44 protein-coding genes and 1 pseudogene (2 of these 45 running past the window's edge) are annotated in these 57671 nt (G+C 63.8%); 22 read left to right on the top strand and 23 right to left on the bottom strand.

The window, feature by feature from the left end:
- Both GIB19_RS14590 and GIB19_RS14585 read left to right on the top strand, forming a co-directional pair.
- Positions 1-715, top strand: partial view of a hybrid sensor histidine kinase/response regulator gene (locus tag GIB19_RS14590; RefSeq protein ID WP_274886970.1) — the 3' end only. The gene continues 1355 nt to the left of window position 1, outside the view; the window shows 715 of its 2070 coding nt (coding positions 1356-2070); the start codon falls outside the window, past its left edge; its stop codon occupies positions 713-715.
- A 31-nt stretch (positions 716-746) separates the two neighbouring features.
- Positions 747-2468, top strand: a complete 1722-nt coding sequence (locus GIB19_RS14585) for an ATP-binding protein (protein ID WP_446731384.1) — start codon at positions 747-749, stop codon at positions 2466-2468.
- Between the two features lie 6 nt (positions 2469-2474).
- Here GIB19_RS14585 and GIB19_RS14580 read toward each other — a convergent pair whose 3' ends face one another.
- The 6 genes from GIB19_RS14580 to GIB19_RS14555 form a co-directional block, all read right to left on the bottom strand.
- Positions 2475-3221, bottom strand: coding sequence for an SDR family oxidoreductase (locus GIB19_RS14580; protein ID WP_027593552.1), 747 nt, complete (start codon positions 3219-3221; stop codon positions 2475-2477).
- 480 nt (positions 3222-3701) lie between these two features.
- Positions 3702-5234: a DHA2 family efflux MFS transporter permease subunit gene (locus tag GIB19_RS14575; RefSeq protein ID WP_186680211.1), complete on the bottom strand. Its 1533-nt coding sequence runs from the start codon at positions 5232-5234 to the stop codon at positions 3702-3704.
- Positions 5231-6424 carry an HlyD family secretion protein gene (locus GIB19_RS14570; RefSeq protein ID WP_099429126.1) on the bottom strand — a complete coding sequence of 398 codons (1194 nt, stop codon included), beginning with the start codon at positions 6422-6424 and terminating at the stop codon, positions 5231-5233. The genes GIB19_RS14575 and GIB19_RS14570 overlap by 4 nt, the downstream gene beginning before the upstream one ends.
- Positions 6425-6454: 30 nt before the next feature.
- Positions 6455-6928 (bottom strand): MarR family winged helix-turn-helix transcriptional regulator, encoded by a 474-nt coding sequence (locus tag GIB19_RS14565; RefSeq protein WP_099429125.1) that lies wholly within the window; start codon positions 6926-6928, stop codon positions 6455-6457.
- 121 nt (positions 6929-7049) lie between these two features.
- The gene (locus GIB19_RS14560) at positions 7050-7667 is read right to left on the bottom strand and encodes a response regulator transcription factor (protein ID WP_274886967.1); all 618 of its coding nucleotides are present in this window, start codon (positions 7665-7667) and stop codon (positions 7050-7052) included.
- A 12-nt stretch (positions 7668-7679) separates the two neighbouring features.
- A complete protein-coding gene (locus GIB19_RS14555) occupies positions 7680-9086 on the bottom strand; it encodes a sensor histidine kinase (protein ID WP_274886966.1) in 1407 nt (468 codons plus the stop codon).
- 195 nt (positions 9087-9281) lie between these two features.
- On the opposite strand from GIB19_RS14555, the gene GIB19_RS14550 reads away from it, so the two are divergent.
- The 3 genes from GIB19_RS14550 to GIB19_RS14540 all read left to right on the top strand — a co-directional run bounded on the left by GIB19_RS14550 (position 9282) and on the right by GIB19_RS14540 (position 13993).
- A complete protein-coding gene (locus GIB19_RS14550; RefSeq protein WP_274886965.1) occupies positions 9282-10904 on the top strand; it encodes an acyl-CoA synthetase in 1623 nt (540 codons plus the stop codon).
- Between the two features lie 141 nt (positions 10905-11045).
- On the top strand, positions 11046-12815 hold the full coding sequence (locus GIB19_RS14545) for an acyl-CoA dehydrogenase C-terminal domain-containing protein (RefSeq protein ID WP_265968881.1): 1770 nt from the start codon (positions 11046-11048) through the stop codon (positions 12813-12815).
- 170 nt (positions 12816-12985) lie between these two features.
- Entirely contained in the window at positions 12986-13993 is a 1008-nt protein-coding gene (locus GIB19_RS14540; RefSeq protein WP_274886961.1) for a FecR family protein, read from the top strand.
- Between the two features lie 12 nt (positions 13994-14005).
- On the opposite strand, the gene GIB19_RS14535 is transcribed toward GIB19_RS14540, so the two are convergent.
- The gene (locus GIB19_RS14535; protein ID WP_027593561.1) at positions 14006-15325 is read right to left on the bottom strand and encodes a Na+/H+ antiporter family protein; all 1320 of its coding nucleotides are present in this window, start codon (positions 15323-15325) and stop codon (positions 14006-14008) included.
- A gap of 187 nt (positions 15326-15512) precedes the next feature.
- Here GIB19_RS14535 and GIB19_RS28450 point away from each other — a divergent pair.
- Positions 15513-16799, top strand: a pseudogene (locus GIB19_RS28450) (HAMP domain-containing protein); the annotation flags it as partial.
- Between the two features lie 102 nt (positions 16800-16901).
- Positions 16902-17657 carry a methyl-accepting chemotaxis protein gene (locus GIB19_RS28445; RefSeq protein WP_371097434.1) on the top strand — a complete coding sequence of 252 codons (756 nt, stop codon included), beginning with the start codon at positions 16902-16904 and terminating at the stop codon, positions 17655-17657.
- A 32-nt stretch (positions 17658-17689) separates the two neighbouring features.
- Here GIB19_RS28445 and GIB19_RS14525 read toward each other — a convergent pair whose 3' ends face one another.
- The gene (locus tag GIB19_RS14525; RefSeq protein ID WP_274886958.1) at positions 17690-19606 is read right to left on the bottom strand and encodes a S8 family serine peptidase; all 1917 of its coding nucleotides are present in this window, start codon (positions 19604-19606) and stop codon (positions 17690-17692) included.
- Positions 19607-19781: 175 nt separating this feature from the next.
- Here GIB19_RS14525 and GIB19_RS14520 point away from each other — a divergent pair, with 175 nt between their 5' ends.
- From GIB19_RS14520 to GIB19_RS14500, 5 genes are all read left to right on the top strand, one after another.
- Positions 19782-20798, top strand: coding sequence for an ABC transporter substrate-binding protein (locus tag GIB19_RS14520; RefSeq protein WP_099429117.1), 1017 nt, complete (start codon positions 19782-19784; stop codon positions 20796-20798).
- On the top strand, positions 20795-21643 hold the full coding sequence (locus tag GIB19_RS14515; protein WP_274886955.1) for an ABC transporter permease: 849 nt from the start codon (positions 20795-20797) through the stop codon (positions 21641-21643). Before GIB19_RS14520 ends, GIB19_RS14515 begins: the two co-directional genes overlap by 4 nt.
- Before the next feature lie 81 nt (positions 21644-21724).
- Positions 21725-22588, top strand: a complete 864-nt coding sequence (locus tag GIB19_RS14510; protein WP_085274271.1) for a LysR family transcriptional regulator — start codon at positions 21725-21727, stop codon at positions 22586-22588.
- A 109-nt stretch (positions 22589-22697) separates the two neighbouring features.
- Positions 22698-23615 (top strand): AEC family transporter, encoded by a 918-nt coding sequence (locus GIB19_RS14505; RefSeq protein WP_274886954.1) that lies wholly within the window; start codon positions 22698-22700, stop codon positions 23613-23615.
- Between the two features lie 34 nt (positions 23616-23649).
- Positions 23650-24261 carry a cell wall hydrolase gene (locus tag GIB19_RS14500; protein WP_099429114.1) on the top strand — a complete coding sequence of 204 codons (612 nt, stop codon included), beginning with the start codon at positions 23650-23652 and terminating at the stop codon, positions 24259-24261.
- Positions 24262-24382: 121 nt separating this feature from the next.
- Here the strand turns inward: GIB19_RS14500 and GIB19_RS14495 are convergent, their stop codons facing one another.
- A complete protein-coding gene (locus tag GIB19_RS14495; protein WP_274886953.1) occupies positions 24383-26548 on the bottom strand; it encodes a TonB-dependent receptor in 2166 nt (721 codons plus the stop codon).
- Between the two features lie 270 nt (positions 26549-26818).
- On the opposite strand from GIB19_RS14495, the gene GIB19_RS14490 reads away from it, so the two are divergent.
- On the top strand, positions 26819-27670 hold the full coding sequence (locus GIB19_RS14490) for a CAP domain-containing protein (RefSeq protein ID WP_099429112.1): 852 nt from the start codon (positions 26819-26821) through the stop codon (positions 27668-27670).
- Between the two features lie 33 nt (positions 27671-27703).
- Here GIB19_RS14490 and GIB19_RS14485 read toward each other — a convergent pair whose 3' ends face one another.
- A complete protein-coding gene (locus GIB19_RS14485; protein WP_274886952.1) occupies positions 27704-28678 on the bottom strand; it encodes a GlxA family transcriptional regulator in 975 nt (324 codons plus the stop codon).
- Between the two features lie 102 nt (positions 28679-28780).
- On the opposite strand from GIB19_RS14485, the gene GIB19_RS14480 reads away from it, so the two are divergent.
- Entirely contained in the window at positions 28781-29392 is a 612-nt protein-coding gene (locus GIB19_RS14480) for a LysE family translocator (protein ID WP_274886951.1), read from the top strand.
- Between the two features lie 6 nt (positions 29393-29398).
- On the opposite strand, the gene GIB19_RS14475 is transcribed toward GIB19_RS14480, so the two are convergent.
- Positions 29399-30598 carry an MFS transporter gene (locus GIB19_RS14475; RefSeq protein WP_274886950.1) on the bottom strand — a complete coding sequence of 400 codons (1200 nt, stop codon included), beginning with the start codon at positions 30596-30598 and terminating at the stop codon, positions 29399-29401.
- Between the two features lie 113 nt (positions 30599-30711).
- Entirely contained in the window at positions 30712-31611 is a 900-nt protein-coding gene (locus GIB19_RS14470; protein WP_099429108.1) for a LysR family transcriptional regulator, read from the bottom strand.
- Between the two features lie 116 nt (positions 31612-31727).
- Here GIB19_RS14470 and GIB19_RS14465 point away from each other — a divergent pair, with 116 nt between their 5' ends.
- The 3 genes from GIB19_RS14465 to GIB19_RS14455 all read left to right on the top strand — a co-directional run bounded on the left by GIB19_RS14465 (position 31728) and on the right by GIB19_RS14455 (position 36161).
- The gene (locus GIB19_RS14465; protein WP_099429107.1) at positions 31728-32078 is read left to right on the top strand and encodes a cupin domain-containing protein; all 351 of its coding nucleotides are present in this window, start codon (positions 31728-31730) and stop codon (positions 32076-32078) included.
- A gap of 268 nt (positions 32079-32346) precedes the next feature.
- On the top strand, positions 32347-34764 hold the full coding sequence (locus GIB19_RS14460) for a glucose/quinate/shikimate family membrane-bound PQQ-dependent dehydrogenase (RefSeq protein WP_274886949.1): 2418 nt from the start codon (positions 32347-32349) through the stop codon (positions 34762-34764).
- Positions 34765-34892: 128 nt separating this feature from the next.
- Entirely contained in the window at positions 34893-36161 is a 1269-nt protein-coding gene (locus tag GIB19_RS14455; protein WP_274886948.1) for a carbohydrate porin, read from the top strand.
- 146 nt (positions 36162-36307) lie between these two features.
- On the opposite strand, the gene argE is transcribed toward GIB19_RS14455, so the two are convergent.
- Together argE and GIB19_RS14445 are read right to left on the bottom strand one after the other, a co-directional pair.
- Positions 36308-37468, bottom strand: a complete 1161-nt coding sequence (gene argE / locus GIB19_RS14450; protein ID WP_027593578.1) for an acetylornithine deacetylase — start codon at positions 37466-37468, stop codon at positions 36308-36310.
- Positions 37461-38138, bottom strand: coding sequence for a DUF1028 domain-containing protein (locus GIB19_RS14445; RefSeq protein WP_099429103.1), 678 nt, complete (start codon positions 38136-38138; stop codon positions 37461-37463). Before GIB19_RS14445 ends, argE begins: the two co-directional genes overlap by 8 nt.
- A 304-nt stretch (positions 38139-38442) precedes the next feature.
- On the opposite strand from GIB19_RS14445, the gene GIB19_RS14440 reads away from it, so the two are divergent.
- Together GIB19_RS14440 and GIB19_RS14435 are read left to right on the top strand one after the other, a co-directional pair.
- Positions 38443-39762 carry a flavin-containing monooxygenase gene (locus tag GIB19_RS14440; RefSeq protein ID WP_099454405.1) on the top strand — a complete coding sequence of 440 codons (1320 nt, stop codon included), beginning with the start codon at positions 38443-38445 and terminating at the stop codon, positions 39760-39762.
- The gene (locus GIB19_RS14435; protein ID WP_027593581.1) at positions 39762-40178 is read left to right on the top strand and encodes a RidA family protein; all 417 of its coding nucleotides are present in this window, start codon (positions 39762-39764) and stop codon (positions 40176-40178) included. The genes GIB19_RS14440 and GIB19_RS14435 overlap by 1 nt, the downstream gene beginning before the upstream one ends.
- Here GIB19_RS14435 and GIB19_RS14430 read toward each other — a convergent pair.
- Genes GIB19_RS14430 through GIB19_RS14415 form a run of 4 tightly spaced genes read right to left on the bottom strand, consistent with a single transcriptional unit; the run spans position 40169 to position 43928 of the window.
- Positions 40169-40975, bottom strand: coding sequence for a sugar phosphate isomerase/epimerase family protein (locus GIB19_RS14430; protein WP_274886942.1), 807 nt, complete (start codon positions 40973-40975; stop codon positions 40169-40171). The genes GIB19_RS14435 and GIB19_RS14430 overlap by 10 nt on opposite strands.
- Positions 40972-41712 (bottom strand): SDR family NAD(P)-dependent oxidoreductase, encoded by a 741-nt coding sequence (locus tag GIB19_RS14425; RefSeq protein ID WP_027593583.1) that lies wholly within the window; start codon positions 41710-41712, stop codon positions 40972-40974. The genes GIB19_RS14430 and GIB19_RS14425 overlap by 4 nt, the downstream gene beginning before the upstream one ends.
- Positions 41709-43058 (bottom strand): MFS transporter, encoded by a 1350-nt coding sequence (locus tag GIB19_RS14420; RefSeq protein ID WP_085274278.1) that lies wholly within the window; start codon positions 43056-43058, stop codon positions 41709-41711. Before GIB19_RS14420 ends, GIB19_RS14425 begins: the two co-directional genes overlap by 4 nt.
- A gap of 42 nt (positions 43059-43100) precedes the next feature.
- On the bottom strand, positions 43101-43928 hold the full coding sequence (locus tag GIB19_RS14415; protein WP_027593585.1) for an amidohydrolase family protein: 828 nt from the start codon (positions 43926-43928) through the stop codon (positions 43101-43103).
- 147 nt (positions 43929-44075) lie between these two features.
- On the opposite strand from GIB19_RS14415, the gene GIB19_RS14410 reads away from it, so the two are divergent.
- A complete protein-coding gene (locus tag GIB19_RS14410; RefSeq protein WP_274886938.1) occupies positions 44076-45029 on the top strand; it encodes a LysR family transcriptional regulator in 954 nt (317 codons plus the stop codon).
- Positions 45030-45079: 50 nt separating this feature from the next.
- On the opposite strand, the gene pgm is transcribed toward GIB19_RS14410, so the two are convergent.
- Positions 45080-46717, bottom strand: a complete 1638-nt coding sequence (gene pgm, locus GIB19_RS14405) for a phosphoglucomutase (alpha-D-glucose-1,6-bisphosphate-dependent) (protein WP_265970284.1) — start codon at positions 46715-46717, stop codon at positions 45080-45082.
- A gap of 148 nt (positions 46718-46865) precedes the next feature.
- Here pgm and GIB19_RS14400 point away from each other — a divergent pair, with 148 nt between their 5' ends.
- Both GIB19_RS14400 and GIB19_RS14395 read left to right on the top strand, forming a co-directional pair.
- Entirely contained in the window at positions 46866-47513 is a 648-nt protein-coding gene (locus GIB19_RS14400; protein ID WP_252823774.1) for a DUF1345 domain-containing protein, read from the top strand.
- A gap of 252 nt (positions 47514-47765) precedes the next feature.
- On the top strand, positions 47766-48026 hold the full coding sequence (locus GIB19_RS14395; RefSeq protein ID WP_027593589.1) for a DUF1652 domain-containing protein: 261 nt from the start codon (positions 47766-47768) through the stop codon (positions 48024-48026).
- Here GIB19_RS14395 and GIB19_RS14390 read toward each other — a convergent pair.
- From GIB19_RS14390 to GIB19_RS14375, 4 genes are all read right to left on the bottom strand, one after another.
- On the bottom strand, positions 48023-50110 hold the full coding sequence (locus tag GIB19_RS14390) for a putative bifunctional diguanylate cyclase/phosphodiesterase (protein ID WP_274886929.1): 2088 nt from the start codon (positions 50108-50110) through the stop codon (positions 48023-48025). The genes GIB19_RS14395 and GIB19_RS14390 overlap by 4 nt on opposite strands.
- Positions 50111-50767: 657 nt before the next feature.
- Positions 50768-52255 (bottom strand): efflux transporter outer membrane subunit, encoded by a 1488-nt coding sequence (locus GIB19_RS14385; RefSeq protein WP_027593591.1) that lies wholly within the window; start codon positions 52253-52255, stop codon positions 50768-50770.
- The gene (locus tag GIB19_RS14380) at positions 52252-55359 is read right to left on the bottom strand and encodes an efflux RND transporter permease subunit (protein ID WP_027593592.1); all 3108 of its coding nucleotides are present in this window, start codon (positions 55357-55359) and stop codon (positions 52252-52254) included. Before GIB19_RS14380 ends, GIB19_RS14385 begins: the two co-directional genes overlap by 4 nt.
- Positions 55356-57671, bottom strand: partial view of an MdtB/MuxB family multidrug efflux RND transporter permease subunit gene (locus GIB19_RS14375; RefSeq protein WP_274886925.1) — the 3' portion only. 783 nt of this gene lie beyond the right edge of the window; the window shows 2316 of its 3099 coding nt (coding positions 784-3099); its start codon lies off the right edge, out of view — the gene reads right to left on this strand; its stop codon occupies positions 55356-55358. The genes GIB19_RS14380 and GIB19_RS14375 overlap by 4 nt, the downstream gene beginning before the upstream one ends.

Here is a 57671-nt window from a genome sequence, read left to right as displayed (position 1 = left end):
CAGCGGCGACAACCTGACCCTTGACTTGCAGCGTGCCCAAGGGCTCGACCTGGCTGCAGGCGATTATCTGCGCCTTGGGGTCAAGGACAACGGGCGAGGCATGTCGGCAGAGGTCGCGGCGCGCGCCGTGGATCCGTTCTTCACCACCAAGCCAATGGGCCAGGGCACTGGCCTTGGGCTTTCCATGGTCTACGGCTTCGTGCGCCAGTCTGGGGGGCAGATGCGCATCCTGTCCAAACCCGATGAAGGCACGCTGGTCGAACTGTATCTGCCCCGCCACCTTGCTTGGCAAGCGATGAACAGCTTCGAAACCCCGGCTCAACTCCCGGCAAGTTGCAACACCGTGCAGGCTGGGCAAATCGTGCTGGTAGAAGACCAGGAGCCCCTGCGCCTGGTCATCCGCGAAGTATTCGAAGAGCTCGGCCATGACGTCCAGGCATTCGCCGACGGCCCAAGCGCGCTGGCGTACCTCGAGCGCTGCCCGCCGCCGCACCTGCTGATCAGCGATATCGGCCTGCCCGGGGGCCTGAACGGTCGTCAGGTCGCCGACCGATGCCGCGTACGGCATCCGCATATAAAAGTGCTGTTCATCACCGGTTACGATGAAAGCGCTGTACTCAGCCACGGCCAACCCCTGGAAGCATCCAGTGTATTGACCAAACCCTTTGACCTGGCGGCACTCGTGGAAAGGGTCGCACAGCTGCTGATGCATTAGCGGCCCGTGGTTTATCGATGGAGCGAAATGAATGCCCGGTGTTTGCTTGATTACAACCGATGAGCTGGAGGTTTTACGCCAGCAGATCGATCTGCTCGAACAGCAAAACAGCCAGTTGAACAGCGAACTGTTGCGCTTGAACGCACGCGCGCAGGCGTCGGAAGGCTACCGCTTTCTGTTCGAGAACATGGAAGAAGGCTTCTGCATCATCCAGTTCATCGATGGACCGCTTGGGCCGTTGAGCGATTATGTACACCTGATGGCCAACCCGGCTTACTGCAGGCATGCCGGGCTGCCCAATGTCGTGGGCCGGACCCTGCGGGAAGTGATACCCGACGAGGCCCATGTCTGGCTGGACTACTTCGGCACCGTGGAGCGGACTGGCAATCCGCTGTACTTCGAGCATGAGTTGCTTGCCACCGGCCGCTGCCTTGGCCTAGCGGCAATCCGTATCGAACCGGCCCACAACCATCAGGTGGCGGTGATCTTTCGTGATGTGACAGCGCGCAAGCGCGCTGAGAGTGCCCTTCAAGACCTCAACGCAGAGCTTGAGCAGCGTGTCGAACAAGCCGTGGCGCAGAGCCAGAAGGCCGAAGAGGCTTTGCGCCAAGCGCAGAAAGTCGAGGCTGTAGGTCAGCTGACAGGGGGCGTTGCGCACGACTTCAACAACCTGCTCGGCGGTATACTCGGTGCATTGGAGCTGGCCAGGGACAGGGTGGCCATCGACCAGCCCAAGGCAACCATCACCCCTTTGCTGGAAAGTGCCCATAGTGCGGCACAGCGGGCTGCGGCGCTTGTTCATCGATTACTCGCGTTCTCCCGTCAACAGACCTTGCAGCCACGCGCCACCGACGTCGCAGTGCTGGTCACCGGCATGCTGGACCTGATCAGCCGCAGCACCGGCCCCCACATCGAACTCGACTACCAATGCAGCGACGCTTGCTGGACGGTGCATATCGACCCTCCTCAACTTGAGAGCAGCCTGCTCAATTTATGCATCAATGCACGCGATGCTCTGCCCGACGGGGGTAGGGTCCGTATCGCCCTGTGCAATGTCTCGTTGACCAGCGAGCAGGCTGCGGAGCTTGAGCTGACGCCTGGCGACTACCTCTGCCTCAGCGTTGAAGACAACGGCAGCGGCATGACGGATGACACCCTGACCCGCGCCGTGGACCCGTTCTTCACCACCAAACCGCTCGGCCGCGGCACGGGCCTGGGGTTGTCGATGGTCTTCGGTTTTGTGCGCCAGTCCGGTGGGCAACTGCATATTGCATCGTCCCAGGGCCAGGGCACCACGGTGCGCTTGCTGCTGCCGCGACACCACGCGCAGCCTGCCCCTGCCGTACTCAAACCCGCTGTACCGGCACCGCGCTCCAATACAGGCGCGACAAAGCGAATCGCCGTGGTCGAGGATGTCAGCGCCATGCGCCTGGTGATTGCTGAAGTGCTGCATGACCTGGGCCACGACGTGATGATGTTCGAAGATGGCCCCCAAGCGCTTGCAGGCTTGGCAGAGCAACCCGCGCCCGACCTGCTGATCAGCGACGTGGGCTTGCCGGGCGGGATCAACGGGCGCCAGTTGGCCGACACGTTGCGCGGGCGTTACACCGGGCTCAAGGTGCTTTTCGTCACGGGCTACGACGAGAGTGCAGCGCTGGCTAACGGCAACCTGGAAACCGATATGCGCGTGCTGACCAAGCCCTTCAGCCTCGAGGCGCTGGCCGAGCAGGTCGGCCAGTTACTGGAAGGATAAGGCGCCTCAGCGCCCGCCGCCCAAATCGACGAAGCTGCCGGTGGAATACGAGGCCTTGTCCGAGAGCAACCAGACAATGGCCTCGGCAACTTCTTCCGGCCGGCCGCCGCGGCCCATGGGCAAACCGGGTTCGAGCTTGGCGACCCGGTCCGGGTCACCGGAAAGCGCATGGAAGCCGGTGTGTATATAGCCTGGGCGCACGCCATTGACCCGCACGCCCTCGCCTGCCACTTCCTTGGCCAAGCCAAGGGTAAAGGTATCCAACGCGCCCTTGGAAGCGGCGTAGTCGACGTATTCGTTGGGCGACCCCAGGCGCGCAGCCACTGAAGAAACGTTGACGATCGCCCCACCCTGCCCGCCATGCCGACGCGCCATGCGCAACAGCGCATGTTTGGCGCAAAGCATGGGCCCAACGACATTGGTCTTCATCATCTTGAGCAAGCGAAACTCGGACATCTCCTCGACACGGCTCTGCTGGCCGATGGTGCCCGCGTTGTTGACCAGCGCAGTCACCGGGCCAAGCGCCTCATCGACACGCTGGAACAGCTGAATGATTTCATCCTCGACACTGACATCGGCCCGCACCGCAATCGCTTCGGCGCCAAGCGCGCGAACCTGCCCAAGGACGCGCTCGGCAGCCTGGTCATCCGCGTGGTAATTGATGCAGATACGATACCCCTGCCGAGCGGCCAGCAGGGCTGTCGCCGCGCCGATACCTCGGCTGGCGCCAGTAATGACGATGACGTTCTCCATGGGCCTGCCAATGCTGTTGAAAGTAGGCTTTCGACAATAGGACAAATGCCAACGCATGGGAATGCCACCCCTTCTCAAAGCGCACAATCGCACACGATGTTGCCCCAGCTCTTGATCCGGCCCTTGATCCAGCTCTTGATCCAGCTCTTGATCTTGATCTTGATCTGGCTTTTGACCTTCAGCGACTCAGGAGGCCGAGCGCAGGCCTTGCGGAGGGAGGTGACGGGCAAGGATGCCCGTCAAGCGCTGGGGCCCAGGATGGGCCCTGCAGCGCGGTCCTCCCGGGAGCAAGGCCGTAGCGAGGGGACCCCGAAGCGCAGCGTAGGGGCCGGATGATGGAGCGCAGCCCTTTTTGGTTACTTTTTGGGGCGTTTGCCAAAAAGTGACCCGCCGTAAGGGCGGAAAGGTGACTAAGCGTCGCCTTGGCAACTGGCCCCTGCCACACCTTCAACACCAACAACACCAACAACTACTATCCCATCAATGCCCCGCAGAAGGCCCAGCCTTAGCCGTAAACGGCGGCCGCGCAAACCAAACCAACAAAATCAACCCCGCAAACACCCAAGTCATCATCATGAAATAGTCCACCGTAGACATCATGTAAGCCTGCGCATTCACGATCTGCTCCAACCGCGCATAGTTCTGCACGCTGGCCCCCCCAAGCTGCTCCAGCGTATGCCGCGTCGCCGGATCAAACTGGCTGATATTCTCACTCAGATACGCATGATGCTGATCCGCCCGCCGTATCCAGATCCACGTCGTCAGCGACGCCGCAAAACTCCCCCCCAGCGTACGCAGAAAGGTCGCCAGCCCCGAGCCATCGGCAATCTGATGCGGTGGCAAGTCCGACAGCAAAATGCTCAACGTCGGCATGAAGAACAGCGCCACGCCAATCCCCATGAACAACTGCACCAACGCCACATGCTGGAAGTCCACCTCACTGGTAAACCCAGCCCGCATGAAGCAGCTCGTGCCAATTGCCAGAAACGCCAACCCCGCCAGCAGCCGCAAGTCGAATCGGTGCGCGTACTTGCCGACAAAGGGCGACATGATCACCGGCAACAGCCCGATGGGCGCCACCGCCAGCCCCGCCCATGTCGCCGTATAACCCATCTGCGTCTGCAACCACTGCGGCAAGATCAGGTTGATACCGAAGAACCCCGCATAGCCCCCGACCAACACGATGGTGCCGACCCGGAAGTTGCGGTGCACGAACAGCCGCAGGTTGACCACCGGATGCCGATCGGTCAGCTCCCAGATCACGAACACCGCCAGGAACACCACCGAGATCAAGCTGCCCATGATGATGAACGACGACTCGAACCAGTCCAGGTCATTGCCCTTGTCGAGCACCACCTGCAACGCCCCCACCCCCACGATCAGCGTCAAAAGCCCGATGTAGTCCATCGGCTGGCGGCTGGTCACCACCGGCCGCGAGCGCATCTGTTGGCGTACAACAGCGGCGGCAAACAGGCCGATCGGCACGTTGATGAAGAAGATCCACGGCCAGCTGTAACTGTCGGTGATCCAGCCCCCCAGTATCGGCCCGGCAATCGGCGCTACCACCGTGACCATCGCCAACAGCGCCAGGGCCATCCCCCGTTTCGCTGGCGGATACACCGCAATCAGCAAGGTCTGGGTCATCGGGTACAACGGCCCCGCCACCACGCCCTGCAACACACGAAAGCCCACCAGCTCCGGCATCGACTGGGCGATGCCGCACAAGAACGATGCCAGTACGAACAACAACGTGGCCCAGATGAACAGCTTCACCTCGCCAAAGCGCCGGCTCAGCCAGCCTGTCAGCGGCAAGGCGATGGCGTTGCTCACGGCGAACGAGGTGATCACCCAGGTGCCCTGCTCATAGCTCACCCCCAGGTTGCCGGAAATGGTCGGCAAGGCCACGTTGGCGATGGTGGTGTCGAGCACTTGCATGAACGTTGCCAGCGACAGGCCGATGGTGGTCAGCAACAGGCTCGGCGGCGTGAACTGGGCGGCAGCCTGGTTGCTCATCGCTGCGCCGTCTTGCCGGATGCGCTGTTCTCGTGAATCAGCCGGGCGATCAGGTTATCGGCATCGACCAGTTGGCGGTCGTACACCTGGGTGGTGTAGCTGGCCTGCTGCGGCGGTTGCTGGGCCAGGGTCGGGCCACTCTGGTCGTGCAAGTCGACCTCCACCAGCGTCGACAGGCCGATACGCAGCGGATGGTCCTTGAGCTGGTCCGGGCTTAGGTGAATACGCACCGGCACCCGCTGCACGATCTTGATCCAGTTGCCGGTGGCATTTTGCGCCGGCAGCAGAGCGAACGCGCTGCCAGTGCCGGCACCGAGGCTGTCGACCGTGCCGCTGTACTTGACCGCGCTGCCGTACAGGTCGGCGCTGATTTCCACCGGCTGGCCGATACGCATGTCGCGCAGCTGGGTTTCTTTGAAGTTGGCATCGATCCACACCTGGTCCAGGGGGATCACCGCCATCGTCGCGGTGCCCGGCTGCAGGCGCTGGCCCAGTTGCACGGTGCGCTTGGCGACATACCCGGTCACCGGCGCCACCAGGGTGGTGCGGGCGTTGTCGAGGTAAGCCTGGCGCAGGTCGGCAGCGGCTGCCATGACTTCGGGGTGCGAGGAAACCACGGTGTCGTCGACCAGCGCGGTGCTGGTGTTGAGCTGCTGACGGGCACTGGCCAGGGCGCTCTGGGCCACACTCAGGTCGTCACGGGCGTGGGAGATTTCTTCTGCCGCAATCGCACCGCTGTCGGCCAGCACCTTGCGCCGGTTGTAGTTGTCCTGGGCCTTTTGCAATTCGGCCTGGCGCGTCTGCAACTGGGCCTTGAGCCCATCGACATTACTGTACAAGCCGCGCACCTGGCGCACCGTGCGCGCCAGCTTGGCTTCGGCGGACTGCAGCGCCACCTCGCTGTCGGACGGGTCGAACTGCAGCAGCACTTGGCCGGCGTGAACCAGGTCGCCGTCATCGGCACCAATGCTGGTGACGGTGCCGGTCACCAGCGGGGTGATCTCCACCACGTTGCCATTGACGTAGGCGTCATCGGTGCTTTCGTGCCAGCGCCCGACCAGGGAATACCAGGCCCAGGCGCCGACACCGCCGAGGATCAGCAGCAGAAGCAGGCCAAGCAGCCAGGCCTTGCGTTTGCGCGACGGCGCGGGCGCGTCGGCAGGGGTTGGGGTGTCTGTGGAAGTGGCCATGACAATACCTTGGATAATGCGTAACAGGGGTCAACGATCGCCAAAGCGGCGGATCGTCAAAGGGTCGCCAGCGCTGAGCAGCACCTTGGCCAACAAGCGCTCGAGCGTCTTGAGCTCTTCGGGTTGCAGTGCGCCGCACAATTCGTTCATCGCTGCCGCACCGATTTCTGGCAGCCGGTCCGCCAGGCGCTGGCCATCGGCGGTCAAGGCCAGGCGAACCTGGCGTCGGTCGTCGGCGCAGCGGTTGCGCAGGATCAGGCCCTTCTGCTCGAGGCGGTCGAGCATGCGGGTCATCGAACCGCTGTCCAGGCCCAGGTAGCGGCACAGCTCGGCCGGGGTGTCCACCTGGTACTGGGTGACGATGATCAACACCTTGAACTGCGCGGCGGTGACGCCCTCTGATTCGAGGTGCCAGTCGAGAATGCGGTCCTTGAGGATCGCCGCGCGGCCCAGCAGCATGCCGATGGCACAGGTCTGGAAGTTTTCTGGAGAGAAATGCGCCATGGAGTCTGCCCGGGTAATTGTTTAAAAATATTACTGCCTAGGCAGTGAATGTCAAAGCCTTGATTAGGGTGCTATGCAAAATTTCATGAATTTGCATAGCCCGGACCTTTGTGGGCCGCCCCTACCTCAACGCTGGCACAGCGCCGCAAGCGATCGCCATGCCTACCAGTTCCGCCAGGCTTCCTGCTTGCAGCCGTTTCATCACCCGCCCCCGGTACAGGTCAACGGTCTTCACGCTAACCCCGAGGCGCTCGGCGATCTCGCGGTTGTTCAAGCCCTGAGCCAACGGCACGAACACATCGCGCTCCCGTGGCGTCAGGCCATCGACCCGCGCCTGAACCTGGGCCAACGCCTGGTCGCCCTGACGCGCGCGCCCTGCCCGCTCCAATGCCGCCTGCACACTGTCGAGCAGCAACTGGTCGCTGTAGGGTTTCTCGATGAAATCGCAGGCACCCGCCTTGAACGCCCTAACCACGATCGGCACGTCGGCATGGCCACTGACAAAGATCACCGGCAGGTCCAGGCCCCGGTCCTTCATCAACTGCTGCACCGCCAGCCCGCCCAGCCCAGGCATGCGCACATCCAACAGCACACAGGCCGGCCCGTCATCGATGCACGCGTCCAGAAACGCCTGCCCACCGGCAAACGACAGGGCCTCGAGCCCCACCGACTGCAGCAGCCAGACTGTGGAATCACGCATGCCCTGGTCGTCGTCGACCACATACACCTTCGCTTGCACCCTGACCTCCCGTTATTCCCTGCTCACTGCCAAGCGGCAGCACAACACCAACCCACCGTTCGCGCCCGCACGTGCCCATAAGCTGCCACCAAAGCCTTCGATGAGGCTGCGGCTCATGCTCAGGCCCAGCCCTAGGCCATCAGCCTTGCTGGTGGTGAACGGGGTAAAGATTTCATCCAGGCGCTCGGCCGCCACGCCCGGCCCTTGGTCCGTCACCTCGACCAACACGCCGTCGCCTTCGCGCACGGCGCCCAGCAGGATACGTGAGGGCCGTTCGCCCTGCTGTTCGCGATTGGCATCGATGGCATTGCGCAGCAGGTTCAGCAGCACCTGCTCCAGCAACACCCGGTCGGCATACACCGCCGGCAATTGCGCGCTCATGCGCAGTTCGATGCTGACCTGGTCACGCGCCGCCTCCCAGGCACACAGGCGCATGGCTTCATTGGCCACATCGAGCATGTCGAGCGCTTGCAGCCGGCGGGGCCCTTTACGCAGGAACACACGTAGCCGGCGGATCACCTGCGCGGCGTGGGTAGCCTGCTCGGTGATGCGCTGCAGCCCCTGGCCGACCCGCTCACGCGCCTGCGGGTCGCGCTCCACGCCTTGCAGGTAACGCTGGCTGGCGTTGGCATAGTTGACCACCGCCGCCAACGGCTGATTGATCTCGTGGGCGATGCCCGAGGCCAGCTCGCCCAAAGTGGCCAGCCGCGCGCTGTGGGCCAGGCTCTCCTGGGCCTCGATGCGCAGGGTGATATCCCGGGAGACACTGACGATTTCCACCACTGCCCCGGTGTAGGTCTCGCGGATAGCGCGGCTGGCGATCTCGAACCAGCGGTAGCCGCCCGCCGCCTGGCGCACCCGGCAGGTCATGGTGTGGTAGCCGTCCTGGTCCAGGGCAGCAGCAGCCTGGGCCAGCACCTGGCGGCGTTCACGCGGGTGCAGCAAGGTCCGCACGGCCATGCCCCGCAGTTGCTCGGGCCATCGGCCCAACAGGCGGAAAGCCGCCGGCGAGGCGTCGAGGAAGCGCCCGTCAGGGCTGTGCCGGGAGATCAGGTCCGTGGTGTTCTCGATGATCAAGCGGTACAGGCGCCGGGCGCGGCTGGCTTCGCGTGCACCCTGGCGTTCGGTGCTGGCGTCACGGCAGCGGCCAAGTACCTGCTGGCCCTGGTCGTCAGGGATAAAGGTCCACAGCACGATGCGCTCGCCAACCTGTACTTCCACGTCGGCAATTGCCCGGTGCTGCCGCAGGCAGGCCCGCACCAGCGCGGCGCAGTTGGCCGGTAGCCAGGCCGCCAGCGGCGGGCCTTCCTGCAGCAAGGCCTGCAAGGCCGGGTTGGTGGCCAGCGGCCTGGCATCGGCGGCCAGCAACAGGCTGGGCTGTGGGTCTTTGGCGAGCAAGGGAGACAGGGTCTTGTCCACGGCGTGCAACTCGTTGTTATAGTAGTTTTACTATATTGCTATAGTCGATATTCCATCTACCATAGCGACTCGCGTAAAACTGCGACAGGGGAAAGCGGCCAACCGTACGCTTTTCCACACCCTGAACAGAGCTAACAATCAGCCACCGGGGGTCACGCGCACAGGCTGCGCTTGCCTCCCCTACAGGATTACCGCATGTCGATCTATGCCCAGGGCCTGATGCCCGCTGCCGTCAACCATGTCGCCCTCACCCCATTGAGCTTCATCGAACGCACCGCTGCGGTGTACGGTAACTACCCGGCTGTCATCCATGGCGCCATCCGCCGCAACTGGCAGGAAACCTACCAACGCTGCCGGCGCCTGGCCAGTGCCCTGGTGGGGCGCGGCATCGGCCGTGGCGACACGGTCGCGGTGATGCTGCCAAACACCCCGGCCATGCTCGAAGCGCACTTCGGCGTGCCCATGACCGGTGCGGTGCTCAACACCCTCAACGTTCGCCTGGACGCCGAAGCCATCGCCTTCATGCTGCAACACGGCGAGGCCAAGGTGCTGATCACCGATCGCGAGTTCCACACGGTCATCGAAGCCGCCCTGGCCTTGCTCGAACACCCGCCCCTGGTGGTCGACGTCGATGACCCGGAGTACGGCGAAGGCCGCGCGGTCAGCGCGCTTGACTACGAAGCCCTGCTGGCCGAGGGCGACCCGGAATTTGCCTGGGAATGGCCCGATGACGAATGGCAGGCCATTTCGCTCAACTACACCTCCGGCACCACCGGCAACCCCAAGGGCGTGGTCTACCACCATCGCGGTGCCTACCTCAACGCGCTGGGCAACCAGATGACTTGGGCCATGGGCCACCGCCCGGTGTACCTGTGGACCCTGCCCATGTTCCACTGCAACGGCTGGTGCTACCCCTGGACCATCACCGCCTTGGCCGGGACCCACGTGTTCCTGCGCCGGGTCGACCCGCAAAAGATCCTAACCCTGATCCGCGAACACCGGGTCACCCACCTGTGCGGCGCGCCCATCGTGCTCAACGCCCTGGTCAACATGCCTGAGGCCGCCAAAGCTGCCATTGAGCACCCGGTGCAGGCCATGGTCGCAGGCGCCGCGCCACCCGCCAAGGTGATTGGCGCGGTGGAAGAAATGGGCATCCAGGTGACCCACACCTACGGCCTGACCGAGGTGTACGGCCCGGTAACGGTCTGCGCCTGGCATGAGGAATGGGACGCGCTGCCGCTGGAAGCGCGCGCGCGCATCAAGTCCCGCCAGGGCGTGCGCTACCCGACGCTCGACGGCCTCATGGTCGCCGACCCGCAAACCCTCGCCCCGGTGCCGCGCGACGGCAACACCCTGGGCGAGATCTTCATGCGCGGCAACACGGTGATGAAGGGTTACCTGAAAAACCCTGAGGCCACGGCCGAGGCCTTCCGCGGCGGCTGGTTCCACACTGGCGACCTGGCAGTCTGGCATGCCGATGGCTATGTCGAGATCAAGGACCGGCTCAAGGACATCATCATTTCCGGTGGCGAAAACATCTCCACCATCGAAGTCGAAGACGCCCTCTACAAACACCCAGCGGTGCTGGAAGCCGCCGTGGTGGCGCGCCCCGACGACAAATGGGGCGAAACGCCCTGCGCCTTCGTGGCACTCAAGCCTGGCCGGGAAGACACCCGCGAAGCCGACATCACCCACTGGTGCCGTGAGCACCTGGCAGGGTTCAAAGTGCCGAAGACCGTGATTTTTGGCGAGCTGCCCAAGACCTCCACCGGCAAGGTCCAGAAGTACGTCCTGCGCGACCGCGCCAAAGCCCTTTAAGGCTGTAACTGCCTCTTCGCGGGTAAACCCGCTCCCACAAGAACAGCGCCGTTCTTGGGAACTGCATTAAACCGGTGGGAGCGGGTTTACCCGCGAAGAGGCCCGGCCAGACAACCTATAACTCACTTCTTCGAGCCGACGATGCCCCACTACACCGCCCCACTGCGCGACATGCGCTTCATCCTCCACGATGTGTTGCAGGGCCCTGCCCTGTGGGCACGCCTGCCCGCCCTGGCCGAGCGCATCGACGCCGACACAGCCGATGCCATCCTCGAAGAAGCGGCCAAGGTCACCAGCCAGCTGATCGCCCCGCTCAGCCGCAACGGTGACGAGCAGGGTGTGCATTTCGAAGCCGGCCAGGTCACCACCCCGGATGGCTTCCGCGACGCCTGGCACACCTACCGGGAGGGTGGCTGGGTTGGCCTGGGCGGCAACCCCGAGCATGGCGGCATGGGCATGCCGAAGATGCTGGGCGTGCTGTTCGAAGAAATGCTCTACGCCGCCGACTGCAGTTTCAGCCTGTATTCGGCCTTGAGTGCCGGCAGTTGCCTGGCAATCGATGCCCACGCGAGCGAAACACTCAAGGCCAGCTACCTGCCGCCGCTCTATGAAGGCCGTTGGGCCGGCACCATGTGCCTGACCGAACCCCACGCCGGCACTGACCTAGGGTTGATCCGCACCCGCGCAGAACCCCAGGCCGATGGCAGCTACCGCATCAGTGGCAGCAAGATTTTCATCACCGGCGGCGAGCAGGACCTGACCGAAAACATCGTCCACCTGGTGTTGGCCAAGTTGCCGGATGCACCGGCGGGGGCTAAAGGCATCTCGCTATTCCTGGTGCCCAAGTACCACGTCAATGCCGATGGCAGCCTGGGCGAACGCAACGCCGTGCAGTGCGGGTCGATCGAGCACAAGATGGGCATCAAGGCCTCGGCCACCTGCGTGATGAACTTCGATGGCGCCATCGGCCACCTGGTCGGCGATGCGAACAAGGGTCTGGCGGCCATGTTCACCATGATGAACTACGAGCGGCTGTCCATTGGCATCCAAGGTATCGGCTGCGCCGAAGCGTCGTACCAGAGCGCCGCACGCTACGCCAACGAACGCCTGCAAAGCCGTGCCGCCACGGGCCCGCAGGCGAAGGACAAGGTGGCCGACCCGATCATCCAGCATGGCGATGTGCGGCGCATGCTGCTGACCATGCGCACGCTTACCGAGGGTGGCCGGGCCTTTGCGGCGTACGTGGGGCAACAGCTGGACCTGGCCCGCTACGCCGAAGACGCCGGAGAACGCGAACATGCCCAGCGTCTGGTGGCACTGCTGACGCCCGTGGCCAAGGCGTTTTTCACCGACAATGGCCTGGAAAGCTGCGTGCTCGGCCAGCAGGTGTATGGCGGCCATGGCTACATCCGCGAATGGGGCCAGGAACAACGCGTGCGCGACGTGCGTATCGCACAGATTTATGAGGGCACCAACGGCATCCAGGCCCTCGACCTGCTCGGGCGCAAGGTGCTGGCAGACGGTGGCCAGGCGCTGGCCAGTTTCACCGCCGAAGTGCGCGCCTTTAGCGTTGCCGCGCCACTGTACCGCGAAGCCCTGCAAGCCAGTGTTGCGCGTCTGGAAGCCACCAGCGCCTGGCTGCGGGCACGCGCAAGCCAGGACGCCAACCTGGTCAGCAGCGTGGCCGTGGAGTATTTGCACCTGTTCGGCCTGACCGCCTACGCCTACATGTGGGCGCGCATGGCCGCCGTGGCGCAGGCCAAGCGCGAACAAGACCCGGCCTTCCATGAGGCGAAACTGGCGTGTGCAGCGTTCTTCTTCCAGCGCGTGTTGCCACGCAGCCTGGGGCTGGAAGCCAGTATCCAGGCCGGCAGCGCGAGCCTGTACGGGTTGACTGCGGAACAGTTCTGATAAGCGTGGGGGCGTAAAGCGCCCCCAGGCACTGCCCGCGAAGGGTTCTCAAACGCTGAAATTCCATTGCAAATCCGACGAAAAACCGGCACAACTGATAGTCATTCGCCATTACCTCGGTTCTCGGGAACCCTCTAGCAAGGGTAGAATGCGCAAAACCCGGAGCCGCAATGAATCACGACCGCCTCAATCCCAGCCCAGACGATGCCATTACCGACGCCGCCGCGCATTGGTGCATGCGCCTGCACGCCGATGATTGCACGGCGGCAGAGCGCGAGGCGTTCGCCCGCTGGCTGGCGGCTGACCCACGGCACGCCGAGGAATACCAAGCGATGCTGGAAATCTGGCAGACCGCCGACCTGCTGCCACGCAACGCGACCGTGGTCGATTTCAACCCGCCGTCACGCCAGGCCGCACGCGTTCGCAACTGGCGCCCGCTGGCCTCGGCTGCTGCCATCGCCCTGGCGGTACTGCCGTTGGCAGGCTGGATGGGCTGGGAACAAGGTTGGCTGCCCAACCATTACCAGCACTTCGAAGCCAGCGACCGGATGCAGACAGTAGAGCTGAGCGACGGCAGCACGGTGCAGCTCAACCTCAATACCGAGTTGACATACCTCAACTTCAAGGACCAGCGCCAGGTTACCCTCAAGCGCGGCGAGGCGTTCTTCAAGGTCCAGCACGACAGTGCGCACCCCTTCATCGTCCACGCTGGCCGCGGCCAGACCCGGGTAACCGGCACCCAGTTCAACGTCTGGAAGTACCAGGACCAGGTCAAGGTCACCTTGGTGGAGGGTTCGGTGCTGGTGTCCAGCGACGGCAGTGCCGGCGGCTACCGCCTGGGCCCTGGGATGCAGGCCAGCTATCACAAGGGCGATTTCGAGCCGCAATTGGCGCAAAGCGACGATTACGGCAATGCCCTGGCTTGGCGCAATGGCAAGCTGGTGCTCGATAACCTGAGCCTGGAACAGGCGTTGCCAGTGATCAACCGCTACCTCGACGCCCCGCTGCTGCTGGCCGATGCCAGCACCGGGCGGATCCGCATCAGCGGCATCTATAACACCCGCGAAGTCGGGCGCCTGGTCAACAACCTGCCCAAGGTGCTGCCGGTCTACCTGACCCGCAGCAAGGACGGCAGCACAGTCCTCAACAGGATCTCGCCGCCGCCCGACAAGGGCTGACGCCCTCCCGCCTTACAGCGTCATCGCCGCCAACCAGCCAAACGCCAGCAGCGGCAGGTTGTAGTGGATGAAGGTCGGCACCACCGTGTCCCAGATGTGGTGGTGCTGGCCGTCCACGTTCAGGCCCGAGGTCGGGCCCAAGGTCGAGTCCGACGCGGGCGAACCTGCATCCCCCAATGCCCCGGCGGTACCCACGATGCACACCGTGGCCACGGGGTCGAAGCCCAGTTGCACGCACAGCGGCACGAAGATCGCCGCCAGAATCGGCACGGTGGAGAACGACGAGCCGATGCCCATGGTCACCAGCAAACCCACCAGCAGCATGAGCAAGGCGCCGACGCCCTTGCTGTGGTCGATCCACTGCGCCGATGTCTCGACCAGGCTCTTGACCTCGCCGGTGGCCTTCATCACGTCGGCAAAACCCGACGCAGCAATCATGATGAAGCCGATCATGGCCATCATCTTCATGCCTTCGGTGAACAGGTCGTCAGTGTCTTTCCAGCGCACGATGCCCGACAGCGAGAAGATCAGGAACCCGACCATGGCGCCAATGATCATCGAGTCCAGCAACAGCTGCACGATAAACGCCGCCGCGATCGCCAGGCCAGCGACCATCAGGGTCAATGGGTTGTATTGCACGCTGACCTGCTCGACCTGCTCGATACGCGCCAGGTCGTAGTCGCGCTTCTTGCGGTAGCTGAAGAACACCGCCAGCAACAGGCCGGCGAGCATGCCCGCCGCCGGAATGGCCATGGCATGGGTGACATTGACGCCGCTCACATCGACCCCGGCGCGGGCGACGTTGGCCAGCAGGATCTCGTTGAGGAAGATGTTGCCAAAGCCCACCGGCAGAAACATGTACGGGGTGATCAGGCCAAAGGTGATCACGCAGGCGATCAGCCGACGGTCGATGCGCAGACGCGTCAACACATACAGCAGCGGCGGCACCAGCAGCGGGATGAAGGCGATGTGAATGGGCAGGATATTCTGCGACGACACCGCCACCACCAGCATCAGGCCGATCATCATCCACTTCACCTTGCCGCCATTGGCATGGCCCTGGCGGTCGATCATGGCCAAGGCCCGATCGGCCAGGGCGTGCGCCAGCCCTGACTTGGCGATGGCCACGGCAAAGGCGCCCAGCAGCGCATACGACAATGCCACGGTGGCGCCGCCACCCAGCCCGCCATTGAAGGCCTTCAGCGTGCCCTCGATGCCCAAGCCGCCGACCAGGCCGCCGACCAAGGCACCAATGATCAGGGCGATGACCACGTGTACCCGCGACAGGCTGAGTATCAGCATGATGCCGACCGCGGCGATCACTGCATTCATGGTTGGCTTACCTCATAAGGACAGAAAAAAAGCGCGCACTCTGAAGCAGCGGGCGGCAGATGTCAAAAGTGCCATGTTGCGGCGCATTACTCAGCCCCGCCTTAATTTAAATTGAACGTTTGAATAAAGAAAAAAGCGCGATGGCCGACACAGTCGACAGCCAGAACTATTACAAGGGATTCGCCCCATGCCTTTGCGACAACTTTCCATCCAGTGGAAGATCACCCTGCTCGCCGGTCTGTGCCTGGCCGGCATCGTCACCCTGCTCGTCGGCCTTTCGCTGTACCGCATGGACCACAGCTCGGACCTGGTCAAGGCGAGCAGCATGCAGATGCTCACCGATGCGGCCCAAGGGCGCATCGAGTCGCAAGGTGAAGTGCAAGCCTTGAACATTCGCCGTCAATTCATGGACGCCTATCAGTACGGCGCCGGCTTCGCCCGCCAGGTGCTGTTCCTGCGCGAGCAGGCCGAAAAGCGCTTCCTCGACGCCTACGACCTGCGCGAGGACATGACCCGCCAAGTGCGCGCCGCGTTGCAGGCCAACCCTGACCTGCTCGGCATGTCGCTGGTGTTCGAGCCCAACGCCCTGGGCCACAAGGACAACCTGTTCACTGCCAAGCCAGAGCTGGGCAGCAACGAAACCGGGCGTTTCGCGCTGTACTGGTCGCAACCACGTGCCGGCCAGCTGACCGCCATGGCCCTGCCTGAACATGACATGGCCAACACCGAGGTCGGCCCCAGCGGCCAGCCCGCCAACACGTGGTGGGTGTGCCCGCGCAGCAGCGGCAAGGTCTGCGTGGTGGAGCCCTACTTCTATGACATCGATGGCCAGCGGGTGCTGATGACCAGCATCGTCTTCCCCCTGGCCGTCAACGGCAAGGTGATCGCCACCCTGTCGATCGACATCAACCTCAACAGCCTGCAGGCCTTGACCCAGAATGCCAGCCGCAGCCTGTACGAAGGCCGCACCACCGTGGGCATTCTCAGCCCGGTGGGCCTGTTGGCCGGTTACAGCGCCGATGCCGGCAAGCTGGCCCAGCGCTTCGACCAGGTCGACACGACCAAGGGCGCCGAACTGGTGCGCAAGCTGGCCGAGGGCAAGCTGAGCATCCTGCACGACCAGCAACGCCTCAAGGTGTTGGCGGCTTTCGAGCCGATCCCCGGCGCCCAGCCCTGGGGCGTGCTTCTGGACGTGCCGGAAAACGCCCTGACCGGGCCCGCCGAAACGTTGAAACAGGAACTCGATGCACTGAACACCAGTGGCACCTTGCTGGAGCTGGGCCTGGGCCTGGCCGCTGCAATCGCAGGCCTGCTGCTGGTGTGGCTGATGGCGCGTGGTGTGACCCGGCCGATTCTGGGCGTGGCAGCGATGCTCAAGGACATCGCCAGTGGCGAAGGTGACCTGACCCGCCGCCTGACCTACCAGAAGCAGGACGAACTGGGCGAGTTGGCCGGTTGGTTCAACCGCTTCCTCGACAAGCTGCAGCCCACCATTGCCGAGGTCAAACGTTCGGTGCAGGCCGCCCGTGGCACGGCTGACCAGTCCTCGGCGATCGCCAGCGAGACCAGCGCTGGCATGGAGCAGCAGTACCGCCAGGTTGACCAGGTGGCGACCGCCTCGCACGAAATGAGCGCCACCGCGCAGGACGTTGCCCGCAGCGCTGCCCAGGCTGCGCAGGCAGCGCGCGAGGCCGACCAGGCCACCCGCGAGGGCCTGGCCGTGATCGACCGCACCACCCACAGCATCGATGCCTTGGCCGCCGACATGAACAACGCCATGGCCGAAGTCGAGGGCCTGGCGCAGAACAGCGAAAAAATCGGCTCGGTGCTGGAAGTGATCCGCTCGATTGCAGAGCAGACCAACCTGTTGGCACTCAACGCTGCAATCGAAGCCGCCCGCGCCGGTGAGGCCGGCCGTGGCTTTGCCGTGGTCGCCGATGAAGTGCGCAACCTCGCCCGGCGCACCCAGGAGTCGGTGGAAGAAACCCGTCAGGTGATCGAGGCCTTGCAGGCCGGTACCCGCGAAGTGGTCGGTGCCATGGACAACAGCCACCGCCAGGCCCAGGGTGGCGTGGAGCAGGTCGGCCAGGCCGTCACAGCACTGCAGCGCATCGGCCAGGCAGTGACGGTGATCACCGACATGAACCTGCAGATCGCTTCGGCCGCCGAAGAACAAAGCGCGGTGGCCGAAGAGATCAACAGCAATGTCGCAACCATTCGCGATGTCACTGAATCGCTGTCAGGGCAAGCCAACGAGTCGGCTCGGGTCAGCCAGTCGCTCAACAGCCTGGCCAATCAACAACAGGCGCTGATGGATCAATTCCGCGTCTGATGCGTTAGAGGCCGGTGCTTGCCGGCCTCACCTCAAGGTTCGAAGCGGCCGTTGCCAAGTATGCGATCGAGCATGACCAGCGCACCGTGCACGTTGGGCCTGGCCCCCATTGGCAGTACATCGGTACCCGGCTCGGTGGCGTCTTCATACCCGGACGCCATGACCAGCAGGTGCATCTGGTCGGCATTCAGGTAGACGTGATGGTGCTCCATGGCATAGGACTGGATCAGACTCAGTGCGCCCGTCACCATGGGAGTTGCACTGGAGGTGCCGGCGTAGTTCTCGGAGTAGTCCCTGTTTTCACCCGGTAAGTCCTGCAAGTCACCTCTGGACAGGGTCACTACGCTGTCGCCCCAGCCATTGAGCATGCGATGGCGGTAGCGGTAGTTGGAGTACGTGTGGGGCTTGCCGCTGTACGATTGGCACGCGCCAATCAAGATGACTCCGGCGTCGCCGTAGTCGTCGAAGTAGGGCCAATTGGCAAGGTCGACGCCCTGGTTGGCTTGAGTCCCTTGTTGCGCCAGGGTCTTGCTGCTGCCATTGGCCGCCGCGTTGACCACCACAGCGCCGCGCTGGGTCAGTTGCTGCATCACTGTCCACCAGGCCTTGTCGTGCACGGACGGCAGCAGGGTGCTCAATACTGCGGGGTTGGCGGATTGACGATTGATGGCGACAATATCCCCGGGTTCCACGTTGCGCAGCAGGTCTTTGAGCACCTGATTGTTGCCGTGAATATCCTTGGAGCGGTTGTGGTACAGGTACAATTCGCTGTCGTGACTGACCCCCGTTGCCCCAAACCCATTGCGCGTTGCCAGGATGATCCCCACAGAGGCAGTCCCATGCTTGGGATCGTCGTTGGGCGCTAGCGACACGATCTTCAGGTCAGGGTTGCCCCGCAGGTCCTCGTGTTCCGCAAACAACCCGCCGTCACTGAAATGGATCCGCGAGCCTCGCCCAGTTACCCCCCCGGCCCAGGCCTTGCGCACGTTCAGCCCTTTCCATCTTGGGCCTGGTGCATCGAGGTAATGCTGGCGAGGCTCGAAGTCGGGCGTGGGCTGGGCATTTTCGTGGGCTCGATTGCCCGCCACCACGGCGGCGCCGGTCAACAGCGTGGCTACCACCGCCGCCGCGCCAAGCAAGATCAGGTTTGGCTCGGCGCTGGCTTGCAGAAAGAGCATGGACTGCACGTACTCCAGCGCGGCCAGGGTCTTGAGCAGTGCGAGGTAAGTGTCGTTGAGCATGCTCGGCGGCTGCTCCAGATAGCAGAACGTGCGTAATGCCTGAAGCCGATCGTCATGCTGCTCCTGCTCATCCAGAACAGGCCGGGGGGTAAGCACGGTATTCAGATTCGGCCAATAACGAACCAGTACCGAGCCTGACTCGGGCTGCAGATCATCAAGCAGCCGTTGGTAGCCACCCGCTTCGAACGCGATAACCAGCGTGGGGTACGCGGCACCTGGCGCCACTGCCGCAAGGCCTTGCGCGAGCTGCTCACGAGGTTCGTATTCGCGGCTGCTCTGGCCCACCTCACGCTTGCCTCGCCCGCCCGCAGATGGCAGCGGTATTTTTTCGAGCACGCGTCGGTTCAACTCCTCGGCCTTGATCTCGAGCACCAAGGGCGGCAAGTCAATGATCCCGGCAGCGCCGGTAGGCCGGTTCATGGCCCGGGCATGTTCATCCAACAGGACGACTCTTGGCCGGATGCTATAGACACCTGACGCTTCTTCGGCGATCAACGTGGCCGGGCATCCATGGTCCCCCAAGCGGCCAGTGTGTACCTCGGACTGTACCGAAACCCCTCTGAACGACACCGCACCCTCAGGCCCGGCCCGCTCCAGCTCGTAGCGAATACGGCTGACCTTGTGCAGGTCTGCACCCATGCACCGAACGTGAAATTTTCCATCGAAACAGAAGTTGCGGTAATAGACGAAACTCAAATCAAGGGTCATCAGGAATGCCTCGCGCCGTGGGCCAAGTGTGCTGCCGAAATGGCAACGCACACTCTTGCAACCGCGCGCCACGGGGCACAGAGAGAGCGCCTTCCCTGCCTCCCGCCAGGCAAAGCAAGCAAAGGGGTCGTCTACACTTGCCGGCACTGACTCAGCGGCTACCGAGGAGGCCCCGATGAAAAGAATTCCAACGCTGCTGGCCGGCCTGCTGCTGGCTTTTGGCTTGGCCAGCACCGACAGCGCCGCCTCAGCGGAACGCAACGCGCCGATTCACTTTGGCGCAATTGGTTGGGAAAGCGGTGCACTGACCACCGAGATCCTGCGCCTGATCGTCGAGCGTGGTTACGGCTACCCCACCGACACACTGCCCGGCAGCACCGTGAGCATGGAAGTGGCCTTGGCCCGAAACGACCTGCAGGTGATCGCCGAGGAATGGGCCGGGCGCAGCCCCGCGTGGATCAAGGCCGAGCAGGCTGGGCAGGTGTTTGCCCTTGGCGACACGGTCAAGCACGCTGAAGAAGGCTGGTGGGTGCCAGCCTACGTGATCCAGGGCGACCCGTCGCGCAACCTCAAGCCCTTGGCACCGGACCTGCACAGTGTCGACGACCTCAAGCGTTACCCCAAGGTGTTCAGCGACCCTGAAATGCCGGACAAAGGGCGCTTCCTCAACAGCCCCAGTGGCTGGACGTCCGAGACGGTCAACAGCCAGAAACTCAAGGCCTATGGGCTGGATGCGCTGTACAACAACTTCCGCAGTGGCTCTGGCGCAGCGCTGGATGCCGAAATCAGCTCGTCCATCCGCCGCGGCCAGCCAGTGCTGTTCTATTACTGGAACCCGACCCCGCTCATGGGGCGCTACAAGCTGATCCGCTTGCAAGAGCCGCCCTTCAATGAAAAGGCCTGGGCCACCCTGACAGATGCCAGCAACCCCAACCCGCAAGGTAGCCAGTCACTGCCAGCCAAATTGTCGATTGGCGTTTCCAAGGCGTTCAAAGAAGGCTACCCGGACCTGGTGGCGGTGTTCGAAAAAGTCGACCTGCCGATCGATCGGCTCAACAGCGCCCTGGCCGAGATGAGCGAAAAGCGCATCCCGCCCAACCAGGCTGCCCTCGCCTTTTTGCGCGATAACCGCGACGTGTGGAAAGCCTGGTTGCCTGCGCAGGTCGCAGCCAAGGTCGAGGGCAGCCTATGAGCGGCGGCTTTCCCGAAGCCCTGCAATTTTCCTTCGCGGGCCGCGTCAACCAACTGGTCGACTGGCTGGTGTTGAACTACGGCGACCACTTGCGCAGCCTCTCGGATCAACTGCTGCAACTGCTGGTGGGGCTGGAAAACCTGCTGCGCCTGTTGCCTTGGTGGGCGCTGTTGCTGGTGGTCGGGCTGCTCGCCTGGCATGCCAGCCGCAGCCTGTTGCGCAGCCTGATGATGGTGGCCCTGCTGGCCTTGATCGGCGTGCTCGGGCTGTGGGACAAGCTGTTGCAAACCTTGGCCTTGGTCCTGATCAGCACGGGCTTGTGCGTGATGGTTGGCGTGCCGCTGGGCATTCTGCTGGCGTCCCGCCCGCTGGCTCGACGGCTACTGCTGCCGGTGCTGGATGTGATGCAGACACTCCCGGCCTTCGTCTACCTGATCCCGGTGCTGATGCTGTTTGGCCTGGGCAAGGTGCCGGCGGTGTTCGCCACCCTGATCTACGCCTTGCCGCCACTGGTGCGGCTGACCGAACTGGGCTTGCGGCAGATCGACCCGTCCTTGTTGCAGGCTGCGCACGGCCTGGGTGCCAGCCGCTGGCAGCGGCTACGTCGCATCGCCCTGCCACTGGCCCTGCCCAGTATCATGGCCGGGCTCAACCAGTCGGTGATGATGGCGTTGTCGATGGTGGTGGTGGCTTCGATGATTGGCGCCCGCGGGCTGGGTGAGGATGTGCTGGCGGGGATCCAGACCCTTAACGTCGGCCAGGGCGTCGAGGCGGGGTTGGCGATCGTGGCGCTGGCCATGGTGATTGACCGCATCAGCCAGGCGTATGGGCGCACGGGGCGTTGAAGTACGCAGATGCCGGCTTGCCGGCGACCGGCCCCGCACTGACAATGTACGCCTGCCCGCTCAGCCCTGGAGCCCCTTCGCGTGTCCCTCAAAGCCCTGCGCACCCTGGTGACCATCGCCCGCCACGGCACCTTCGCCCGTGCCGCCGACCTGCTCAGCCTCACCCCTTCGGCCGTGAGCCTGCACATCAAGACCCTCGAAGACGAACTGCAGGTCACCCTGTTCGATCGCAGCCGACGGCAAGTCGTGCTGACCGAAGCCGGGCAGTTGGCGGTCGCGCGCGCCGAGAGCATCCTCGGCGCCTATGACGAGCTGGCCGATGCCTTGGCCAGTGGCCCGAGCCTACGTGGCCGCTTGCGCCTGGGGGCGATCCACACGGTGCTGGCCCGGCGCTTGCCCAAAGCCCTGCTGTGGATCAAGACCCACCACCCGCAGTTGCACATCAGTGTCGCGTCGGGCATGTCGGCGGAATTGGCCCGGCGCGTCGAAGACGGCGAACTCGATGCAGCGATCACCACCGAGCCGGTCAGCCCTTACCCGCAGAGCCTGGTCTTCACGCCCCTGTTCGCTGACCGCTTCTGGGCCATCGCCAGCCCCGACCTGGCTGGCCAGAGCGTGCCCGAGCTGCTGGCCAGCCAACCGTTCCTGCGCTTCGACAAACGCGCCTGGGCCGGACGGCAGATCGAACAGGAGCTGCGCCGCCAGCACCTGCAAGTCAGCGAACAAATGGAGCTGGACAGCCAGGAAGCCCTGGCCAGCATGGCGGTGATGGGCCTGGGCGTGGCCATCATCCCCATGGCCGACGCGGACCTGCAGCGCTTGCCGCCGGCGACCTGCCTGCCGTTTGGCGAACCGCAACTGACGCGCCGGGTGGTGCTGCTGGAGCATGAGAAAAGCCAGCGGCGCCACCTGAGTGCGGTGCTAAAGACGGCCCTGGACGCCTAAATCGCAGCAACCGTGCAGTTATTCTCAACGGTCACTGAAGAAAACAACGTTTTTACAAACCAAAGCGCCCCCGTAGTCTGTAGCGGTACCCGACGACGGAACGCCGACCATGCTCCACCTGCTGCTGACCACACTGCTACCCATCATCCTGCTGATCGCCCTGGGCACCTTTCTGCGTGTGCGCGGCTTTCTGGCCGATACCTTCTGGCCCGGTGCCGAACGCCTGAGCTATTACGTGCTGCTGCCGTCGCTGTTCCTGCATGGCCTGGCCACCGCCAACCTCGACGGGGTACCGATACTGGGCATGGTCGCAGTGCTGATGCTGTCGACCCTGCTCGGCGCCTTGCTGCTGGTGCTGTACCAAGGCGCGGTGAACCATGACGGTGCCGATTTCACCTCGGTGTTCCAGGGTGGCATTCGCTTCAACAACTACATCGGCGCAACCCTGGCGGCGGGCATCTATGGCAGTGCTGGCATTGCCTTGGCGGCAGTTGCCAACGCCGCCATCGTGCCCTTGGTCAACCTGCTGTGCGTACTGGTGTTCGCCCGTTTCAGCGCACGCCACAGCTCACCGGCCACGGTACTGCGGGCGATCTTCGCCAACCCGCTGATCGTTGGCTGCGCAGGTGGCCTGCTGCTGCGGGTCACAGGGCTGGGCTTGCCGGCAGGGCTTGAACCGACGGTCAAGGCGCTCGGCCAGGCCGCCCTGCCCTTGGGCCTGCTGTGCGTGGGCGCAGCCTTGGGCGGTGCCAGCGTCGGCCGCCAGGTGCGCCCGTTGATGGCCGCCTCGGCGTTCAAGTTCCTGATCATGCCGCTGACGACCTGGGGCCTGTGCCGTGTGCTCGGCCTGGGTGGGCAGGCGGCAGTCGTGGCCGTGCTGTTCCAGGCCTTGCCTACGGCGTCCTCGTCCTATGTGATGGCCCGGCAGATGGGCGGCAACGCACCGCTGATGGCCACCATCATCGCTCTGCAGACCGTGGTAGCCGCCGCAACCCTTCCTTTGGTGCTAATGCTTACGCTTGGCTAGACTCTGAATCAACTCAGCGATCGGAAGCTCGGCCATGCGCCTCTCGTGGATGGTAATCGGCTTGACCTCGGCCCTGCTTGCAGGCCCATTGCACGCCGCAGACACGGCCAAGGCCGCGGTCGCCGAGGACAAGGCCGAAGTCCTTGAAGAAAAGGTGGTCGAGGACGCCCCGCCGCCGAAAAAGGCCGAAACCATCACCCCAGGCGAAGTGAAAGCAGTCGACCCGGCAGGCCAATCGCCGCTGGACGACAGCATCACCTGCCTGGCCCGCACCATCTATTGGGAAGCCAAGGGGGCCAACGAAAAGGACATGACGGCGGTGGCCAGTGTCGTGCTCAACCGCCTGGGGCATGATGGCTTCCCGGACACCATTTGTGGCGTCGTCAAACAAGGCGTGGAAACCAAGGCGTGCCAGTTTTCCTGGTGGTGTGACGGGCGCTCGGACCAGGTCGAGGAAGCGCAGCGTTACGACATCGCCAAAGAGATTGCGCGCAAGGCGCTCAACCAGCAGCTCAAGGACCCTACCGACGGTGCGCTGTACTTCCACGACCGCAATGTGCACCCGGATTGGGCCAAGGCCTACCGCAAGACCGCCGAGACCACGCATTTTCTGTTCTACAAGCCTAACCAGGCGCTGGCCCGCTGACGTGTGTGGGTGTTTGGGTGTAGGAGCAGCCTTGTGCTGCGAAGAGGCCGGTGAAAGCACACTGAATCTTCGCTGCTTTCACCGGCCTCTTCGCAGCACAAGGCTGCTCCTACAGTGAGCGTCAGAAGTCTATCGAGCCGGAGAACTTGACCAGGCGCGGGTCGCCTTGGGTCAGGTAGCCGCCGTTGGCCGAGGCCCAATAGTTCTTGTCGGTGAGGTTCTCCACGTTCACCCGCAAGGTGACCTCTTTCTGCTGCACCTTGAACCGGTAACGTGCGCCTACATCGAATCGGTTCCAGGTTGGCAGGGTGAGCGTGTTGGCCGGGTTGGCGTACTGGCCACCGGTGCGCAGCATGCGGGCATTAAGTGCTACGCCTTGCAGGCCAGGCACGTCCCAGTCGACGCTGGCGTTGAGCTGGAAGGTCGGAACACCGACCGCATGGTTGCCATCATTGGTACCGTTCTGGGTGTTTTTCAGTTCTGTGTCCATACGGGTGCCGCCGGCCATCAGGCGCAGCCCCTGCAGCGGCTCGCCGAACACGCTCAGCTCGATACCCTTGTTTACCTGCTCGCCGTCCTGGACGAATACATTGCCCTGAACAAAGCCATCGGTGGGCCGCTCGATACGGAACAGCGCCAGGTTGGCACCGAAGGTCTGGTAGTCGAGCTTGACCCCTGCTTCGACCTGCTTGGTCTTGGCGGGTGGGAACACTTCCCCGGCGTTGATGACCTGCCCCGACGCCGTAGCGCCCTGCGCCAGGCCCTCGATGCGGTTGGCGTACAGCGAGATCGACGGGTTGAGCTTGTACACGATGCCGTAGACAGGCGTGGTCACCGACTCGTCGTAGAACGCGTTGCGCCCAAGGTCCGCGCCCTCGCCGTCATAGGCATACCCTTCGACCCGCAATTGCTGGCGCCTCACCCCCACCGTGACCAGCAGGCTATCGTCGAACAGGCCCAGCGTATCGGACACGGCAATGCTGCGGTTGCGCGTCTTGCCGGTCACCCCAGGGTCGTCCAACTTGCCACCGGTAAAGGTTGGGGTGGTGGGCTTGGGCAACGGGTCAGTGTGATAGAGGTTGGTGGCCTGCGCGTTGTAGAAGACGAACGCATTTTCTTGCTGGGTCCAGATGCTGGCCGCACCGATGTTCAGCTGATGGCTGACCGGGCCGGTCTGCACGCGGCCGTTGATGCCGCCCATGAAGGTGGTGTTGTCTTCATTGTGGGGGATTTTCGAACCGGCGATGGTGGCGTCGCCCGTGGCGGCGTTGGTCAGGATCGGCGTGCCGTAGAAGCCGTTCTCATGGGTGTGCTTGACGCCACCGGCCAGGTAGCCGCTCCAATTGTCGTTGAAGTCGTAGTCGCCCCGGGCCATGCCGAACGTGTCTTCGGTTTCAGTCCAGGCCCAGTCCTGGCCATAGTTGTGGTCGGCATCCGGCGCCCGCGGGATATCAGTAAGGCCGGCCCCCAGGCGCACCGAGTTACGCAGGTGGTTGACGCGCTGCTTCTGGTAGCCGAAGTCGGTAGACAGGCGGAAGTTGTCGCCCCGGTAGTCAAGGCCGGCAATGAACAGCTTGCTGCGTTGATCCTGGTCGTCGACTGCGGTTTCGCCTTCACGTTGCGACAGGTTCAGGCGTACGCCAAAGCGGTTGTCTTCACCGAAACGCTGGCCGATGTCCAGGTGTTCGCCAACGCGGCCGTCGCTGCTGATGTCTTGGGTGTAGCGACGGGTCGGCACATCGCCGGCACGCTTGGGCTGCAAGTTGACGTTGCCACCCAGGCCGGTTCCGGTCGGGCTGGCGCCGTTAAGGAAGGCGTTGGGCCCCTTGAACACCTCGACCCGCTCTACCGCATCGGTTGAGATCATCTGCCTGGGCAACACGCCATACAGGCCATTGAACGCCACATCATCACCGCTGAGTGGCAACCCGCGGATGACGAAAACCTGCGACTGGTTGCCGAAGCCAAACGACTGGCGCACGGACGGGTCGTTGAGCAGCACATCGCCGATATCCTCGGCCTGCTGGTCCTCGATCAATTGCGCGGTGTAGCTGGTCATGGTGAACGGCACGTCCATCATGTCCTGATTGCCCAGCACGCCCATCTGCCCGCCCCGCGCGACCTGCCCACCGGCAAAGGCTTGCGGGAGTTCGCCCTTGACCTTGGCAGACTCGGCGTCGATAGCAGTGGCATCCAGCTGGATCACGCCATCAGCCGCCTGTGCAGTAACCGCAACGGAACAGCAGACAGCGAGAAAGGTCGATTGATAATGAAGGGGTCGTGCCATGAAAGGCTCCTGGGTATCGGATGGACGCCTTCCTGGCAACGTGGGGTGGAGGGCATAAATTAATCGCGATTACGAATTGTTTCCAGCTGAAGTTACGAATAATTACCAAGTGATCGCACTTTTTGCACGCCCAGTGGTCTACTTCCTCTTATGCCGCCTGCAACGACTGCCGTCGTTTGTATTGCTTTGCACGGGACTGGGCCAAAAACCCTGTGCTTGTGTAGGATGAGCAGCGCTTACCCCGACGCTGCCAGTCATAGGGAGATTCACATGCGCGTCCTGTCATCTGTTGCCGCCTTGTCGCTGGGCCTGGTCGTCTCGACCGGTGCCTTGGCCGTCACCGGCGAGGAGGCGCAACTGATCGAATCGATCAACGTCTACCGCAGCAAGGCCCAGCCCTGTGGTGGCGAGGCGTCGCTGGAGCTGCCGCCCCTCAACAGCGACACCCGCCTGGCGCTGTCGCCCGAGGGCACCCGCGACTTGCAACAGGCCATGTCCCGCGCGGCCTACCCGATGGTCAACGTGCAGGCCATAAGCCTCTCGGGCCCGCGCGATGCGCGCGCGGCCATGCATGCCATCGAGGAGAGCTTCTGCCAGGTGGTGCTCGACCCGCAGTTCGTCGACATCGGTGTCAGCCAAGAAGGTCGCGACTGGCGCATCGTCCTTGCCCGACCGCTGCTCAGCAGCCGCCTGGGGGATTGGCAGGCTGAAGGGCAAAAGGTGCTGCAAGAAATCAACGCGGCGCGCAAGGTGCCACGCCAATGCGGCGGCCAGCCATTTGCCGCCGCGCCCGCGCTGAGCTGGAGCACCGTATTGGCCGGCGTTGCCGCCACCCATACGCGGGCCATGGCCAACCAGAACTTTTTCGACCATATCGACCGCGACGGCCGCACCCCTGGCGATCGGGCCGAGCTGGCGGGCTACTTGTATCAGCAGATCGGCGAAAACATCGCTGCAGGCCGCGACACTGCGCATAAGGTGGTCGATGCCTGGCTGGCCAGCCCTGGGCATTGTGCGACGCTGATGAACCCGGAGTATCGCGAGCTAGGGGCGGCCTATGCCGTCGACCCGAAGAGTGATGCAGGGATCTACTGGACGGGGATGTTTGGCACACCGCAGTAAAAGCCAGACCAGCCTGGGGGGCGATGCGGCCGCTCAGGCAACAGCGGCACCTCCGCGCAGTTGCAGTGCCGTACAACCAAAGCGCCGCCGCACGCATTTACCCAGGTGGCTGGCATCCCCCAACCCCACTTCGTCGGCAATCTGCGCCAGGCCGTGGCTGGAATTGAGCAACCGCCAACGCGCTTGCTGCAAGCGCATCTCCAGCCACCAGGCCTTGGCGCTCATCCCGTGGCTGGCCTGGAATTGACGATCAAGCTGACGCCGGCTGATGCACAGCTCTGCCGCCAGCTGTTCGACCGACAACGGTGAACCCAAGTGATGCCGCATCAACGCCAGGGCACGCTGCACCGCTCGGCCGTGCCCTCCCCCCGGCTCCAACGAACGCAAGGCATGGCGGCTGTCGCGCGTCTCGTCCACCAACATGTCGGCCAAGCCCTTCAGCGCCCGAGCCCGGCCACAGGCACGCGACAGCAGTTCTACCGCCAGGTCGATTGCCGCGGTCCCTCCCGCGCAGGTAATGCGCCCACCTTGAATGTGATAGAGCTGGTCGCGCAGTACCTTCAGATGAGGGAACGTCGCTCGAAACTCGGCTTCATGCCGCCAATGGACCACTACGTCATGCCCATCCAACAGGCCGCAAGCGGCCAAGAGGAAGGCGGCGTTGTCGACGGCCACGAGCTTCACACCCGCCTTGGCAGCCCGCTTCAGCAACGCCTTGTAGCGCGGTGCCAGTTCAGCGGTGGCCATGGCGTTGCGGCCGCCGAACAGCACCAGGTAGTCGTAATGGGCCATGTCGAGCTGTTCGGCAATGGCTTCCACCTGCACCACCGCACCACTGCTCGCGGGCACCGGGTCGAGGGTCAAGCCTGCCAGGGTCCAGCTGCAATAGCGCTGCTGGCTGTAGTCTTCGTCATCGGCGCTGAAACGCAGCTTGTCGAGAAATGCACCGAACGGCAGCAGGGCAAACGCCGGCAGGGGCAGGATCAGCAGGCGGATATCAGGGGGCATGGGAGCGCGTCCAGATCAGACCATCGAATGTCTAGATCATACCTTTGAAAAAACGCGTTGTGCCCTAGACTGGCGTTCTCCAACCGTATCAGGCACTCCCCCATGGCACTCGACACCTGGCTTATCTACCTGCTGGCCAGCATCGGCCTGTCGCTGACTCCAGGCCCCAACAGCTTGCTCGCGTTGACCCACGGCGCGCTGTATGGCGCACGCCGTACGCTGTTCACCATCGTTGGCGGGGTAGTTGGCTTCAGTGCCTTGATCGCCCTGGCGATGTTCGGCCTCAGTGCCCTGCTGCAAACCTCTGCAGCAGTGCTTGGCATACTCAAATGGGTGGGCGGCGCTTACCTGGTCTGGCTGGGTATCCAGCTGTGGCGCAGCCCGGCGCTGCACCTTGAAGTGACGCAGCGGGCCCGCAGCCTGGGCAATGCGGGCCTGTTTCGTCAGGGCCTGCTGTCGGCCATGGCCAACCCCAAGGTGTTGCTGTTCTACGGTGCGTTTCTGCCGCAGTTCCTCGACCCGCAGCGGGGGCTGTTGATGCAGTTCGTGGTGATGGCGGCGACCTTTGCCAGCGTGGAGTTCCTGGTCGAATACGGGCTCGCGCGTTTGGCGTTTCGCATCCGGCCCTGGCTGGCCAAGGGTGGCAAAGGGTTCAACCGTTGCTGTGGCAGCTTGTTCGCAGTGATCGGCGTCGCGTTGCCACTGGGGCGCTGATTCAGCTCAGCCGCGGCGCCCTTGCAGGAGGAACACCAACAGCGCCAAACCCGGCAGCCCGGCACCCACCAGCGCAACCCCCTGCCAACCATACTGGGCAAACACGGCACTGGCCACCGACGAACCCAGCGCCCCGCCCAGGAAGATACTGGTCATGTACACCGCGTTCAGGCGCCCGCGGCTTGCCGGGTCCAGCGCATAGACTTCGCGCTGGCCAATCACCATGTTCATCTGCACCGCGAAGTCCAGCAACACACCGGTCAGCCCAAGGCCGATCACGCTGAAGCCCGGTGCCGTCAGCCCGACCAGTAGCGCCACAGGCGCCAGTACCAAGGCCACCAGGGAGCCTGCACGGGCATGTCCGGCATCGGCCAGGCGGCCGGCTATGGGCGCGGCCACGGCCCCTACCGCCCCTACCAGGGCGAACAGCGCGATCTGGCTCTGCGACAGGCCATGCGTCCCTGCCAACGCGAGGGGTACAGCCGTCCAGTACAAGCTGAACGCAGCGAACATCAACGCCTGGTACAGCGACCGTTGACGCAGCACCGGGTAACGGCGCAGCAATGCGACCAGCGACAGCATCAGCCCGGCATAGCTGGCGTTGTGCTCCGGCACTCGGCGTGGCAGGGTCAACGCCAACAACAGGATGATTGCCAGCATCACGCCCGCCGCGCCGATGAACACGGTGCGCCAGCCGAAGTGATCGGCTACCAGGCTCGACACTGGCCGCGCCAGCAGAATGCCCAACAGCAGCCCCCCCATGATGTTGCCGACCACCCGGCCACGCTGTTGTTCAGGGGCCAGGTGCGCGGCCAGGGGGATCAGCATCTGCACCGCGACCGAACTGAACCCGATCAACAGCGCATAGCCCAGAAACAGCTGCCCTTGGCCACTGCTGCTGGTGCCAGCTAACAGAAGGCTGACGCAGGCCAGCACTGCGGTAGCGATCATCAGGCGGCGGTTTTCCAGCAGGTCGGCCAGCGGTACCAGTAACAGCAGGCCCAGGGCATAGCCCAGCTGGGTCAGGGAAACGATCAGGCTGGCCCGTTCAGTGGACAGGCCCAGGTCGGGGGCGATCAGCCCAACGATGGGCTGGGCATAGTAGATATTGGCAACGATGGCGCCGCAGCAGAACGCCAGCAGGGTCACCAAGGCCCGGCTCAGGCCAGTGGCCGATGGCTGCTCTGCGGCTAGGGAGGGGTTCATGCGATGCTCCTCGAGAAGGGACGGAATATGCCACACACCTTACCCAGACGTGCCGCAGGCGAGAATCCGGCGGACGCGCAACAGGGCTTTGCACCCTGCGCAACGCTGGCGGCTCAGTGCGCCAACAGGCCTTCGCAAAAGGTGATGAAGGCGTTCACGCGGCGCGACCCGCGATGGTTGGGCAAGTACAGCGCGTTGATCCGGTCATTGGCAGTACCGGGGCTGACCTGCCAGTCGCCGAACACGCGCTGCAGCGTGCCATCGGCCACGTCCTCACGCACCAACCAGTCGGCCAGCAGGGCAATGCCGCTGCCGGCCAACGCGGTTTCGCGCAACAGGTCGGCGTTGGCGCTGCGCAACGGCCCGCTCACGTCCAGTTCCAACACCTCCTGGCCCCGCGTCATGCACCAGGGGCGCGCCTTCTGCCCATAGCGAAAACGCAGGCAGGCGTGCTCCAGCAATTGCTGCGGGTGCTCCAGTGCTGCGCGCCCGGCCAGGTAGCCCGGGCTGGCCACCAGCCAACGCTCGAACCGGCCCAGTGGGCGGCACACCAGCTCGTCATTGGGCGCAGGGTCGCCCAGCCGGATCGACAGGTCGTAACGGCCATCGAGCAAGTCGTCCAGGCGGTCGCTCAGGTCGATGTCCAGCTCAAGTGCCGGGTGTTTGGCCAGAAAGGGCCCCAGGTGCGGCGCAATCACCCGCCGGCCGAACTCCACCGGCAGGCACAGCCGCAGTACACCGACCGGTTCTTCGCCCCTGTCAGCGACACTGGCATCGGCTTCATCCAGCGCTTCGAAAATGCCCCGGGCCCGCGCGTAGTAACGGGCGCCCGCCTCGGTCAGGCTGACCTGGCGCGTCGAGCGGTTCAGCAAGGTGGCCCCCAACTCGGCCTCCAGTGCATCGACCAGGCGGGTCACCGACGAGGTCGCCACGCCAAGCGTGCGCGCGGCCGCGGAAAAACCCTGGGCATCGACCGTCGCCGCGAACATCTTCATGGCCAGCAGCTTGTCCATGTGTCTTCCGTCTTTTAAAGCTCGGAACAGTCCTACAAACCGCTGGGATGGTCAAGAAGCGCGCGCCCCCGCAATCACGTCCATAGTGGAAGCACCTCCCTTTGACGAGATTTCAGATGGCCCCCTTCAACATGCTGAACACCTTGCCTCCCTGCGACCCGACCGCTGCCGAGCGCGTCGACGAACTGCTCAGCCGCCCCGGTGTGCGCATCGAGCGCATTGTTTCCAGCGGCCAATCCAGCCCGCCAGGGTACTGGTACGACCAGGCCGAAGGTGAGTGGATCGTGCTGCTGAGCGGTGCCGCGGGCCTACGCTTCGAGCATGAAAACCATACGCGGCTGCTGCAGCCCGGCGACTGCCTCGATATACCGGCGCATTATCGCCACCGTGTGGAATGGACCGCGCCGGGCATCGCGACAGTATGGCTGGCCGTGTTCTACAGCAGCGCCAGCCCTTGGCCGGAATAGGTGTTGAACGGTCCAATCGGGGCCTGCTGGCGCAGCGTGGCCCCTGCAGACGTTGCTTTTCGACGACTCGACCAAAGTATGAGTACTCATTCCATATCTGCCATGAACGCTTTGTTTACTGCATTTTTCGCTGCCTGATCTAGACTTTTGGCCACACCTTGGCAAGTTCAACCCTGCGACAATCAGCCTCACAAAACTTTGTACTAACTTGTTAATTAGCTTGCTAAGGGCTTAAACTGCGCCCATTCCACCTGCTGAGATCCCTGGCATGAAAGAAACACCGCGCGCCTCTGGCGCCACAACCCTCATTCTGGTCGGCCTGGGCGTTATCGTCGCCCTGCTCGGCCTGCTCCTGGCCGCCGGCGGTATCAAGCTGGCCGGCCTAGGCGGCTCCTGGTACTTCCTGATCGGCGGCTTGGCCATGGCCATCGCCGGTATCCTCATCGCCCGCCGCAAGGTCGCCGGTGCCTGGCTGTATGCCCTGTTCCTGATCGGTACCGCAATCTGGGCCGTGATCGACACCGGCCTGGTGTTCTGGCCGCTGTTCTCGCGCGTGTTCATGTTCGGCGCAATCGGCATGGTCGTGGCGCTGGTCTACCCCCTGCTGGTACGTGCCAACGGCGGCACCGCTGGCCGTGGCGCGTATGGCATCGCAGGTGTGATGGCGGTGGCACTGGTCATTGCCGCAGGCAACATGTTCGTTGCTCACCCAAGCGTCGCCCCGACCGGCAAAGGCCCTGGCATGACCCCGGTCGAAGCCGGCAAAGAGCAGAAAGACTGGGCCCACTACGGCAACACCGAAGGTGGCAGCCGCTTCGCCGCGCTGGACCAGATCAACCGCGATAACGTCAACAAGCTCAAGGTGGCCTGGACCTACCACACCGGTGACGTCGCCATCAGCGACGGCAACGGTGCCGAGGACCAACTCACCCCACTGCAGGTTGGCAACAAGGTGTTCATCTGCACCCCGCACAACAACCTGATCGCCCTCGATGCCGACACCGGCAAAGAGCTGTGGAAAAACGAGATCAACGCCCAGTCCAAGGTCTGGCAGCGTTGCCGCGGCATGGCCTACTTCGACGCCACCGCGCCGTTGGCCCAACCAACCCAGCCGAACAGTTCGCCCATCACCATGGCCACTGTCCCGGCCGGTGCCAACTGCCAGCGCCGCCTGCTGACCAACACCATCGACGGCCGCCTGATCGCCGTCGACGCCGACACCGGTGAGTTCTGCCAAGGCTTCGGCAACAACGGCCAGGTCAACCTCATGGCTGGCCTGGGCGATGTGCCGGATTCCTTCTACCAACTGTCGTCCGCGCCACTGATGGCCGGTACCACCGTGGTGGTGGGCGGCCGCGTTGCCGATAACGTTCAGACCGACATGCCAGGCGGCGTCATCCGTGGCTTCGACGTCATCACCGGGGCCATGCGCTGGGCCTTCGACCCAGGCAACCCGGAAGACCGCAGCGCCCCGGCCGACGGCAGCACCTACGTGCGCAGCACCCCGAACAGCTGGGCCCCGATGTCCTACGACCCGGCAATGAACACCGTGTTCTTGCCGATGGGTTCGTCGTCCACCGACATCTATGGCGTAGAGCGCAACAAGCTGGACCACACCTACGGTGCATCGGTCCTGGCACTGGACGCCACCACCGGCAACCAGAAGTGGGTGTACCAGACCGTTCACAACGACCTCTGGGACTTCGACCTGCCAATGCAGCCAAGCCTGATCGACTTCACCAAGGATGACGGCAAGACCGTGCCTGCGGTGGTGATCGGCACCAAGGCCGGGCAGATTTACGTGCTTGACCGTGCAACCGGCAAGCCGCTGACCCAGGTCGACGAAGTTCCGGTCAAACCGAGCAACATCCCGAACGAGCCGTACTCCCCGACCCAACCAAAATCGGTGGGCATGCCGCAGATCGGCGCGCAGACCCTGACCGAGTCGGACATGTGGGGCGCTACCCCATATGACCAGCTGCTGTGCCGCATCGACTTCAAGAAAATGCGCTACGACGGCCTATACACCGCGCCGGGCACCGACCTGTCGCTGAGTTTCCCAGGCTCGCTGGGCGGCATGAACTGGGGCAGCATTTCCACCGACCCGGTGCATGGCTTCATCTTCGTCAACGACATGCGTCTGGGCCTGTGGATCCAGATGATCCCTTCGCAGAACAAAGGCAACGCGGCCTCCGGTGGCGAAGCGTTGAACACTGGCATGGGCGCCGTACCGCTCAAAGGCACGCCGTATGCCGTGAACAAGAACCGCTTCCTGTCGGTCGCCGGTATCCCTTGCCAGGCTCCGCCGTTCGGCACCCTGACCGCGGTTGACATGAAGACCCGCCAAATCGCCTGGCAGGTCCCGGTCGGCACCGTCGAGGACACCGGCCCGCTGGGTATCCGCATGCACCTGCCGATCAAGATTGGCTTGCCAACCCTGGGCGGCACACTGTCCACCCAAGGCGGCCTGGTGTTCATCGCCGGCACCCAGGACTTCTACCTGCGCGCCTACGACAGCAGCAACGGTAATGAAATCTGGAAGGCCCGTCTGCCGGTTGGCAGCCAGGGCGGCCCGATGACCTACGTTTCGCCGAAAACCGGCAAGCAGTATGTGGTTATCACCGCCGGTGGCGCGCGTCAGTCGACTGACCGTGGCGACTATGTGATTTCTTACGCCCTGCCGTAAGACTGCGTCGCCTGCTTCGCGGGTGAACCCGCTCCCACAGGATGATCACTGCACTTGCAAAGGGTGCAGGCCCTGTAGGAGCGGGTTCACCCGCGAAGAGGCCCTAGAACACTACCCGAGACCCCGCAATGCCATCCGCAATTCGCATCACTTCTCCCCTCCTGCTCGCCCTGGCCAGCACCACCGCCCTCGCCGACGGCGACCTGATGACCCGCAACACCCTGACCGGTGACTGGGGCGGCCTGCGCCATCAGCTGGAAGAAGACGGCGTCAAGTTCACCGGCGACTACAGCGGTGAAACCGCCTACAACGCCCACGGTGGCCTGCACCGTTCGGCCCGCTACTCGCAGAACCTCAAGCTGGGCGTGCAGTTCGACCTGTCGAAACTGTACGGCCTGGAAAACGGCGGCAAGGTGCAGTTGACCATCAACGACCGTCGCGGCAACAGCGCCTCGGAAGACCTGGTGGGCAACCGCTTGCCGATCCAGGAAAACTACGGTGGCCTGTACACCCGCCTGACTGAACTGAGCTACGAGCGCACCCTGTTCACCCCGGCCTTGAACGTCAAGCTCGGCTACATGGCCATGGGCAACGACCTCGGCGGCTTGGACAGTGGCATCCTGTGCAACTTCATGAACGCCGGCTTCTGTGGCCACCCACTGAACATGTCGGGCGGCAGCGGCTGGACCAACTACCCCAACGCCCACCTGGGCGTGCGGGTGAAATACGACCTGTCGCCGTCCTGGCAGCTGCGTGTCGCGGCCTTCAACGTCGACCCCGAGAGCAACGGCAATTCCAGCCGTGCCTGGCACCTGGGGCCCAAGCACACCACAGGTACCGTGGTACCGGTTGAGCTGGTGTACAAACTGCAAGGCGAGCTGCCAGGTGAGTACAAGCTGGGCTACTACTACGATAGCTCTGATGTGAAACGCATTGGCAGCGACAAGGAAGTGTCCGGCCGCGGCGGCCATTACCTGCTGATCGACCAGGCCGTGTGGAGTGACCCAAGCTCGCCAGGCCGCAGCCTGCACGCCTTTGGCCAATACTCGGCATCGAGTGAGGCCGCCTCGCCGTTCACCAAGTGGTATGGCACCGGCGTTGTGCTGTACAAGCCGTTCGAAGGCCGCCCGCGCGATACCCTGTCGTTGGGCTATGGCCGTGCCGTGCCGAACCCGCGTAGCCGCGATGTGCTGGAAGACGCTGCGTTCAACGCAGGGCAGCAGTTCCCGAACATCGACAGCGCCGAGCAGTTGATTGAACTGAGCTACGGCTACCAGGCCACGCCATGGCTGAACCTGCGCCCGGATGTGCAGTACATCATCGAGCCGGGTGCGTTCTCGGGCAAGGATATCGACAATGCGCTGGTAGTGGGCCTCCAGGTCAAGGCGACGTTCTGATTCATTACGGCCTTGCCCGCATCCTGTAGGAGCAGCCTTGTGCTGCGAAGAGGCCCGTGACAGCACAGTGAATTTTCTCTGCTGTCACGGGCCTCTTCGCAGCACAAGGCTGCTCCTACCAGGAATGCATAACCGGTAAAAATGACTCAACCTTCGCGCAGGTAATCCACCAGCCGCAGCAGCATCTCATCGCACCCCTGCAACTGCTCGACACTGACAAACTCGTCCGGTTTGTGCCCTTGCTCCATGCTCCCCGGCCCGCAGACCACCGTCGGGATCCCGGCCTGGTCGAACAAGCCGCCTTCAGTACCAAACGCGACCGTGCCGAACGCCGCTGAACCACTGAGCAAGGCGACCAAACGTGCCGCTTCGCTGTCAGCCGGCGTGGCCAGCCCCGGGTAAGCACTCAGCGCCTCAAGGCGAATATCGGCGCCCTGGTTGACGGCGCGCATGCGCGGCAGCAACTCAGCCTCGGCGTAGCCCTGCAACTGGTCAGCCACCCCCTGAGCGTCGAACCCTGGCAATGCGCGCACCTCGAAGTCGAATTCGCATTCCTCGGGCACGATGTTCAACGCCCTGCCACCTTTGATCACGCCGGTCTGTACCGTGGAAAACGGCGGATCGAAACGCGTGTCATGGTGCTCAGGCTGCGCCAAACCATCACCGATCTCGCCCAGCTTGCCGATCAATCGCGCGGCGTACTCGATGGCGTTCACCCCATAAGGCGCATAAGCCGAGTGGCAGGCAGCACCGTGCACCTGGCAACGCATTGCCAGCTTACCCTTGTGCCCCAGCACTGGCTTGAGCTCGGTCGGCTCGCCGATCAGGCACAACCGCGGCTTGTGTGGGCGCTGCGCAAGCGCCGCAAGCATCGAGCGTACCCCCAGGCAACCCACTTCTTCGTCATAGGAGAACGCCAGGTGCAGCGGAATACGCAAAGGCTGCGCGAGAAACGCGGGGACCGCTGCCAGGACAGAGGCGATGAAGCCCTTCATGTCCGCAGTACCCCGCCCATACAGGCGCCCCTCCCGCTCACTCAAGGCAAACGGCTCGACCGTCCAGGCCTGGCCGTCAACCGGCACCACATCGGTGTGCCCCGAAAGCACTACACCGCCAACGTCCTGCGGGCCGAGGGTGGCAAACAGGTTGGCCTTGGTGCCCTCGGCGTTATGGAACAACTCGCATTCCACGCCGAGGTCCGCCAGGTAGTCACGGATGAAACCGATCAGCGCGAGGTTGGAATCGCGGCTGACCGTGGCAAAACCGATCAGCCGGGCAAGCAACGCGCGGCTGGTGCGCTCATTCATTGCCCGGCACTCCGTAGCTTGGCGCGGCGGTCGGGTCGAGGGCGCGGGTCACGTAGTCTTGCATCTGCGGGCGATAGGCTTGCCACAGGCCATCGAGCTGGCCAATCGGGTCTTCATCGGCCCAGTCGACGCGCAGGTCCACCAGCGGCCAGGTCAGCTCGCCGGCAATCTTCAGCGCTGCGGAATGCACCGGCCCTGCCTCACCCCCGGCCGCCATCGCCGCCTGCATGGCCGCCAACAGGCGATCGGCCAGGTGCCCGCCGGCCTGTTCAAACGCGTGCACCATGGCCTCGATCACTTGCTTGGACGCCAGCAAGTTACCCGCAGCAGCGCACTGCTCGCCGGCCACGGCATTGTGCACCCCAAGCGCCTGCTTGCCGGTGAACAACGCGACCTGGCCCTGGCTGTCGATCACGGTGACCTGGCGGTATTCGCTCCAGCCATTGGCGTTGAGCACCCTGTCTAGTGCAGCTGCCGGCGGCAACTGGCCCTGCTCCAGCACATCGAGCAACTGCGGCCCCAATGCCGGCAAGGTGATGTTCTGCGTTGCGACCGCCCCCACACCTGCGCGCACCCAGGGGCAACGCGCCCCGACCGCGATGCTCGACGAGCTGATGGCGATACCGACTTGGCCGGTTTCCTGGCAACGACCGATGATGGAGAAAGTCATGTGATGGTTCCTGTTGTTCTGTCCGATGCAGGGCATTCTGGGTGGAACCCTCCAGCGCGCGAAACCACCTTTTTCCGAGGGCTTGAAGAGGAAAAAACTAAGGCCGCCCGCACCACCCCGAACGGCATCAAAAATCCCCCTCAAGCACCGCGGCAAGCCCTATGAATCAAGGCCTTCGCCGTTTTATCGGCAAGCCCTAGCTAAATACTATTTTCGCCATTTGCGCAGCGTCCCTAGTCTGGCCCCAGGCAACGGCGGTCCTCCAAACCGACCTGACAAAAACCGCCTGATAAAGGGCTCGGACATGACTTTGAACAACCTCGAAATCGACACCCTCGTCGTCGGCGCCGGCCAAGCCGGCGTGGCCATGAGCGAACACCTGAACAAGCTCGGCGTGCCGCACCTGGTGCTGGAGCGCAAGCGCATCGCCGAAGCCTGGCGTACGGGCCGCTGGGACTCGCTGGTCGCCAACGGTCCGGTCTGGCACGACCGCTTCCCTGGGCTGGAATTCAACCTCGACGCCGATGCCTTCGCTGGCAAGGATCAGGTTGCCGACTACTTCGAACAGTACGTGCGCAAGTACAACCTGCCGGTGCGCACCGGCATCGAGGTGAAGAAGGTGGTGCGCAACAGCGATCGCCCAGGCTTCACCATCGAAACCAACGAGGGCGTGATCCGCGCCAACCGCGTGGTTGCTGCCACTGGCCCGTTCCAGCGCCCGGTGATCCCGGCCATCGCGCCAAAGGACGAGCGCCTGCACCAGATCCACTCCGCCGCCTACTACAACCCCGAGCAGCTGCCCGCCGGCGCCGTGCTGGTGGTGGGCGCCGGTTCTTCGGGCGTGCAGATTGCCGAAGAACTGATGCGCGCCGGGCGCCAGGTGTACCTGTCGGTCGGTGCCCATGACCGCCCGCCGCGGGCCTACCGCAACCGCGACTTCTGCTGGTGGCTGGGTGTACTGGGCGAGTGGGACGCAGAAATCGCCAAGCCTGGCCGCGAGCACGTGACCATTGCTGTCAGCGGCGCACGCGGCGGCCACACCGTGGACTTCCGCGCCCTCGCCCACCAAGGCATGACCCTGGTCGGCCTGACCCAATCGTTCGCCGATGGCATTGCCACCTTCCAGGACAACCTGGCAGACAACATCCGCCGTGGCGACGAAAACTACCTGGCCCTGCTCGATGCCGCCGATGCCTACATCGAACGCAATGGCCTGGACCTGCCTGAAGAGCCGGAGGCGCGCAAGCAACTGCCCGACCCTGAGTGCCTGAGCAACCCGCTGCACACACTCGACCTGGCCCAGGCCGGCGTCAGCACCATCATCTGGGCCACCGGCTACGGCGTGGACTTCAGCTGGTTGCAGGTCGACACCTTCGACGCCAACGGCAAGCCACAACACCAACGCGGTGTTGCCCGCGAACCCGGTGTGTACTTCCTCGGCCTGCCCTGGCTGTCACGCCGCGGCTCGTCGTTCATCTGGGGCGTGTGGCACGACGCCAAGCACGTCGCCGGGCACATCGCCACGCAACGGACCTACCTGGCCTACCGCGACAGCGAGCAACGTGCCGCGGATGAGCAACAACAACCCACGATCAGCAACGTCAGCACCCTCGGAGCCCACTGATGCCAACCCATACCCGTATCCGCATGTTCAACACCAAGGTCACCTACCCTAATCAGACCCTGGACAACGACCTGTGCCAGGCGGTGCGCGCCGGCAACACCATCTACGTACGCGGCCAGGTGGGTACTGACTTCGAAGGGCGCCTGGTAGGCCTGGGCGACCCTCGGGCACAAGCTGAACAGGCGATGAAAAACGTCAAGCAACTGCTTGAGGAGGCCGGCTCGGACCTTTCGCACATCGTCAAGACCACCACCTACATCACCGACCCGCGCTTCCGCGAGCCGGTGTACAAGGAAGTCGGCAAATGGCTCAAAGGCGTGTTCCCGATCTCCACCGGGCTGGTGGTGGCGGGCCTGGCCCAGGCCGAGTGGTTGATGGAAATCGATGTAATCGCCGTGGTGCCGGATCAGGCCTGACCTGCCGGCACCCCGCTCAGCCAGGCCTGCGTGACTCGCGCAGCTGCCCTTAGCCGCTCTGCCCCGTGCAAGTGGGCAGACGGCACCTCGACGCTGAGGCTGATGTCGCGGGGCAAGGCTGCGAGCAACTGCGCCAACGGCAGTTGCCCGTGGCCAGGCAACTGCCTGCCCTCGCGCGCTTCCTGGATGATGCCGCTGTCGGGTGGTGCCTGCAGTGGGGCATCGCACAACTGCACGGCGCGCAAGTAACGCGGGTCGATTCCGGCAAGGTCCGCTACCGCTGCGCCAGCGCGAAACAGGTGCAGGGCATCGACCAGCACGCTGCTGTTGTCCTGCCCCGCCCCTGCCACCACGGTATAGGCCTGGTGCACGTTCGCCACCGGCCGCCAGCGCATGAATTCAAGGTCCACGCGCACGCCATAACCCCCTGCCAGCTCGCACAAGGCCGCGAAATGCCCGGTCAGCCGCGCGACATCGGCATCATCGCCCGACACCGTCAGGCTGACCGCCCCCAGCTCCGCACCTGCCGCCAGCAAAGGCTCGTAATCGGCGACCACCACCTCGGGCGTCAATGACACGAACTCGATATCAGCGACCCGCACGCCCTCACCCGCCATCACCGCCTTGAGCTCACGCAGCGCCAGGCTGCCCGCCGTTACCGGGTAGGCCAGCGCACCCGGCATCACCGGATGCAGGCGCAGCCCCACCGCGCTGAAGCCGGCACGGCTCGCCTCGCGCACCAGCACGGCTGGCGCCAGGTCCAGTGCCGTCAGGTGAGCGACGCCCAGGCCTCTCAATAGGTCGCCCTCCCGCCACTGAGGTCGAACACGAAGCCGGTGGTGAAACTGCACTCTGGCCCGGCGATCCAGCTCACCATGTTGGCGATTTCCTCGACCTTCAGGAAGCGCCCCATGGGGATTTTGGCCTTGCTCGCTGCGATGTGCTCCGGGGTCATTTCGGCCATCAGCGGCGTTTCTACCATCGCCGGCGCCACGCAGTTGAGCAGCACGCCATCCTGCGCCAGCTCCTTGGCTGCGGCCTTGGTGAAGGCGATCACGCCTGCTTTGGCCGCCGAGTACGCCGAGATGTACTGCACGCCATCCTTGCCCGCCATCGAGGCGACGTTGACGATGCGTCCGTAGCCGCGCTCGCGCATGTGCGGGATGGCGGTGCGGCAGCAATAGAACACTCCGTTCAGGTCAATGGCGATGACCTTGTCCCAGGCCGCTGGCGGGTATTCCCAGGCGGGTACCACTGGGCCATTGATACCGGCGTTGTTGACCAGGATCTCGACCTGCCCGACGTGTGCAAGCACGTCGGCAAATGCCGCTTCCACCGACGCCAATGATGAAACATCGACAGACTGGCGCAGCACCGGCTCAAAGCCGTTTTCGGCTGTGTCCCAGCCATCGACCGCCAAGTCCCAGATCACCACGTGGGCACCTGCGGCGTGCAGCCGCTGTGCAATCCCCAGGCCGATGCCACGCATGCCGCCGGTGACGATTGCAGTCTGCCCTTGCAGGTATTGGCTCATTGCTTTGCTCCATTTTCGAGGTTAGGGATGTCTGGCAGACGACGCAGGTCGCTCACCATGAACAGGTAACACAGGGCACCGAGGACGGTGATCGACGACACGAAGGCCAAGGCCCAGACGAACGACCCGGTCATCGAAACGATGATGCCGATGGTCAACGGGGTGACGATGCCCGCCGCGTTGGCGAACAGGTTGAACAGGCCACCGCTCAAGCCCAGCAGGCCCTTTGGCGCGATGTCGGAAACGATCATCCAGGCCAGCGCCGACATGCCTTGGGCGAAGTAGGCGATGCAGAGAATGGCGATTACCAGCGCGTCGGACTCGACATAGTTGGCCAGCACGATCACCGACGCGGTGAGCAGGCCGGCAATCACTGGCAGCTTGCGCGCCACGTTCAGGGAGTAGCCGCGGCGCAGCAAGGCATCGGACAACCAGCCACCGACCAGGGTGCCCAGCGAGGCGGCGATGAACGGCAGCACCGCGACCCAGCCAACCTTCAGCCACGGCATGTGCCGCTCGGTGACCAGGTAGGTCGGGAACCAGGTCAGGAAGAACACGTTGGTCGAGTTGCAGGCAAACTGCCCCAGGCAGATGCCCAGCATGTTGCGGTGCTTGAGCAGAGCCGGGATCTGCGACCAGCGGAATACCGTGGCTTTCTGGCCACCGTCGACCACGCCACCGCCAGCTGCGATGTAGTCGAGTTCGGCTTTGTTCGCCGTGGTGGACTGGTGCGGTTCATGGTACTTGCGCCACCAGACCAGGCCGTAAAGGATGCCCATCAGCCCGACCGCCATCAGCAGAAAACGCCAGCCGTAGGCGTGCAGTACCCAGAACAGCAGCGGCGTAAGAAACGCCAGCCCCGTGTACTCGGCAAAGGTGTAGATGCCAGTCGCCCTGGCCCGCTCACTCTGTGGGAACCAGGTCGCCACCACGCGGCTGTTGGTGGGGAAGCACGGCGCTTCGGTCACCCCCACCAGAAAACGCATGCCCAACAGCGACAGAAAGCCCTGGGCCAACCCTTGCAGGCCGGTGAACAGCGACCACAGCGTCAAGGCCAACCAGTACGTGAACTTGGTGCCCAGCCGGTCGATGAGGATCCCGCCGGGGATCTGGGCCGCCGCGTAGGTCCAGGAAAACGCCGAGAAGATCACGCCCATCATCGCGGCGTTAAGGCCCAGGTCGGCACTGATGCTAGGCGCCGCTATGCCCATCACGCTGCGGTCGAGGTAGTTGATCATCGTGCCGCCGGAGATCAGCGCCAGAATCATGAAGCGGGTGCGGGTACGTTGTTGCAGGCGTGCAGGCGTGTCGAACGCCCCCACGCCGAGGTTCTGTTCAGTGTTCATGACGGTTGCTCTCTTGTTATTGGAATGGCAAAGGGCGGTGCGCTAGGCAAAACCGAACAGACGTCGCGGCGTGTCCCACATGACGGTGCGGCGCAGTTGCGCATCTGGCATCAGTTGCTCGGCCAGTTTCAGCAGCGGCCCGTAGTCCACCCGCGAGCGCTGGCGAATGAACGGCCAATCGGAGCCCCACACGCAGGCCTGTGGGCCAAACGCTTCGAGCAGTGCATGAACGTAGGCACTGCTCTGCGCCTGCAGCGCATCGGCCGAGGCGAACTTCTGCATGCCGGACAGCTTGACGCTGGCCCGGCCGCTCGCGGCCAACCGCAACAAGGCCTGGAAACCCGGTTGGTGAATACCGGCGCTCACCTCCGGGCGGCCGCAATGGTCGATCAACACGCGCGCCGACGTGCGCTCAAGCAGCCCGCGCAGCGCCAGCAACTGGTCTTCGCACACCTGAATCTGCGCAAACAGGTCGAGCTCGGCGAGCTTGCCGAACAACCCGTCGGCTGCATCCAGGCTCGCCACACCGTACAACGCCGGGTTGAAGGCCACCCCGACCACCCCTTGCGCCTGCAACGTAGCCAGCGCATCCAGGGTGATGTCAGGGCTAACCACCGCCACCCCCTTGAAACGCCCCTGCCCAGTGGCGAGCGCGCTCAGCAGGCAGCTATTGTCGGTGTGGTAGCCACTGTTCGGCCCCACCAGCAAGGCATGCTGCACGCCATAGGCGTCCATCACCCGGTTGAATTGCTCAAGGGTGGCGACCTCCTGCCCGGACGGGGCGTAAGGCGCGTCGGGGTGGTAGGGAAAGCGCGCGGGATCAAACAAATGGTTATGGCAATCGATCTTGGGTTCATCGAAGATGTTCACGCAACACTCCCGTCAAGCGCCGCTGCGCTTGCCTGCAGATCTTGTTATTGTGCGCCGCGAAGGCGACTCGGCAGGCTTCAAGATACTGCGTGCCCGGCGTCTGCGCTCATACCCAGATGGCGAAGACCATAACCAAAGGTAATGCTTATGCCCCTCGACCATGACGGCTCGGAAGCCCGCAACCTGGTGTTCAAACTGCGGCACATGGAAGTGTTTCGTGCGGTGATGTTGACGGGCTCGATCAGCGCGGCGGCGAAGATGCTCTACGTGTCGCAGCCGGCCGTGAGCAAATTGATCCAGTACATCGAGGGGCGGCTGGCGTACCGCTTGTTCGAGCGCATCAACAACCGCCTGGTGCCGACCCACGAAGCGCAGATTCTGTACCGCGAAGTCGAGCGGGTGTATCAGGCTGCGCTGGAGGTCAATGAATGTGCGTTGTCACTGGGCAGTGGCGGCCACCGTAACCTGCGCATCTCGTGCAGCGCCTCGCTGTCGACCGTGGTCATCCCGATTGCGCTGGCCCAACTCAAGCGTGAGTCACCCTCGCTGAACATCGAGTGGCAGACCTCGTTGATGGGTGAGATGCCGAACCAGATCCTGTCGAAGAAGGTCGACCTGTCGATTGCCGCCTTGCCGGTGATCCACGATCACCTGCATTCACGCGCGTTCATGCGCGGGCGCATGGTGGTGGTGATGCCGCCGGAGCATGCCTTGGCGCGGCATCCGTCCCTGGCGCTGGAGCAACTGCAAGGCCATGCCCTGCTGCTGTTCAGGCCCGACATGCCGTTCGGCAAATTGCTGGCCGAACACATCCACCAGCGCGGGCTGCAGTTGGAGTCGCTGTTGTCGTTCACCAATGCCAACGAAGCTGTGGCCTTGGTCAAGCAAGGCATGGGCATTAGCTTGATCGACGAGTTCGTGGCGCAGGACAGCGGCTTGACGGTGGTCCCCCTGGCCGACGAAATCCACTTCGACATCAGTGTCGTCTATTCGCGCTTCGAGCCACCTTCGCACTCGGCGCTGCACCTGATGCAGGTGCTGCATGCGCAGGCCCTGAAGCTGGGGCGGGGGATCGAGGGGTTCGCGTTGCCAACCCCTTGATGAACCGGGGCCGCCCGGCGATGGGCTGCAAGGCAGCCCCTTGAGTACAATCAGGCGATCGCCGCGTCCACCAACACCTGCGCTTCCTGCACCAGGCGCTGCAGGTGCGCCTCGTCGATAAAGCTTTCGGCGTAGATCTTGTAGATGTCCTCGGTGCCCGACGGCCGTGCGGCAAACCAGCCGTTGGCGGTCATCACTTTCAACCCGCCAATCGCCTGGCCGTTACCCGGCGCATGGCTGAGGATCTGCACGATTGGCTCACCAGCAAGCTCTGTCGATTTGACCTGCTCAGGTGCCAGCTTGCTCAACAACGCCTTCTGCCGAGCATCCGCCTTGGCCTCGACGCGCGTGGCGTACGGCTTGCCCAGTGCTGCGGTCAGGTCGGCATAAGCCTGGCTCGGGTTGCGACCGGTGCGTGCGGTCATCTCGGCGGCCAGCAAGGCCGGGATCAAACCGTCCTTGTCAGTGGCCCAGACCGACCCATCGCGCCGCAGGAACGAAGCCCCCGCGCTCTCCTCGCCACCAAAGCCCAACGACCCGTCGAACAGGCCCTGGGCGAAGAACTTGAAGCCCACCGGCACTTCGAACAATTTACGGCCCAGGCGCTCGGTAACGCGGTCGATCAGGCCACTGGACACCACGGTCTTGCCCACGGCTGCGTCGCTGCGCCATTGCGGGCGGTGGCGGAACAGGTAGTCGATGGCCACGGCCAGGTAGTTGTTCGGCTGCAGCAGGCCATCCGGGGTGACGATGCCGTGGCGGTCGTGGTCCGGGTCGCAGGCAAAGGCCACGTCAAAGCGCTCGCGCAGGCCGATGAGGCCCTGCATGGCGTAGGGCGAGGATGGGTCCATGCGGATCTGGCCGTCCCAGTCGACGGTCATGAAGCGGAAGGTCGGGTCGACCTCGCTGTTGACCACTTCCAGGTTCAGCTTGTAATGCTCGGCAATCGCCGACCAGTAGTTAACCCCGGCGCCGCCCAGCGGGTCGACGCCCAGGCGCAGGTTGGCGCTGCGAATCACGTCGAAGTCGATGACATTGCCCAGGTCTGCCACGTAGTGGCTCACGTAGTCGTGGCGGTGCGTGGTGGCAGCCTTCAGAGCCTGGGCATGGTCCATGCGTTTGACGCCAGCCAGGTTCGCAGCCAGCAGCTCGTTGGCCTTGGCCTCGACCCACTTGGTCACGTCGCTGTCGGCTGGGCCGCCATTGGGCGGGTTGTACTTGAAGCCACCGCTTTGCGGCGGGTTGTGCGACGGCGTGATGACGATGCCATCGGCCAGGCCCTGCTCGCGGCCACGGTTGTAGCACAGGATGGCGTGGGATACCGCTGGGGTCGGCGTGTACTCGTCGTCTTTGGACAGCATCACCTGCACGCCATTGGCCGCCAGCACTTCCAGGGCACTGGCCGTGGCCGGTGCCGACAGCGCATGGGTGTCGGCGCCAATGAACAGCGGGCCATCGATGCCCTTCTCCTGGCGGTACAGGCAGATGGCCTGGGTAATGGCCAGTACGTGGTACTCGTTGAAACTCAGCTCCAGCGAGGTGCCTCGGTGCCCCGAGGTGCCGAAGGCCACCCGTTGGGCCACCACGCCAGCATCGGGGCGGCCGGTGTAGTAAGCGGTGAGCAGTCGGGGGATATCGACCAGCACGCTGGCCGGAGCCGGCTTGCCTGCCAAAGGACTGAGCGTCATGCAGAAACCTCGAGTTCAACGAATGTTGGTGTTGGAACGTGCAGTGTACTGAGAGTTGCAACGCCGCGCGACGGGCGACGCGATGAAAGCCGCCAGCACCTGGCGATGGTCTAGAGTATTAGCCACCACTCCCCGGCAACGAGGCCCCATGGCTTTTCACCGCCTTACACGTACCCACCCTCGCCTCACGTTCGCCACCTTGGTCGGCATTATCGGCGCCTGGCTGATCCCTGCCGGTGACACGGTCCAGCACATTCTGGTCGGCTGGAACCTCGGCGTCTGGCTCTACCTGCTGCTGGTCCTGTGGCTTACCTGGAGCGCCAACCCGGAAAAGGTCCGCAAAGTTGCCCAGGTCGAGGATGAGAACGCCGGCCTGGTCCTGCTCACCGTCTGCATCGCTGCCATCGCCAGCCTGGCCGCGATCACCTTGCAACTGGTCTCCAGCCGCGGCCTGCAAGGCAGCGCCCTGGCCCTGCACTACCTGTACACCGGATTGACCGTGGCCGGCTCCTGGCTGTTGATCGGCTGCATCTTCAGCCTGCACTACGCCCGGCTGTTCTATACCGGCCAGAACCATGAGCCCCCGCTGCGCTTCGCCGATGGCGAGCGCAACCCGGATTACTGGGACTTTCACTACTTCTCGTTCACTATCAGTGTGGCGGTGCAAACGTCCGATGTCGGCGTCGCTGGCAGGGGGTTACGCCGGGTGGTGCTGGCACATTCAGTGGTAGGGTTCGTGTTCAACACCGCCATTCTGGGGTTCACCATCAACATTGCGGCCGGCCTGCTGGGGTAGCACGCACCGCTCGTCCGAAAACCCTGTGCGGTAAATGCGGCCGTGACCTGCGGCACCCCGCAAGGAAAACGTTTGCCAGGCGAGCTGCCGGTGGATGGCGGCCTTAACAGCAATGTGACCTGGGTCAAACCTCCACGATTCCGGCGTATTCCCACCCTGGGCAATGGCGTGGCAGGTGCTATGGTTACATTCCCGGCGGCCGTGCACGCGGCCTCCCGCTCACCGCGTCCAGGTACGGACAAGGAGGCTGGCATGAACAAAATGACGTTCCCGAACGCCTGCCAGGTGATGCGCTGGCATTTCCACCCGCTCGGCTTCGAAGCCAGCATGGATGCACCGCGCAGCATGATCGCGCGCCTGTTCGACCGCGCCACCGGAGAAACCTTGCTGGCCATCGCAGGCATCCCCTGCGCTGCGATCATGGCCGCTGCGGATGTCGAGCGCATCATTGAAGCGGTCGAGGCTGAGATGGACGCCTTCGTACCCGTCTTCGCCCTGCGCGACGCAGGCTAGACTGCCACCTCGGGCGTCTCCCGCATGGCCTGCAATTTGCCCATGAATTGCTCGGCCGGCACCGGTTGCCCGAGCAGATAACCCTGCAGCGAATCGCACCCCAGGCGGGTGAGGAAGTCTTGCTGCTTGTCCGTCTCTACCCCTTCGGCAACGATGCGCAAGCCCAGCGCCTGGCCGAGTGCGACAATCGCCGAGACGATCGCGGCGTCATCGCTGTCCTGCTCCAGGTCACGCACAAACCCCCGGTCGATCTTCAGTTCGTTGGCCGGCAGTCGCTTCAGGTACATAAGGCTGGAATAGCCCGTGCCGAAGTCATCGATGGACAGGTCCACGCCCATGTCGGACAGGCGCTGCAACACTGTCAGGCTGGCATCGGCATCATGCATGGCGGTGGTCTCGGTAATCTCCAGGGTCAGGCAGTTGGCCGGCAGGCCGTTTTCGCGCAGGGCCCGGGCCACGCTGTCGACCAGCCCCGCATGGCAAAACTGGATGGCCGACAGGTTGACTGCCATACGCCACCCCTGGTGGCCCTGGTCCAGCCACTGGCGCATCTGCCGGCAGGCTTCGTCGAGCACCCACTCGCCAATCGGGATGATCAGGCCGGTTTTTTCCGCCAGGCCAATAAAACGGTCAGGCAGCAACAGGCCCTGCTGTGGGTGCTCCCAGCGCAGCAGCGCTTCGGCACCGATCGGCTGGCAGGCCTGGGCATCGAACTTGGGCTGGTAGTGCAGGCGGAACTGGCGCTGCTCCAGGGCTTGGCGCAGGTCCTGCAGCAACTGCAGTTGCTGCCGGGCATTGCTGTTCATCGACACGTCGAAGAAGCTGTAGCCGTTTTTACCGGCGCTTTTGGCGTGGTACATCGCGGCATCGGCATTGCGCAGCAACTCGTGCTGATCCTGGCCATTGCCGGGGTACAAGACGATCCCCAGGCTGGCCGTGAGCTGCAAATCATGCTCGGCGACGCGGAACGGCCGCGACACCAGGTTGACCTGCTTGACCGCCACATCCATGGCATCGTTGGGCTCCTGCAACTCCACCAGCAGCACGAACTCGTCGCCGCCAATGCGCGCCAGCGTGTCCTGGCTGTGCAAATGGCCGCGCAGGCGCGCCGCCACGGCCTTGAGCAGCAAGTCGCCGACGTGGTGACCAAAGGCATCGTTGACCGGTTTGAAGCCATCCAGGTCGATGAACATCAGCGCAAAACAACCGCCCTGCTCCGCCACCTTGGCGATGGCTTGCTCGATGCGGTCGGCCAACAAGGTGCGGTTGGGCAGGTCGGTAAGTGTGTCGTGCAGGGCCAGCTGGGTCAGTTCCTGGTTGGCCAGGGTCAGCGAACGGGCCAGTTCCGCCGTGCGCGCTTCGAGGCGTGCGTCCAGTACCGAGGTCAACAAAGCTACCGCCAGCACTGCCAGGGTGGTGATCAACACCAGGTAGACCAGCCCGTCGCCTTGCAGCCCACTGGCCAGCGCACCACAGAAACTGCCCTCGGGGAAATTGGCTGCGGCCATGCCGGTGTAGTGCATACCGACGATGGCCATCCCCATGATCACTGCTGCCAGGCCACGAATCTGCCGGACGTAAGGGGTGTGCTTGCGCAAGCGGAACGCGATCCACAACGCCGCTGCCGAGGCGCCCACGGCAATCATCAGCGAGGCGCCGAACAGCGCAGGGTCATAGTCGATGCCCGGCAGCATGCGCAGGGCGGCCATGCCGGTGTAGTGCATGCAACTGATGCCCGCGCCCATGATCAACGCGCCAAAGCCCAGTTGCAGCCAGGGCAGGCTCGGCTGGCTCACCAGCCACAAGGCAAAGCCTGACGACAGCACGGCGATCAACAGAGAAAACGCAGTCAACCCGAGGTCGTAGCCCAGGTCGATGGGTAGGCTGAACGCGAGCATGCCGATGAAGTGCATCGACCACACGCCGACCCCCATGGCCAACGCACCTCCCCCCATCCACAGGTGCACAGCCCTGCCCTTGGCCGTCGCGATACGGCCGGTCAGGTCAAGGGCGGTGTAGGACGCCAGGATCGCCACGCACAGCGAAATCAACACCAGCGAAGAGGAGTAGCTACCGGTCAGCATTGGGAGTTCCAGCGACGGGCCAGGGGGCCCGGAAAAAGCTGACGATTGTACTCAAGCTTTGGCGAAACGCACGGGGTTTTTGCGAATGGGAATGGATCCAAGTGCTGGGATGCCACGGCTGGGCATACGTACCTTGCGCTGCGAAGAGGCCCGTATGCCTGGTAGCGATGTATTAGCCGTTAGGGCCTCTTCGCAGCACAAGGCTGCTCCTACAAGGAAGGGCTAAACCCCTATGTTCAATGCGAAGTTCGTAATCCTCAAGGCCCGCACGTAAGACTCAGCGGCTGCCAAAGCCCAGTCATGCGCACGTCTTTGTAGGAGCAGCCTTGTGCTGCGAAGAGGCCCGTATGCCTGGCAAAGATGTAGTAGCCGTAAGGGCCTCTTCGCAGCACAAGGCTGCTCCTACAAGGAAGGGCTAAACTCCGATGTTCAATGCGAAGTTCGTGATCCTCAAGGCCCGCACGTAAGACTCAGCGGCTGCCAAAGCCCAGTCATGCGCACGTCTTTGTAGGAGCAGCCTTGTGCTGCGAAGAGGCCCGTATGCCTGGCAAAGATGTAGTAGCCGTAAGGGCCTCTTCGCAGCACAAGGCTACGCCGACAGTGATCGAGGCATGAGTCCACGAAGTGCGCTTATAGCCCAGCATGAATGGCCGGCCATCACTCCTGTTCGGCAAACGCCTGCTCGGCATCCCAGCCGCCGCCCAGCGCGGCAATCAGTTGCACACTGGCCACCAACCGCCCCTGCAGCAGGTTCAGCACACTGCGCTCGTTGCTCAGCGCGGTGGTCTGCACGTTCACCACATCCAGGTAGCCTATCAGCCCTGCACGGTACTGATTTTCAGTCAGGCGCAGCGACTCACGCGCCGCGTCCAGGGCCTCCTGACGCACCACCGCTTCATCGCCGTACACCTTCAGTTGCACCAGGAAGTTCTCCACTTCCTTGAAGCCATCCAGCACGGTCTGGCGGTACTGCGCCACGGTCTGGTCGTACACCGCCACGGTGCGGTCCACCTCGGCGCTGCGCTTGCCCGCATCGAACAAGGTCATGGCCAGCGAAGGCCCTACCGACCAGTAACGGTTCGGCAGTTCGATCCAGTTGCTGAAGCTGCTGCTGGAATACCCGCCACTCATGCTCAGGCTCAGGTCGGGGAAGTAAGCGGCCCGCGATACGCCGATATTGGCATTGGCTGCCATCACATTGCGCTCGGCCGAGGCAATGTCCGGGCGGCGTTCGAGCAACTGCGAGGGCAACGTCACTGGAATTTGCGGCAGCGCCGGGATCGTCTTGCTGTCTGCCAGGGCAAAATTCGCCGGGGCCTTGCCCAGCAACACGGCAATGGCATTTTCGAACTGCGCACGCTGCCAGATCAGGTCGATCAGATCCGCCTGGGTGCTTTTCAGCTGCGTGCGCGCCTGCGCCACCGCATCCGGGCCAGACACTCCGGCGCGGTACTGGTTTTCAGTCATGCGCAGCGAGCGTTCGTAGGTGGCCACGGTCGCTTCCAACAGGCGCTTCTGCTCGTCGATCACACGCAACTGCAGGTAGTTCTGCACCAGCTCCGACTGCTGGCTCAGGCGGATCGAGGCAAGGTCAGCGAAACTGGCTTCGGCACTGGCTTCGTTAGCGTTCAATGTCTCACGCAGCTTGCCCCACAGGTCGATCTCCCAGCTCACACCGAGCTGGGTGTTGTAGGTGTTACGGATGCCGCTGCTGTTGTTCGACAGGCTGGAACTCGAGCTGCCAGTACCCTGGGCAGAGCGGTTCTTGCTGGCGCTCAGGTCCAGGCTGGGGAACAGCGCGGCGCGGCTGCTGCGCACCAGGGCCTGGGCCTGACGGTACTGGGCCTCCGACTGCGCAACCGTCTGGTTGCTGCGGTTGAGCTCTTCGACCAGCGCATTGAGCCCGGCATCGCCGTAGACTTCCCACCAGGCGCCACGGGCGATCGCGTCCGAGGGCTTTGCCTGGGTCCAGCCCTCGGCCTGCTTGTACTGCGCCGGGGTGCTCAGCTCGGGGCGGTGGTAGTCCGGGCTCAGGGTACAGGCACTGAGCAGCGCCACGCACAGACTGGCGCCGAGCAGACGCGAGCCACGCCCCAGGGTCAATGACTGCAGGGCACGGTGAAGCGGTGTCTGGGCAAAATTCATAGCGGGGTTTCCAGAGCGGCGTCGGTGCGCACGCCGCGCCAATGGTTGAAACGGTGACGCAGGCGGTCGAGGTACAGGTAGACCACCGGCGTCGTATAAAGGGTGAGGATCTGGCTGAAGACCAGGCCGCCGATGATGGTCAAGCCCAAAGGCTGGCGCATTTCCGCCCCCTCGGCACGGCTCACCAGCAACGGCAAGGCGCCGAGGATGGCCGCCAGGGTGGTCATCAGGATCGGCCGCAGGCGCAGCAGGCAGGCGCGGCGGATCGATTCCTCCGGCGACAGGCCTTGTTGGCGCTCCAGCTGCAGGGCCAGGTCGATCATCAGGATCGCGTTCTTTTTCACCACGCCAATCAGCAAGAACAGGCCCAGCAGCGAGATCAGGCTGAACTCGCCTCCGGTGACGTAGAGCGCCAGCAAGGCACCGACGCCGGCCGACGGCAGGGTCGACAGAATGGTCAGCGGGTGAATGTAGCTTTCATACAGAATGCCCAGCACCAGGTACACCAGCACCAGCGCGCCAAGAATCATGAAGGGCTGGCCTTCCTGGGTCTTGGCAAAGGCGTCGGCGGTGCCACCGAGTTTGGCGATGACTTCCTCGGGCAGGCCAAGCTTGGCCACCGCCCGCTCCACTGCAGCCATGGCTTGGTCGGGGCTGTAGCCTTCGGCGACGTCGAAGGCGATGTCTTCGGAAGCGAACTGCCCTTCGTGGCTGACTCGGTCATTGGCCAAGCTGTTTTCGTAGTGGGCGATGGTCGACAACGGCACGCGGGCACCGTCGCTGGTGATCACCTGTACCTGTTCCAGCGTACTCGGGTCCCAGGCATATTTCGGGTTGATCTCCAGCACCACTTGGTACTGGTTGAGGCTGTCGTAGATGGTCGAGATCTGCCGCTGGCTGTAGGCGTTGTTGAGCACCGTGGTCACCATGTCCATGTCGATGCCCAGGCGCTTGGCCTGATCACGGTCGACCACCAGGGTAACCTGCGGGGTACCCGCGCCATCACGGGCGTCGATGGCGGTCAGTTCGGGCAATGCGCGCACCGCCGCGACCACTTTCGGGAACCACTCGCGAAGGGCCGCCAGGTCGCCACTCTGCAAGGTATAGAGGTACTGCGACGACGTCTGGTCACGCCCACCGCCACCTAACTGCAGGTCCTGGTCGGCCATCAGGAACAGCCGCCCGCCGGGCACCTTGGGCATCTCTTTGCGCAGGCGCTCGATCACCTTCTGGGCATCCATCTTGCGCTCGCTGATCGGTTTCAGGCGCACAATCACCATCGCATTGTTGGTGCCACTGTTGCCGCCGATGAAGCCAGCAACGCTCTGTACCGCAGGGTCGGCCAGCAAGGCGCGGCGGTAGGTTTCCATCTTCGGCTGCATCACGCTGAACGACAGGCCATCGTCACCACGGATAAAGCCAATCAATTGGCCGGTGTCCTGCTGCGGCATCAGCGTCTTGGGCACCACCACATACAACGCGATGTTGATACCGATGGTGGCCAGCAGGCTCAGCAAGGTCAGGCGCTTGTGCCGTAGCACCCAGCCGAGGCTGCGGTCATAGCCGTTGACCATGCGCTGGTGAACCTTGTCGCTCCAGCGCTGCAGGCGGCTCTGTTCGGCCTGGTGCGGTTTCAGCCAACGGGCGCAGAGCATCGGCGTGAGGGTCAGCGAGACCACCAGCGAGACAATGATTGCAGCCGCCAGGGTGATGGAAAACTCCTGGAACAGGCTACGTACGATACCCCCCATGAACAGAATGGAGACGAACACCGCCACCAACGAAACGTTCATCGACAGCAGCGTGAAGCCCACTTCCTTGGCACCGAGGAACGCCGCACGCATCGGCGGCTGGCCGTCCTCGATGTGCCGGGAGATGTTCTCCAGCACCACAATGGCGTCGTCCACCACCAGGCCCGTGGCCAGGATCAGCGCCATCAGCGACAGGTTGTTGAGGGAGAAACCGCACAAATACATGACTGCGAACGTGCCTACCAGCGACACCGGCACTGCCAGGCTCGGGATCAACGAGGCACGCAGGCTGCCGAGGAACAGGTAAACCACCAAAATTACCAGCCCTACCGCGATCAGCAGCGTGTGCTCGGCCTCCTTGAGGGTGGCCTTGATCACCAGCGAGCGGTCCATGGCCACGTTCAGCTGCACGCTGGCTGGCAACAACGACTGCAACGCCGGCAACTGCGACTTGATCTGGTCGACCGTCTCGATGATGTTGGCGCCGGTCTGGCGGTTGACCACCAGCAACACCGCGCTCTGGTCGTTGAAGAAGCCGCTGTTGTAGCGGTTTTCAACGCTGTCTGTGAGGGTGGCTACGTCGGACAGGCGCAGGATGGTGCCGTTCTGCTGGCGTATCACTACCGGCTCGTAGTCCTTCGCCGTTTCCAACTGGTCATTCGCCCGCACCTCCCAACTGCGCTCGGCATCCTCGACGAAGCCCATGGGCCGGCGTTGGTTGGCGTTGGACACGGCGGTACGTACCTCGTCCAGCGACAAGCCGTACTGGTTGAGCAACTGCGGCTCCACCGAGATGCGCACGGCGGGCAGCGAACTGCCGCCGATCTGCACCTCCCCTACCCCGGATACCTGGGCCAGGCTCTGGGACAGGATGGTGTCAGCCAAATCGTACAACTGGCCTTTCTTCAGCACGTCAGAGGTCAACGACAGCACCATGATCGGTGCCTGCGAGGGGTTGATCTTCTTGTACGTTGGCATGCTGCGCATGCCACTGGGCAGCAGATTACGGGTGGCGTTGATCGCCGCCTGCACCTCACGTGCCGCACCGTCGATGTCACGGCCCATTTCGAAGCCGATGACCACCCGCGTCGAGCCCTGGTTAGAGCTACTGGTCAGCGTAGTGACGCCCGCGATACTGCCCAGCTTGCGTTCCAAAGGCGTGGCCACCGTGGCGGCCATCACCTCAGGGCTGGCGCCGGACAGGTTGGCCTGCACCACGATCACCGGGAAGTCCATCTGCGGCAGCGGCGCAACCGGCAACAGGCCGAAGCTGACGCCGCCCAGTAACATGATCGCCAGGCTCAGCAGCATCGTCGCCACCGGGCGACGAATAAACGGTCCGGACAGGTTCATGCCTCAGCCTGCTTGGCATCAGTGGCCGGGCGCCAGCGACGGGCCAGGCGGTCGAAGTACAGGTAGATGACCGGCGTGGTGAACAGTGTCAGCACCTGGCTGACCAACAGCCCGCCCACCATCACCAGGCCCAGCGGCTGGCGCAGCTCGGCACCGGACCCGGTCGCCAGCATCAGCGGCACGGCGCCGAACAGCGCGGCCAAGGTCGTCATCAGAATCGGCCGGAAACGCAGCAATGCGGCCTGGTAGATGGCGTCCTGCGGGCTCATGCCCTGGTTGCGCTCGGCTTCCAGGGCAAAGTCGATCATCATGATCGCGTTTTTCTTGACGATGCCGATCAGCAGGATGATGCCGATGATGGCGATCATCCCCAGGTCATTGCCACTGATGAGCAGCGCCAGCAAGGCCCCCACCGCCGCCGAGGGCAAGGTCGAAAGAATGGTCACCGGGTGGATGTAGCTCTCGTAGAGCACACCCAGCACGATGTACATGGTCACCACGGCGGCGAGAATCAGCAGCAAGGTGCTCGACAGCGAGGCCTGGAAGGCTTCTGCAGCGCCCTGGAAGCGGGTCTGCACGCCGATCGGCATGCCGATGTCCTGCTGCACCTGCTCGATCACCTTGACCGCCTCGCCCAGCGACGCGCCATGGGCCAGGTTGAACGACATCATCACCGCCGGGAACTGGCCGATGTGCGAGATCGCCAACTGCGTCTGGCGCTGCTCGATACGGGCCAACGCCGACAGCCGCACCTGGCCGCCATCGGTGGCCTTGACGTGGATCGACTCCAGGGCCTGCGGGCCGATGCTGGCGGCGGCTTGCGACTGCAGCACCACGCGGTACTGGCTGGCCTGGGTGTAGATGGTCGAGATCTGCCGCTGGCCAAAGGCGTCGTACAAGGCGTTGGTGATCTGCGAAACCGAGATGCCCAGGCGGCTGGCCATGTCGCGGTCGATCACCAGGTACACCTGCAGGCCCTTGTCCTGCAGGTCGCTGGCCACATCGGCAAGCTCTGGGCGCTGTTGCAGCGCCTGCACCAGCTTGCCGCTCCACTGCGCCAGCAGGTCGGCGTCAGGTGACGACAGGCTGAACTGGTACTGGGTGCGGCTGACCCGGTCCTCGATACTCAAGTCCTGCACCGGTTGCATGAACAGGCGGATACCCACCAGCTTGTCGAGCTGCGGCTGCAGGCGGCTGATGACCTCGCCAGCGGTCACATCCCGCTCGCCGTGCGGCTTGAGGTTGATCAGCAGGCGCCCGCTGTTGAGCGTGGCATTGTCGCCATCCACGCCGATGTAGGACGACAGGCTCTGCACCGCCGGGTCCTGCAGGATCACCTTGCTCAGCGACTGCTGGCGTTCGCTCATGGCGGCGAACGAAGTCGACTGTGGCGCCTCGGAAATACCCTGGATGACGCCGGTGTCTTGCACCGGGAAGAAGCCCTTGGGCACGGCGATGTACAGGACCACGGTGAGCCCCAGGCTGGCCACGGCCACCAGCAGGGTCAGCGGCTGGTGTTTGAGCACCCACTGCAGGCCACGGCCGTAGTGTTCGATGAGCCAGTCGATCCAGGCGCCGCTGGCGCGGTAGAAACGGCCCTGCTCTTCTTCCTTGGGCTCACGTTTGAGCAACCGCGCGCACATCATGGGCGTGAGGGTCAACGACACGACCAGGGAAATCAGAATCGCCACCGCCAGGGTGATGGCGAACTCGCGGAACAGGCGGCCGACCACGTCGGCCATGAACAGCAGCGGAATCAGGACCGCGATCAGCGAGAAAGTCAGCGATATGAGGGTGAAGCCAATCTGCCGGGCGCCCTTGAGCGCGGCCTGCATCGGCGTTTCGCCTTCTTCGATGTGGCGGGAGATGTTCTCCAGCATGACGATGGCGTCATCCACCACGAAGCCGGTGGCGATGGTCAGGGCCATCAGGGTCAGGTTATTGACCGAGAACCCGGCCAGGTACATCACGCCAAAGGTGCCGATCAACGACAGCGGTACGGCGATCGAGGGGATGATGGTGGCGCTGAAACGGCGCAGGAACACAAAGGTGACCATGACCACCAGGACGATGGCGATCAGCAGCTCGTGCTGCACGTCCTTGACCGCGGCGCGGATGGTCTGGGTGCGGTCGGTCAGTACCGACACGTCCAGGCCGGCAGGCAGGTTGTCGGTGATCGAGGGGAGCAGTTCCTTGATCCGGTCGACCACCTCGATGACGTTGGCGCCCGGCTGGCGCTGGATATTCAGCAACACCGCCTGGTTTTCGTTGGCCCAGGCCGCGAGGCGCTCGTTTTCGGCACCATCGACGAT

It is taken from the genome of Pseudomonas sp. ITEM 17296, from assembly GCF_028895205.1.
Lineage (GTDB): Bacteria > Pseudomonadota > Gammaproteobacteria > Pseudomonadales > Pseudomonadaceae > Aquipseudomonas > Aquipseudomonas kermanshahensis.
Note: the sequence above shows the minus strand (reverse complement) of the source record. Positions and strands in the feature narration are given on the sequence as shown.

Coding starts and splice junctions, on each gene's coding strand:
- GIB19_RS14465 (WP_099429107.1), top strand. CDS start 31,728: ATGGCCCCCTTCAACATGCTGAACACCTTGCCTCCCTGCGACCCGACC.
- GIB19_RS14445 (WP_099429103.1), bottom strand. CDS start 38,138: ATGACTTTCTCCATCATCGGTCGTTGCCAGGAAACCGGCCAAGTCGGT.
- argE (WP_027593578.1), bottom strand. CDS start 37,468: ATGAATGAGCGCACCAGCCGCGCGTTGCTTGCCCGGCTGATCGGTTTT.
- GIB19_RS14580 (WP_027593552.1), bottom strand. CDS start 3,221: ATGGAGAACGTCATCGTCATTACTGGCGCCAGCCGAGGTATCGGCGCG.
- GIB19_RS14455 (WP_274886948.1), top strand. CDS start 34,893: ATGCCATCCGCAATTCGCATCACTTCTCCCCTCCTGCTCGCCCTGGCC.
- GIB19_RS14395 (WP_027593589.1), top strand. CDS start 47,766: ATGAACAAAATGACGTTCCCGAACGCCTGCCAGGTGATGCGCTGGCAT.
- GIB19_RS14385 (WP_027593591.1), bottom strand. CDS start 52,255: ATGAATTTTGCCCAGACACCGCTTCACCGTGCCCTGCAGTCATTGACC.
- GIB19_RS14525 (WP_274886958.1), bottom strand. CDS start 19,606: ATGACCCTTGATTTGAGTTTCGTCTATTACCGCAACTTCTGTTTCGAT.
- GIB19_RS14565 (WP_099429125.1), bottom strand. CDS start 6,928: ATGGCGCATTTCTCTCCAGAAAACTTCCAGACCTGTGCCATCGGCATG.
- GIB19_RS14495 (WP_274886953.1), bottom strand. CDS start 26,548: ATGGCACGACCCCTTCATTATCAATCGACCTTTCTCGCTGTCTGCTGT.
- GIB19_RS14470 (WP_099429108.1), bottom strand. CDS start 31,611: ATGGACAAGCTGCTGGCCATGAAGATGTTCGCGGCGACGGTCGATGCC.
- GIB19_RS28445 (WP_371097434.1), top strand. CDS start 16,902: ATGGAGCAGCAGTACCGCCAGGTTGACCAGGTGGCGACCGCCTCGCAC.
- GIB19_RS14545 (WP_265968881.1), top strand. CDS start 11,046: ATGCCCCACTACACCGCCCCACTGCGCGACATGCGCTTCATCCTCCAC.
- GIB19_RS14420 (WP_085274278.1), bottom strand. CDS start 43,058: ATGAACACTGAACAGAACCTCGGCGTGGGGGCGTTCGACACGCCTGCA.
- GIB19_RS14500 (WP_099429114.1), top strand. CDS start 23,650: ATGCGCCTCTCGTGGATGGTAATCGGCTTGACCTCGGCCCTGCTTGCA.
- GIB19_RS14435 (WP_027593581.1), top strand. CDS start 39,762: ATGCCAACCCATACCCGTATCCGCATGTTCAACACCAAGGTCACCTAC.
- GIB19_RS14480 (WP_274886951.1), top strand. CDS start 28,781: ATGGCACTCGACACCTGGCTTATCTACCTGCTGGCCAGCATCGGCCTG.
- GIB19_RS14440 (WP_099454405.1), top strand. CDS start 38,443: ATGACTTTGAACAACCTCGAAATCGACACCCTCGTCGTCGGCGCCGGC.
- GIB19_RS14515 (WP_274886955.1), top strand. CDS start 20,795: ATGAGCGGCGGCTTTCCCGAAGCCCTGCAATTTTCCTTCGCGGGCCGC.
- GIB19_RS14410 (WP_274886938.1), top strand. CDS start 44,076: ATGCCCCTCGACCATGACGGCTCGGAAGCCCGCAACCTGGTGTTCAAA.
- GIB19_RS14520 (WP_099429117.1), top strand. CDS start 19,782: ATGAAAAGAATTCCAACGCTGCTGGCCGGCCTGCTGCTGGCTTTTGGC.
- GIB19_RS14425 (WP_027593583.1), bottom strand. CDS start 41,712: ATGAGCCAATACCTGCAAGGGCAGACTGCAATCGTCACCGGCGGCATG.
- GIB19_RS14475 (WP_274886950.1), bottom strand. CDS start 30,598: ATGAACCCCTCCCTAGCCGCAGAGCAGCCATCGGCCACTGGCCTGAGC.
- GIB19_RS14570 (WP_099429126.1), bottom strand. CDS start 6,424: ATGGCCACTTCCACAGACACCCCAACCCCTGCCGACGCGCCCGCGCCG.
- GIB19_RS14380 (WP_027593592.1), bottom strand. CDS start 55,359: ATGAACCTGTCCGGACCGTTTATTCGTCGCCCGGTGGCGACGATGCTG.
- GIB19_RS14550 (WP_274886965.1), top strand. CDS start 9,282: ATGTCGATCTATGCCCAGGGCCTGATGCCCGCTGCCGTCAACCATGTC.
- GIB19_RS14400 (WP_252823774.1), top strand. CDS start 46,866: ATGGCTTTTCACCGCCTTACACGTACCCACCCTCGCCTCACGTTCGCC.
- GIB19_RS14585 (WP_446731384.1), top strand. CDS start 747: ATGCCCGGTGTTTGCTTGATTACAACCGATGAGCTGGAGGTTTTACGC.
- GIB19_RS14460 (WP_274886949.1), top strand. CDS start 32,347: ATGAAAGAAACACCGCGCGCCTCTGGCGCCACAACCCTCATTCTGGTC.
- GIB19_RS14490 (WP_099429112.1), top strand. CDS start 26,819: ATGCGCGTCCTGTCATCTGTTGCCGCCTTGTCGCTGGGCCTGGTCGTC.
- GIB19_RS14540 (WP_274886961.1), top strand. CDS start 12,986: ATGAATCACGACCGCCTCAATCCCAGCCCAGACGATGCCATTACCGAC.
- GIB19_RS14505 (WP_274886954.1), top strand. CDS start 22,698: ATGCTCCACCTGCTGCTGACCACACTGCTACCCATCATCCTGCTGATC.
- GIB19_RS14535 (WP_027593561.1), bottom strand. CDS start 15,325: ATGAATGCAGTGATCGCCGCGGTCGGCATCATGCTGATACTCAGCCTG.
- GIB19_RS14485 (WP_274886952.1), bottom strand. CDS start 28,678: ATGCCCCCTGATATCCGCCTGCTGATCCTGCCCCTGCCGGCGTTTGCC.
- pgm (WP_265970284.1), bottom strand. CDS start 46,717: ATGACGCTCAGTCCTTTGGCAGGCAAGCCGGCTCCGGCCAGCGTGCTG.
- GIB19_RS14390 (WP_274886929.1), bottom strand. CDS start 50,110: ATGCTGACCGGTAGCTACTCCTCTTCGCTGGTGTTGATTTCGCTGTGC.
- GIB19_RS14575 (WP_186680211.1), bottom strand. CDS start 5,234: ATGAGCAACCAGGCTGCCGCCCAGTTCACGCCGCCGAGCCTGTTGCTG.